General features: G+C 72.4%; 49 protein-coding genes. 24 read left to right on the top strand and 25 right to left on the bottom strand.

Translation table 11 applies throughout. From position 1 onward, the window contains the following. Positions 1 to 33: 33 nt before the first annotated feature. Both E1284_RS03275 and E1284_RS03270 read right to left on the bottom strand, forming a co-directional pair. Positions 34 to 1,620, bottom strand: a complete 1,587-nt coding sequence (locus E1284_RS03275; RefSeq protein ID WP_131936874.1) for an acyl-CoA carboxylase subunit beta — start codon at positions 1,618 to 1,620, stop codon at positions 34 to 36. A 15-nt stretch (positions 1,621 to 1,635) separates the two neighbouring features. Beyond that, positions 1,636 to 2,934: an acyltransferase domain-containing protein gene (locus tag E1284_RS03270; RefSeq protein WP_131936872.1), complete on the bottom strand. Its 1,299-nt coding sequence runs from the start codon at positions 2,932 to 2,934 to the stop codon at positions 1,636 to 1,638. Between the two features lie 170 nt (positions 2,935 to 3,104). Between E1284_RS03270 and E1284_RS03265 the strand changes: the two genes are divergently transcribed. Together E1284_RS03265 and E1284_RS03260 are read left to right on the top strand one after the other, a co-directional pair. Continuing rightward, positions 3,105 to 3,953 (top strand): helix-turn-helix transcriptional regulator, encoded by an 849-nt coding sequence (locus E1284_RS03265; protein WP_207923532.1) that lies wholly within the window; start codon positions 3,105 to 3,107, stop codon positions 3,951 to 3,953. A 34-nt stretch (positions 3,954 to 3,987) separates the two neighbouring features. Next, positions 3,988 to 5,376, top strand: coding sequence for an NDP-hexose 2,3-dehydratase family protein (locus E1284_RS03260; RefSeq protein ID WP_131936868.1), 1,389 nt, complete (start codon positions 3,988 to 3,990; stop codon positions 5,374 to 5,376). A 6-nt stretch (positions 5,377 to 5,382) separates the two neighbouring features. Here the strand turns inward: E1284_RS03260 and E1284_RS03255 are convergent, their stop codons facing one another. Genes E1284_RS03255 through E1284_RS03245 form a run of 3 tightly spaced genes read right to left on the bottom strand, consistent with a single transcriptional unit; the run spans position 5,383 to position 7,327 of the window. Continuing rightward, on the bottom strand, positions 5,383 to 6,045 hold the full coding sequence (locus E1284_RS03255) for a sulfotransferase family protein (protein WP_131936866.1): 663 nt from the start codon (positions 6,043 to 6,045) through the stop codon (positions 5,383 to 5,385). A gap of 39 nt (positions 6,046 to 6,084) precedes the next feature. Further along, positions 6,085 to 6,531, bottom strand: coding sequence for a carboxymuconolactone decarboxylase family protein (locus E1284_RS03250; RefSeq protein ID WP_131936864.1), 447 nt, complete (start codon positions 6,529 to 6,531; stop codon positions 6,085 to 6,087). Between the two features lie 46 nt (positions 6,532 to 6,577). Beyond that, positions 6,578 to 7,327 (bottom strand): gamma-glutamyl-gamma-aminobutyrate hydrolase family protein, encoded by a 750-nt coding sequence (locus tag E1284_RS03245; RefSeq protein WP_131936862.1) that lies wholly within the window; start codon positions 7,325 to 7,327, stop codon positions 6,578 to 6,580. 157 nt (positions 7,328 to 7,484) lie between these two features. Between E1284_RS03245 and E1284_RS03240 the strand changes: the two genes are divergently transcribed. Beyond that, on the top strand, positions 7,485 to 9,245 hold the full coding sequence (locus E1284_RS03240; protein WP_131936860.1) for an FAD-dependent monooxygenase: 1,761 nt from the start codon (positions 7,485 to 7,487) through the stop codon (positions 9,243 to 9,245). A 48-nt stretch (positions 9,246 to 9,293) separates the two neighbouring features. Here the strand turns inward: E1284_RS03240 and hemG are convergent, their stop codons facing one another. From hemG to E1284_RS03220, 4 genes are all read right to left on the bottom strand, one after another. Beyond that, positions 9,294 to 10,760, bottom strand: coding sequence for a protoporphyrinogen oxidase (gene hemG / locus E1284_RS03235; RefSeq protein WP_131936858.1), 1,467 nt, complete (start codon positions 10,758 to 10,760; stop codon positions 9,294 to 9,296). Then, complete coding sequence (locus E1284_RS03230) at positions 10,757 to 11,653, bottom strand: ParB/RepB/Spo0J family partition protein (RefSeq protein WP_207923531.1); 897 nt, start codon at positions 11,651 to 11,653, stop codon at positions 10,757 to 10,759. The genes hemG and E1284_RS03230 overlap by 4 nt, the downstream gene beginning before the upstream one ends. Positions 11,654 to 11,961: 308 nt before the next feature. Continuing rightward, on the bottom strand, positions 11,962 to 13,476 hold the full coding sequence (locus tag E1284_RS03225; protein ID WP_131936854.1) for an FAD-dependent monooxygenase: 1,515 nt from the start codon (positions 13,474 to 13,476) through the stop codon (positions 11,962 to 11,964). A 14-nt stretch (positions 13,477 to 13,490) separates the two neighbouring features. Continuing rightward, the gene (locus E1284_RS03220) at positions 13,491 to 15,005 is read right to left on the bottom strand and encodes an FAD-dependent monooxygenase (RefSeq protein ID WP_131936852.1); all 1,515 of its coding nucleotides are present in this window, start codon (positions 15,003 to 15,005) and stop codon (positions 13,491 to 13,493) included. A 190-nt stretch (positions 15,006 to 15,195) separates the two neighbouring features. Between E1284_RS03220 and E1284_RS03215 the strand changes: the two genes are divergently transcribed. Continuing rightward, a complete protein-coding gene (locus tag E1284_RS03215) occupies positions 15,196 to 15,924 on the top strand; it encodes an SDR family oxidoreductase (RefSeq protein WP_243714218.1) in 729 nt (242 codons plus the stop codon). 28 nt (positions 15,925 to 15,952) lie between these two features. Beyond that, positions 15,953 to 16,816 (top strand): NmrA/HSCARG family protein, encoded by an 864-nt coding sequence (locus E1284_RS03210; protein ID WP_131936848.1) that lies wholly within the window; start codon positions 15,953 to 15,955, stop codon positions 16,814 to 16,816. Between the two features lie 8 nt (positions 16,817 to 16,824). Here E1284_RS03210 and E1284_RS03205 read toward each other — a convergent pair whose 3' ends face one another. From E1284_RS03205 to E1284_RS03195, 3 genes are read right to left on the bottom strand one after another with little or no spacing between them, the layout of a single operon-like run. Further along, positions 16,825 to 17,460, bottom strand: coding sequence for a mycothiol-dependent nitroreductase Rv2466c family protein (locus tag E1284_RS03205; protein WP_131936846.1), 636 nt, complete (start codon positions 17,458 to 17,460; stop codon positions 16,825 to 16,827). A gap of 43 nt (positions 17,461 to 17,503) precedes the next feature. Further along, a complete protein-coding gene (locus E1284_RS03200) occupies positions 17,504 to 17,830 on the bottom strand; it encodes a TcmI family type II polyketide cyclase (protein ID WP_131936844.1) in 327 nt (108 codons plus the stop codon). A 20-nt stretch (positions 17,831 to 17,850) separates the two neighbouring features. Continuing rightward, entirely contained in the window at positions 17,851 to 18,636 is a 786-nt protein-coding gene (locus tag E1284_RS03195) for an SDR family NAD(P)-dependent oxidoreductase (protein WP_131936900.1), read from the bottom strand. 214 nt (positions 18,637 to 18,850) lie between these two features. Here E1284_RS03195 and E1284_RS03190 point away from each other — a divergent pair, with 214 nt between their 5' ends. From E1284_RS03190 to E1284_RS03165, 5 genes are read left to right on the top strand one after another with little or no spacing between them, the layout of a single operon-like run. Next, the gene (locus tag E1284_RS03190; RefSeq protein WP_131936842.1) at positions 18,851 to 19,885 is read left to right on the top strand and encodes a methyltransferase; all 1,035 of its coding nucleotides are present in this window, start codon (positions 18,851 to 18,853) and stop codon (positions 19,883 to 19,885) included. Further along, the gene (locus E1284_RS42865; RefSeq protein ID WP_243714217.1) at positions 19,875 to 22,334 is read left to right on the top strand and encodes an FAD-dependent monooxygenase; all 2,460 of its coding nucleotides are present in this window, start codon (positions 19,875 to 19,877) and stop codon (positions 22,332 to 22,334) included. The genes E1284_RS03190 and E1284_RS42865 overlap by 11 nt, the downstream gene beginning before the upstream one ends. Beyond that, the gene (locus E1284_RS03175) at positions 22,331 to 23,794 is read left to right on the top strand and encodes an FAD-dependent monooxygenase (RefSeq protein ID WP_131936840.1); all 1,464 of its coding nucleotides are present in this window, start codon (positions 22,331 to 22,333) and stop codon (positions 23,792 to 23,794) included. Before E1284_RS42865 ends, E1284_RS03175 begins: the two co-directional genes overlap by 4 nt. Beyond that, the gene (locus E1284_RS03170; RefSeq protein ID WP_131936837.1) at positions 23,781 to 25,295 is read left to right on the top strand and encodes an FAD-dependent monooxygenase; all 1,515 of its coding nucleotides are present in this window, start codon (positions 23,781 to 23,783) and stop codon (positions 25,293 to 25,295) included. The genes E1284_RS03175 and E1284_RS03170 overlap by 14 nt, the downstream gene beginning before the upstream one ends. A gap of 13 nt (positions 25,296 to 25,308) precedes the next feature. Next, the gene (locus E1284_RS03165) at positions 25,309 to 26,049 is read left to right on the top strand and encodes an antibiotic biosynthesis monooxygenase family protein (RefSeq protein ID WP_131936835.1); all 741 of its coding nucleotides are present in this window, start codon (positions 25,309 to 25,311) and stop codon (positions 26,047 to 26,049) included. A 55-nt stretch (positions 26,050 to 26,104) separates the two neighbouring features. On the opposite strand, the gene E1284_RS03160 is transcribed toward E1284_RS03165, so the two are convergent. The 4 genes from E1284_RS03160 to E1284_RS03145 are packed head-to-tail and all read right to left on the bottom strand — an operon-like array spanning position 26,105 to position 31,156. Beyond that, the gene (locus E1284_RS03160; protein ID WP_131936833.1) at positions 26,105 to 27,982 is read right to left on the bottom strand and encodes a hypothetical protein; all 1,878 of its coding nucleotides are present in this window, start codon (positions 27,980 to 27,982) and stop codon (positions 26,105 to 26,107) included. Then, entirely contained in the window at positions 27,979 to 28,314 is a 336-nt protein-coding gene (locus tag E1284_RS03155) for a 4Fe-4S dicluster-binding protein (RefSeq protein WP_131936831.1), read from the bottom strand. The genes E1284_RS03160 and E1284_RS03155 overlap by 4 nt, the downstream gene beginning before the upstream one ends. 29 nt (positions 28,315 to 28,343) lie before the next feature. After that, complete coding sequence (locus tag E1284_RS03150; protein WP_131936829.1) at positions 28,344 to 29,840, bottom strand: glutamine synthetase family protein; 1,497 nt, start codon at positions 29,838 to 29,840, stop codon at positions 28,344 to 28,346. Between the two features lie 2 nt (positions 29,841 to 29,842). Then, on the bottom strand, positions 29,843 to 31,156 hold the full coding sequence (locus E1284_RS03145) for an amidase (RefSeq protein WP_207923529.1): 1,314 nt from the start codon (positions 31,154 to 31,156) through the stop codon (positions 29,843 to 29,845). 335 nt (positions 31,157 to 31,491) lie between these two features. On the opposite strand from E1284_RS03145, the gene purB reads away from it, so the two are divergent. The 4 genes from purB (at position 31,492) to E1284_RS03125 (ending at position 36,119) form a co-directional block, all read left to right on the top strand. Further along, positions 31,492 to 32,778, top strand: coding sequence for an adenylosuccinate lyase (purB, locus tag E1284_RS03140; RefSeq protein ID WP_131936827.1), 1,287 nt, complete (start codon positions 31,492 to 31,494; stop codon positions 32,776 to 32,778). Then, the gene (locus tag E1284_RS03135) at positions 32,762 to 33,163 is read left to right on the top strand and encodes a GNAT family N-acetyltransferase (RefSeq protein WP_131936825.1); all 402 of its coding nucleotides are present in this window, start codon (positions 32,762 to 32,764) and stop codon (positions 33,161 to 33,163) included. Before purB ends, E1284_RS03135 begins: the two co-directional genes overlap by 17 nt. Positions 33,164 to 33,518: 355 nt before the next feature. Next, a complete protein-coding gene (gene rfbA / locus E1284_RS03130) occupies positions 33,519 to 34,388 on the top strand; it encodes a glucose-1-phosphate thymidylyltransferase RfbA (RefSeq protein WP_131936823.1) in 870 nt (289 codons plus the stop codon). Between the two features lie 156 nt (positions 34,389 to 34,544). Beyond that, a complete protein-coding gene (locus tag E1284_RS03125) occupies positions 34,545 to 36,119 on the top strand; it encodes an alpha/beta hydrolase (protein ID WP_207923527.1) in 1,575 nt (524 codons plus the stop codon). On the opposite strand, the gene E1284_RS03120 is transcribed toward E1284_RS03125, so the two are convergent. Both E1284_RS03120 and E1284_RS03115 read right to left on the bottom strand, forming a co-directional pair. Continuing rightward, complete coding sequence (locus E1284_RS03120) at positions 36,120 to 37,028, bottom strand: NAD-dependent epimerase/dehydratase family protein (protein ID WP_131936821.1); 909 nt, start codon at positions 37,026 to 37,028, stop codon at positions 36,120 to 36,122. After that, the gene (locus E1284_RS03115; protein WP_131936819.1) at positions 37,015 to 38,820 is read right to left on the bottom strand and encodes an ABC transporter ATP-binding protein; all 1,806 of its coding nucleotides are present in this window, start codon (positions 38,818 to 38,820) and stop codon (positions 37,015 to 37,017) included. Before E1284_RS03115 ends, E1284_RS03120 begins: the two co-directional genes overlap by 14 nt. A gap of 195 nt (positions 38,821 to 39,015) precedes the next feature. On the opposite strand from E1284_RS03115, the gene E1284_RS03110 reads away from it, so the two are divergent. From E1284_RS03110 to E1284_RS03070, 9 genes are read left to right on the top strand one after another with little or no spacing between them, the layout of a single operon-like run. Beyond that, positions 39,016 to 40,224 (top strand): nucleotide disphospho-sugar-binding domain-containing protein, encoded by a 1,209-nt coding sequence (locus E1284_RS03110; protein WP_131936817.1) that lies wholly within the window; start codon positions 39,016 to 39,018, stop codon positions 40,222 to 40,224. Between the two features lie 56 nt (positions 40,225 to 40,280). Then, a complete protein-coding gene (locus tag E1284_RS03105; RefSeq protein WP_131936815.1) occupies positions 40,281 to 41,552 on the top strand; it encodes a beta-ketoacyl-[acyl-carrier-protein] synthase family protein in 1,272 nt (423 codons plus the stop codon). Beyond that, positions 41,549 to 42,805, top strand: coding sequence for a ketosynthase chain-length factor (locus tag E1284_RS03100; RefSeq protein WP_131936813.1), 1,257 nt, complete (start codon positions 41,549 to 41,551; stop codon positions 42,803 to 42,805). Before E1284_RS03105 ends, E1284_RS03100 begins: the two co-directional genes overlap by 4 nt. Further along, complete coding sequence (locus E1284_RS03095; RefSeq protein ID WP_131936811.1) at positions 42,792 to 43,058, top strand: acyl carrier protein; 267 nt, start codon at positions 42,792 to 42,794, stop codon at positions 43,056 to 43,058. The genes E1284_RS03100 and E1284_RS03095 overlap by 14 nt, the downstream gene beginning before the upstream one ends. A 17-nt stretch (positions 43,059 to 43,075) precedes the next feature. Continuing rightward, positions 43,076 to 44,095 (top strand): SDR family oxidoreductase, encoded by a 1,020-nt coding sequence (locus E1284_RS03090; RefSeq protein ID WP_131936809.1) that lies wholly within the window; start codon positions 43,076 to 43,078, stop codon positions 44,093 to 44,095. Next, positions 44,082 to 44,807 (top strand): class I SAM-dependent methyltransferase, encoded by a 726-nt coding sequence (locus tag E1284_RS03085; protein WP_131936807.1) that lies wholly within the window; start codon positions 44,082 to 44,084, stop codon positions 44,805 to 44,807. Before E1284_RS03090 ends, E1284_RS03085 begins: the two co-directional genes overlap by 14 nt. Beyond that, a complete protein-coding gene (locus E1284_RS03080; RefSeq protein ID WP_131936805.1) occupies positions 44,804 to 45,913 on the top strand; it encodes a DegT/DnrJ/EryC1/StrS family aminotransferase in 1,110 nt (369 codons plus the stop codon). The genes E1284_RS03085 and E1284_RS03080 overlap by 4 nt, the downstream gene beginning before the upstream one ends. A gap of 25 nt (positions 45,914 to 45,938) precedes the next feature. After that, entirely contained in the window at positions 45,939 to 46,544 is a 606-nt protein-coding gene (locus E1284_RS03075) for a dTDP-4-dehydrorhamnose 3,5-epimerase family protein (protein WP_131936803.1), read from the top strand. A 13-nt stretch (positions 46,545 to 46,557) separates the two neighbouring features. Then, positions 46,558 to 47,538 (top strand): Gfo/Idh/MocA family protein, encoded by a 981-nt coding sequence (locus E1284_RS03070; protein ID WP_131936801.1) that lies wholly within the window; start codon positions 46,558 to 46,560, stop codon positions 47,536 to 47,538. A 59-nt stretch (positions 47,539 to 47,597) separates the two neighbouring features. Here E1284_RS03070 and E1284_RS03065 read toward each other — a convergent pair whose 3' ends face one another. Further along, entirely contained in the window at positions 47,598 to 48,632 is a 1,035-nt protein-coding gene (locus tag E1284_RS03065; RefSeq protein WP_207923526.1) for a nucleotide disphospho-sugar-binding domain-containing protein, read from the bottom strand. A 174-nt stretch (positions 48,633 to 48,806) separates the two neighbouring features. Between E1284_RS03065 and rfbB the strand changes: the two genes are divergently transcribed. Further along, on the top strand, positions 48,807 to 49,799 hold the full coding sequence (rfbB, locus tag E1284_RS03060) for a dTDP-glucose 4,6-dehydratase (protein WP_131936799.1): 993 nt from the start codon (positions 48,807 to 48,809) through the stop codon (positions 49,797 to 49,799). Positions 49,800 to 49,863: 64 nt separating this feature from the next. On the opposite strand, the gene rfbH is transcribed toward rfbB, so the two are convergent. The 6 genes from rfbH to E1284_RS03030 all read right to left on the bottom strand — a co-directional run bounded on the left by rfbH (position 49,864) and on the right by E1284_RS03030 (position 56,706). After that, complete coding sequence (gene rfbH, locus E1284_RS03055) at positions 49,864 to 51,168, bottom strand: lipopolysaccharide biosynthesis protein RfbH (protein ID WP_131936797.1); 1,305 nt, start codon at positions 51,166 to 51,168, stop codon at positions 49,864 to 49,866. A gap of 187 nt (positions 51,169 to 51,355) precedes the next feature. Next, a complete protein-coding gene (locus tag E1284_RS03050) occupies positions 51,356 to 51,841 on the bottom strand; it encodes a pyridoxamine 5'-phosphate oxidase family protein (RefSeq protein WP_131936795.1) in 486 nt (161 codons plus the stop codon). Positions 51,842 to 51,876: 35 nt separating this feature from the next. Next, positions 51,877 to 53,169, bottom strand: a complete 1,293-nt coding sequence (locus E1284_RS03045) for an MFS transporter (protein WP_131936793.1) — start codon at positions 53,167 to 53,169, stop codon at positions 51,877 to 51,879. After that, on the bottom strand, positions 53,169 to 54,524 hold the full coding sequence (locus tag E1284_RS03040) for a formylglycine-generating enzyme family protein (protein WP_131936791.1): 1,356 nt from the start codon (positions 54,522 to 54,524) through the stop codon (positions 53,169 to 53,171). Before E1284_RS03040 ends, E1284_RS03045 begins: the two co-directional genes overlap by 1 nt. Next, positions 54,521 to 55,300, bottom strand: a complete 780-nt coding sequence (locus E1284_RS03035; protein WP_131936789.1) for a phytanoyl-CoA dioxygenase family protein — start codon at positions 55,298 to 55,300, stop codon at positions 54,521 to 54,523. The genes E1284_RS03040 and E1284_RS03035 overlap by 4 nt, the downstream gene beginning before the upstream one ends. Further along, positions 55,297 to 56,706 (bottom strand): formylglycine-generating enzyme family protein, encoded by a 1,410-nt coding sequence (locus E1284_RS03030; protein ID WP_131936787.1) that lies wholly within the window; start codon positions 56,704 to 56,706, stop codon positions 55,297 to 55,299. Before E1284_RS03030 ends, E1284_RS03035 begins: the two co-directional genes overlap by 4 nt. Positions 56,707 to 57,246 lie beyond the last annotated feature (540 nt).

Raw genomic sequence — 57,246 nt, 5'->3', positions numbered from 1 at the left:
ACGGGGGGCGGTCCCCCGGAGATCGCGACGCCGCTAGAAGGGGGGATTGCCGTGCTTGCGAGGTCGTGTCTCCGGTCGCTTCTCGCTGAGCAGATCCAGCGCCCGGGTGATGGTGATGCGCGTGTCCGCCGGATCGATCACATCGTCGACCAGACCCCGTTCCGGCGCGTAGTACGGGTGGATGAGCTCTTCCGTGTACCCGGCGATGAGCTGCGACCTGAGCCGATCGGGATCGTCGGCGGCGGCCAGCTCCTTGCGGTGGATCACGCCGACGGCGGCTTCGGCTCCCATGACGGCGATCTCGTTGGTCGGCCACGCGTAGGACAGGTCCGCTCCGATGGATCGCGAGTCCATCACGATGTAGGCGCCGCCGTAGGCCTTGCGGAGGATCACCTGGATGCGGGGCACGGTGGCGTCGCAGTACGCGTACAGCAGCTTCGCCCCGTGCCTGATGATCCCGTGATGCTCCTGATCCACGCCGGGCAGGAAGCCGGGCACGTCGACGAGCGTGACCAGTGGGATGCTGAACGCGTCGCACATCTGCACGAACCTGGCCCCCTTCTGGGAGGCGTCGATGTCGAGGACGCCGGCGCGGACGAGCGGCTGGTTGGCGAGGAGGCCGACCGTACGTCCGCCGATGCGGGTCAGCGCGCACACGAGGTTGCCGGCCCAGTGCTCGTGGACCTCCATGAACTCGCCGTGGTCGGCGATCTCCGCGACCACGTCCCGCATGTCGTAGGGGATCTTCGGGTTCGCGGGCACGATGTCGGCGAGCCTGGGGCAGCGCCGGTCCGGCGGATCGCCGGTCTCGCAGGACGGCGGGAGATCATGGCTGTTGGCCGGCAGCAGCGAGATGAGGTAGCGGACGTCCTGCAGGCAGGCCGCCTCGTCGTCATGGACGAAGGTCGCGACGCCGGAGGTGGAGGCGTGCACCCGGGCGCCGCCCAGCTCTTCGTGCGAGACCGATTCCCCCGTCACGGTCCGGATGACGTCCGGCCCGGTGACGAACATGTGCGCGGTGTCGCGGACCATGAAGGTGAAGTCCGTCAGTGCCGGTGAGTACGCCGCGCCGCCGGCGCAGGGGCCCAGCACCACGCTGATCTGCGGGATCACGCCCGAGGCGCGCACGTTGCGGCGGAAGATCCCGCCGTAGCCGGCGAGCGCGGTGACGCCCTCCTGGATCCGCGCCCCGCCGCTGTCGTTGAGGGCGACCAGCGGCGCCCCGGCGGCGAGGGCGAGGTCCATGACCTTGTGGATCTTCGCGGCGTGCACCTCGCCGAGCGACCCGCCGAGGACGCGGAAGTCCTGCGCGTAGGCGAAGACCCGGCGGCCGTGCACGGTGCCCGCGCCGGCCACGACCCCGTCGGTGGCGGGCCCCGCGGGGCCGGCGCCGTTCGCGCGCCGCCGGAACAGGTCGAACTCGGTGAACGAACCGCCGTCGAGCAGCTGCTCCAGCCGCTGCCGCGCGGTCAGCTTGCCCTTGGCGTGCTGCCGTTCCGTGGCCAGTTCGTCGCCGTTGATCGCCCGCGTGCGGATCTCGTGCAGCCGCCGGACGCGGTCCCTGGTCGTCGGCCCGGGCCGTCCGGCGTCCGGCGCCGGAACGGAGAACTGTTCGCTCATGGTGATGCGTCTTCCTCAAACGGTGGAGCCGGCGACCAGGCGGTCGTGCCGGACCGGTGCCCCGAGGACGTAGGCGGCGGCCGCCGCGGACAGCACGCCGGACAGCGACGGCTCATCGGCGGCCAGCGGCACGACGGGGACGTCCGGGCAAACCCTGGCGGCATGGACCGACAGCAAGCGGCCGGGCCCGACTTCGATGATCAGGCTGACCTCGCCGGCCATCCGCTGGACCGCCTGGCTGAACATGACCGGCGTGCAGAGCTGCTCGACGAGGAGGTCGCGAAGATCGGTGTCCGGCGGCAGGACGTCGCCCGTCACCGTCGAGACGACCCGCCGCTCCAGCGGGCGGAACCGCCTGCCCGCCAGGTACGCGCGCAGCGGCCCCGCCGCGGGTGCCATCACCGGGGTGTGGAACGCGTCGGGTACCGGAAGGCGGGCCGCCTTGAGACCGGCCGCCACGGCGGCGCGCCGGACGCGGGGGAACGCCTCGGCCGGACCCGCGACGACCGTCTGCGCCGGACTGTTGTAACCGGCGACGGCGACCGGCTCGCCGCGCAGCAGGGGCTCGACCTCGTCCCGGCTCCCGGTGACCACCGCCATCATGCCGTCGCCCGTGCACACGTCCGCCAGGATGCGGCCGTGTGCCGCCGCGAGGGCCGGCAGGTCCGCCTCGCTCATCGCGCCTGCCCACTGCAGCGCCGTCAGCTCGCCGAGACTGTGGCCGGCCGCCACCGATGCCTCGATGCCGAGTTCGGACAGGACCCGCACCCCGGTGGCGGACGAGGCGACGATCCGCGGCTGGGCGGCGCCGAGTGAGCCGGGGTCGCCGGCCGCGGGCAGCGGGACGGTCCGGTAGAAGTCCCGTGCCGTGTCGAACCGGCCGGTGAGCGCGTCGCCGCCGATCCCGATGGTGGACCCCTGGCCCGGGAACAGGTATCCGATCCGCGGCTCGCCGTCCACCCGGTCGGCGTCGCCCGCGAACACCCCGTTGGCAACGTCGAAGGTCGCCGCCACGCCGTCGCGCAGGGCCGCGGCCAGCGCGCCGAGCCGCTCGCATGCCTGCTCCGCCGACGCGGCGACGACGCCCGCCCGTACCGGACGGCCGGCGAGCCCCCGCTGCGAGCGTTCGGCCACGTCACCGAGGCCGTCGGGCCCCGGCGCCCGGACCTGGTCGATCAGGTGCGCCACCCGGCCGCGCAGTTCCGTCACCGTCCGCGCGTCCAGGAGCAGGAGATGGTGTGCGGGGGCCGGTCGGGGCTCGGGTCGGACCGGTCCGCCGTGGGCGGTCGTGTTCGCGTCATGAATGTTGTGCACGCGTCCCAGCGTGTGCCAAGCGCCGGGCGCGTCCATCTCGGAGCTTGCCCAATCGGCGGTCCACGAGCGCCGCTCTAGGCGGCCGCGACGGCCGCGGCCCACCGTGGGAGGCCAGGAGCAGACGCAGCGAGGTGCCTATGGACGACGCCGTTGAAAGGGCAGTCGAATGCATGTGGGAGCGTTACGGCGAGCCGCTCTCGCTCACGGAGATCGCGGAGAGCGCCCGGCTCAGCCGCTTCTACTTCACGCGCCTGTTCAGGGAGACGACCGGCGTCACCCCCGGCCGCTTCCTCGCCGCGATCCGCGTCCAGCAGGCCAAACGCCTGCTGATGGACACCTCGATGCGGATCGCCGACATCTCCTGCGCGGTCGGGTACAGCAGCCTCGGCTCGTTCACCAACTATTTCACCGCCAGCGTCGGCGTCTCGCCCGGCCGGTTCCGGCGCCTGTCGCGGACCGGGGGGTTCGATCTGCCGGATCCGCGGCCGAGGCCGCGTCCCGGCCGCGGTGCCGTCGCGGGGACCATCAGTGTGCCGGAGGGGCACGGGAACGCGCGGGTGTACGTGGGCGCCTTCGAGACGCCCATCGTGCAGCACCCGCCCACCGCCGCCGTCGTCGTCGATGTGCCGAGGGGCCGTCCGTCCTGCTACCACCTGCCGGACGTCCCCGAAGGCGAGTGGTTCGTCCACGCGGTCGGCAGGACCGAGAGCCTGGGACCCGATCCGTGGGTCCACCGGACGGCGCTGGTCAGCAGGCACGACCCTGTGACGATCACCGCGGACGCCGCCACCAGCGTCGCGGTGCGCCTGCGCCATGGCCGGCCGGCGGACCCGCCCGTCCTGCTCGCGCTGCCCGACCTGGAGCCCCGGCCCACCCTCGCGGCTGCCTCGGGATGCCCTTTCATCACCGTCCGCCCCGCACCGGCCGGGCACGCCGGCGGCAGGCCCGTTCGACTGGCGACTTCGCGCAGTCGAACGCAGGGCCGCCACGGCACGCTCGAAGACGCCCGCACGCTCTAGGGCTCCTCACCCGACCTGGAAGGAATGACCGACCGTGACCACCCGTGCTGTGCTGCGTCCGCGCTCCGGCGCCGGGACCGCCGAACGGCTCGCCCGCTCCGCGGCGGCGGCCGAAGGCGCCGGCATCGCGACCCGCGACGCGGCGGACTGGCTGGCCGCCCGCAGGCGGGCGTGCGGGGCACGGGTGCGGCGGATCCCGTTCGCCGACCTCGACGGGTGGTCGTTCGCGGCGGACACCGGTGACCTGAGGCACCGCAGCGGGCGGTTCTTCTCCGTCACGGGCCTCGAGGTCGTACGGCCCACCGCGCAGTGGGAGCAGCCGATCATCGTGCAGCCCGAGATCGGCATCCTCGGAATCCTCGCCAGGGAGTTCGACGGCGTGCTCCACTTCCTCCTCCAGGCGAAGATGGAGCCCGGCAACCCCAATCTGGTGCAGCTGTCGCCGACCGTGCAGGCCACCCGCAGCAATTACACGAAGACGCACGGCGGGGCGGCGGTGAAGTACCTGGAGTACTTCCTGCGTCGCGACCGGCACCGGGTGCTCACCGACGTCCTGCAGTCCGAGCACGGCTCGTGGTTCTTCCGCAAGCGCAACCGCAACATGATCGTCGAAGTGGACGAGGACGTGCCCGTCGACGACGACTTCCGCTGGCTCACGCTGGGACAGCTCGGCGCGCTGCTGCACCGGGACAACCTGGTGAACATGGACGCGCGCACCGTGCTGGCCAGCGCTCCGATGCCGTACTCGGACCGGCGGGCGCTGTCCTCGGACGACGGCCTGCTGTCCTGGTTCACCGGCGAACGGGCCCGCCACGACGTGCTGGCCCGGCTGACGCCGCTGCGCGACGTGGCCGGCTGGCGCCGCGACGATCACTCCGTCCACCGTGCCGACCACAGGTTCTTCCGGGTGATGGCCGTCAGTGTGGAAGGGGCCGGGCGGGAGGTCGCGAGCTGGACGCAGCCCCTCTTCGAACCGGTCGGCCCCGGGATCGTCGGGTTCGCGTACCGCGTCTTCGACGGCGTGCCGCATCTTCTCGTGCACGCCCGTGTCGAAGGCGGCTTCCTCGACACCGCCGAACTCGGGCCGACCGTGCAGGCCGTCCCGGCGAACTACGCGCACCTGCCGGCCGCGCGCCGCCCGCCCTTCCTCGACCTGATGCTGAACGCGGACCCGGCCGACATCCGCTATTCGGCGGTCCATTCCGAGGAGGGCGGCCGGTTCCTCAACGCCGAGAGCCGCTACCTGATCGTCGAGACCGGCGAGTCGACGACTCCCGCCGAGGCCCCGCCCGGCTACCACTGGGTCACCCCGGGGCAGCTGAACTGGCTGGCGGGACACAGCCGGTACGTCAACGTGCAGGCGCGGACCCTTCTCGCCGTCCTCAACGCGGGCGCGGCCGGCATCGGCCGCGGCCCGGCGTGAGAGACCTCATTCCGGAAAGGCCGGGCCCGCGCCGCTCATCTTCCCGATGACCTGGCGCATGGACTCGGTGTCGTTGACACGGGGGAAGTCCTCCACCGGTACATCGAGTCCCAGGAAGGCGCACAGCGGTTCCCAGCCCTGCGTCACGTCGTAGACGAGAAGGTTGTCCGGATCGATGCCGTTGACGACCTCCTGGTTGTGGTCGCGGAAGACCTCGATCGCGTACTCCCTGTCGGCGAACCGGCCGTGGAAGAGCCCTTCCCAGACCATGGTGTTCACCACGCGGTACAGCCGCGCCTGCGTCGAGCCGGCCGGTGGAGGGGTCTCCCGGCTCTTGAGGGCGAACTGGTAGAGCGTGTCGTGGGTGCTCTGGTACCAGCCCTCGCCATCGCGGATCGTGAGGATGACCTTCGCCTCGGGAAACGCCTCCAACATCTGCGCGTAGTAGACGGCCGAGGGCCCGTCCGCGGCGGAGGCGTAGCCGTCGAAGACGGTCTCCCAGTCGGGCGGCTGCCCGTCGCAGACGATCCCCTCCCACTGCCTGAGGCGTTCTTCGCTGCCGATGATGTCGAACATGTGGTACGAGGGGCCGTAGCCGAGCCGTTCCAGCGCCGCCTTCAGCGACGTCGTGCCGGTCCTGCCCAGACCGGCGTTGATGAGCCTCACCATGGTGATGTCCCTTCCTCGGCCGCGGTCGGCCGGTCGCGATCAGCGCCAGTCCGCCGGCACCTGCGCGGTGACGACGTTGACGCAGTTCCAGAGGTTGACCAGGCCGATCTGCAGGACGAGGGCGCCGAGCCCGCGCTCGTCATAGAACCGGGCGGCCTCCGCCCAGACCTCGTCGGGCACCGCGTCCTCCCGCTCGCTGAGGCGGCTGGCGTCCTCGGCCAGTGCCAGGGCGGCGCGCTCGGCCGCGTCGAAGCAGGACGCGTCCCGCCAGCCGGACACCTCGAGCAGCCGCTCGTCGGCCTTCCCGTCCCGGCCCAGATCAGGGGGGAGCGCGTAGACACGGCCGTTGACCTGGCTCACCCGCAGCCGCACCAGGTCGAGCGTCCGCTGCGGGACGCCGGCCTTGCCGATGGCCTCGGACAGGTCGAGCAGCGGCTGCAGGGCGTCGGGAACGACGAGCGACGGGTTGGTCATTCGTGGCGGCATTTGCCTTCTCCTGGGCGGTCGGGGGGGGGTGGGTAATAGGCTGGATTCAGGATGCTCTCGTTTGCAAGTTTTGAGCATTCTCGAACCCTTGCGACGCTTCTTTTGCGGCGTTGGCGAGTGCCCGGTAAAGCCGCTCGTCCTCGACGTGGCCCGCCTCCCATTGCACGCCGACCGCGAATGGGTGCCCGGTCGCTTCCAGCACCTCGATCACTCCGTCCGGGGCCCGGCCGGTGGCGGTCAGGCCGGCGCCGACCCGATCGATCGCCTGATGGTGGTGGCAGGCGGTCTCGGGCACGTCGCCGCCGAAGATCTCGGCGATCCGGCTGCCGGGTTCCAGGTCCAGGGGATGCCCGCCGAGAGCGAACGCCCCTGCGTCCGGGCAGTGGCCGTCGTCGCCGGTGACCTCCGGCAGATGCTGGTGCAGTGTGCCTCCGCAGTGCACGTTGAGCAGCTGCATGCCGCGGCATATGGCCAGGATGGGCGTGCCGGTGCTGAGGGCCGTCCCGACCAGCGCCAGCTCGGCGGCGTCCATGGCCGGGCTGCCGACCCGGGTCTCCGGGTGCGCGCCGCGCCCGTACAGGGCCGGGTCCACGTCCGGCCCGCCCGGGATCAGCAGGCCGTCGAGCCGCCGGACGACGTGCTCGACGCCGGGCAGCAGCGGCAGCAGGACGGGAGTGCAGCCCGCGGCGGCGACCCGGGCCACATGCGGCTGGTACGCGAAGCTGACGGTCATGTCGGCGCCCTGGAACGCCACCGGTGCCGTCCGTGCGCATATGCCGATCAACGTGGAGTCCATGGCCGCCTCACTGCTCGCGTTCCGGAGAGGCCGACACGTTAACTGAATTCCGTGCGGAAAAACCAGCCGCGGGAATCCACCCGTCCTTGACTGGAACTAAAGAGGCCGCCGCCAGGGTGAATAGATAATGGCCTTTTGTCTTCTGGAAGGGACGGGCATGAGAGCAGTCGAGGTCCCGGTTCTGATCGTGGGCGGGGGCGGGTGCGGCCTGGCCGCCTCCGTCTTCCTGTCCGACCACGGCGTCGGCCACCTGCTGGTGGAACGGCACGCCGGCACGTCGAAGATCCCGAAGGCCCACTACCTCAACCAGCGCACGATGGAGATCTTCCGCCAGCACGGGCTGGACCGGGAGACCGCCGAGCAGGGGGCGGCGCTGGAGGAGTTCGGCAAGGTCCGCTGGCTGACCTCGCTCGGCGGCGGCGGAGCGCTCGACGCGCAGGTGATCCACGAGATGGACGCCTTCGGCGGCGGCGCGCTGCGCGAGACGTACGCGGCGGCCGGGCCCGTCCTCCCCGTCAAGCTGCCGCAGGTCAGGCTGGAGCCGATCCTGCGCCGCCACGCCGAGCGGCGCAATCCGGGCCGCGTCCTGTTCGGCCACGAGCTCACCGCGTTCACCGACGAGGGGGACCGCGTCGTCGCCGAGATCCGGGACGTCGGGACCGGGAAGGTCACCGCGGTCACCGCGCGGTACCTCGTCGCCGCCGACGGCGGCCGCACGGTCGGTGCCGCCGCGGGCGTGCGGATGCGCGGCCTGCCGGGGGTGGTCGACGTGACGACCGCGTACTTCTCCGCCGACCTGTCGGCCTGGTGGCGCGATGGCACGCTCATCACGCACTTCCTCAACCCGTCCGATCCGGATCTGTGCGGCAACCTCATCGAGATGGGGCCGAGCTGGGGGAAGGGCTGCGAGGAGTGGGTCCTGCACTTCCCGCCGGGCAGCTCCGTCCGCCCCGACGAGCACGAGGTCGTCCCCAAGATCCGCGCGGTCCTCGGCCTGCCGGAACTCGAGCTGACCGTGCACCATGTGACGCGGTGGACCGTGGAGTCGCTGCTCGCCGACCGGTACCGGGAGGGCCGGGTGCTGCTGGCCGGCGACGCCGTCCACCGCCAGCCGCCGACCGTCGGGCTCGGCCTGAACACCGGGATCCAGGACGCGCACAACCTCGCGTGGAAGCTGGCCGCGGTGCTCACCGGCCGCGCGCCCGACGGCCTGCTCGACACCTATGACGCCGAGCGGCGGCCCGTCGGCCGGCACAACGTCGACTGGGCGGTGTCGGCGGCCGCCCACCACCAGGCCGTCCTCGACGCCCTCGGCTTCGGACATCGCACCCCGCCGGAGCGCAGGCGGACGGCCTTCGCCACGTACTTCTCCACGTCCCCGATCGGCGCGGTCGCACGAGCGCGGGCGGCGGAGGTCCTCGCCACGCACCGCGGCGGCTGCCAGGCACACGACGTGGAGATGGGCTTCGCCTACGAGGAGGGCGCGATCGTCCCCGACGGCGGCCCGCCGCCGGCCCGCACGCCCATGCGCGACGCGTACCAGCCGACGACCCGCCCCGGGCACCTGCTGCCGCACGCGTGGATCGAGCGGGACGGCCGGCGCCTGTCGACCCTCGACCTGACCGGTGCCGGGACCGGCTTCGCACTGCTCACCGGCCCGGAGGGAACGCCGTGGTGCGAGGCGGCCGCGCGGGTGGCGGAGAAGTTCTCGATCCCGATCGCCGCGGCCCGCATCGGCACCGGCGCGGACTACGCCGACGTCGACGGCCGCTGGGAGGCCCTCCGGCAGGTGACCGGCGAGGGGGCTGTCCTGGTGCGCCCGGACAACCACGTGGCATGGCGGAGCGGCACCGCCGGCGCGGATCCCGAGGGCGATCTGGCGGCGGCGGTCTCGCGCGTCCTGGACCACAGCGGGTGAGGCGAACCGGCCTCGGGATCGGCGTCCGCCGGCCCCGAGGCCGGGCGGCTACTTCTTCCGCAGGAAGGCGAGCACCTGGTCGGCGGCCTTGCTCGCGGTGGCCATGCAGTTGCCCACGCCCACCCCGTCGTACGCCGCGCCGCACACCGCGAGCCCGGGCAGGGCCGCCACCGAGGCGCGGATCCGCCGCACCCGGTCCGGGTGACCGACCGTGTACTGCGGCAGAGCGCCGTCCCAGCGGGTCACCCGGGACGCGACCGGAGCGCCGGCCTCGCCCGTGGCCTCGGCGAACTCCGACGCCGCGAGCGCCGCGAGGTCGGCGTCGTCACGCCGCAGCAGTTCCTCCGCGCCGAACCCGCCGGCCTGGCAGCGCACGATCTCGACCTCGCCCCCCGGACCCGCCAGGTGCGGCCACTTGACCGACGAGAACGTGACCGCCCTGACCATGCGCCCGTCCACTGCCGGCACCCGGTACCCGCAGAGCCGCCGCCCGGCGGGCCCGCGCCCGCCCTGCCCGTTGCCGGAGGCCGTGCGGGGGTAGGCGAGCGTGATGATCGCCACGCCGGCGTACGGGATCTCGGCGAGCCCGGCCGCCGCCGCGGTGGCCCCGGCCCCGGCCAGCAGGTCCCCGGCGGGCCCGGCGGGCACGGCGAGGATGACGGCGTCGGCCGTGATGTGCTCCGGGTCGGCGGCCGGCCCTGCGGTCAGCCGCCAGCCGTGCTCGGTGCGGGCGAGCTCCCTGACCTCGGTTCCGGTCCGTACGGCGCTTCCCGGCGAGGCGGCGAGGACGGCGTCCGCCAGCACCGGGGGGAGCGTGCCGAGCCCGCCGGTGAGGGTGGCGAGTCCGGGCGGGGACGCCTCTCCCGCCCCGGGGGGCGGCAGCATCGACCGCGCGGCCCCGGTGAGCGACGCGTGCTTGCCGCTCGCGACGGCCAGCGGGGTCAGCATGGCCTCGAACGACAGATCCGCCGCGCGCCCGGCGCACGCGTCGTTGAGGAACGGGTCGACGAGGCGGTCCACGACCTCCTGGCCGAACCGCCCCGCGACGTAGGCGGCGACGGAGACGTCCCCGTCGCGTCCGGTCGCGGGCAGGTCGGCCTCGCGTCGCGCCCGCGCCACTCCTTGGCCGGACAGCACGCCGGACGCGGCCAGCTCCTCCATGTCGGCGGGGACGCCCATGAACTGCCGGTCCGGCAGCGGCCGAAGCCCGCCCCTGGTCCAGATCGCCGTCGCCGTGGTGCTCGCCGGCACGAGCCGGTCGCCGAGCCCGGCCGCGGCGATCAGCCTCTTGGTCTTCGGACGCCGGGCGTACAGCCCCTCCGCGCCCTCGTCGACGGCGACGCCCGCGACCTCCGACACGGCCAGACTCCCGCCGATTCGCGGAGCGCCCTCCAGAAGCGTCACCCTGACCGGCTCGTCCCGCAGGAAGAACGCCGCCGCCAGCCCCGCGATGCCACCTCCGACGATGACCACGTGCGGTGTTCCGGATGCCTGATCCCGTGCGTTGTCCATCATCGTTCCGTTTCCTGCTTGGTCTTGAGCCGCTCGGCGAACAGGCTCCATTCCTTGCTGACGCTGTCGGCTATCGGAGCCAGGACGCTGAGCCAGTGCGCCGGGATGGTGTTGACGAACTCCCGCCACCCGGCCGGATCGGTCGCGTGGAGCGCCATCCACCGCAGGAACTCCTTGCCGTCCTCGGTGTAGCGGACGGCCGGGTCGTTGGCCACCTTGGCCGCCACCCCGGCCCAGACGAGCGGCGCGTCGGTGTGGTTCCTGCGCCGCGGCCGCGTGCCGTCCACGGCGGGCACCGCCGTGAGGGTCCCGGTGAGCGCGCCGGCCGGATGCGGGTCCGGCGGTGCGGCCGGCGCCCGGCGCCCGCCGCGCTCCGCGCCGAAGCCGCGGCGGAGCCGCGCGCTCACGGCGTGGACGGTGCCGAGCGAGACGTCGGTCTCCCTGGCGACCTGCCTGAGCGGGGCGTTCGGATGGGCGTTGATGTACTCGGCGGCGCGGTTCCCGGCCTCGCCGGCGTTGACCGGGCGCCGCCGCCCGTCGCGGCCGAGCCGTTTGCCGTCGGCATGGACCGCTCCGTCCCCGGTCCGCCTGCGCAGCGACGCGATCGTCTTCGCGCTCAGTCCGGTGATGGCGGCGACGGCTCGATCGGACCAGTCGGGATGCGCGGCCAGGACGCGCTGGGCACCCGCGACGCGGTCGGCCTTCGACAGCGGCAGGCCGTGCGAGCTGTTCGCCTTCATGGCGAGCACGAGCGCCTCGGAGTCGGTGCAGTCGAGGAGGCGGCCCTTGATGGTGCGGTCACCGCGGACCTTGGCGGCCTCCAGCCGGTGTAGACCGTCGATCACGCGCCGGCCGTCCTCCTGCACCAGGATGGGCGGCAGCTCCGAATTCCCCACCGCGTCGATGAGCAGTTGGACGTGAGTGGCGCTCGTACCGCCCTGGCGCAGGTGCACTCCCGGCGACAGCGCAGCTACTGGAAAATCTCGTGCCGGCAGCCTCTCGAAATTCTTCAGATCGAATCCGTCAGCGGTCGCGGATTCGTCGTCGCCGGGCCCGGCATAATGGAAGTCCCCAACGATTAAGGCGGCATGCCGATGGTCATGGCCCATCTGGTGTCGTCTCCTTTCGCCCGCCGTGCCCGACGAGCGTGGCAGGGGCCTCTTTAGTCGCAGTCGAGCGCGGGTTGACGTGCCCTAAAGGCGAGTTATGAGAGGTGTTCTGCCTTTTGTGGTGCTGGCTCTCGCCGAGCCGGTGCCGAGCCGGTGCCGAACCAGTGGCCGAGCGCGTCGGTGAGACCGGCGTCGGTGCCGGGGGACGTCCAGGCGATGTAGCCGTCGGGGCGGACGAGCACCGCGTCCAAGCCCGCGAACGGTGCGGGGGCGCGGTCCCAGGTGCCGGAGACGAGGTCGACGCGGTCGGCCCACGGGGCGGCCGGCCGGCCGGTGCCGCCGTGGCCGGGGGTGGTGATGAGGACGCCGCGTGCGCGGTGGAGCAGGTCGGCGATCCGGGTGCGGCCGCCGTCCGGCAGGGCCAGCCGGATGCCGGGCGGCATGCGCCTTCCCAGCAGCGGGTGGTCGCCGGGGCCCATGTCGTACCGGATCCCGAGCCCGCTCAGCATCCCGGCCAGGTACTCGGCCGCGTCCCGGTGGCCTGCCAGCTCGCTCAGGACGCCGCGGACCGGGTCCATCTCCTCGCCGGTGAGCCGCAGCTCGATCGCGGCGCTGGCGTTGCGCGCCAGCTGCCGCCCGATCGGGTGGCGTTCGGCGGGGTAGGTGTCGAGCAGGTCCTCGGGCGCCCAGCCGTCGACCGCGGCCGCCAGCTTCCAGCCGAGGTTCACCGCGTCCTGCACGCCCACGCTCAGCCCCTGCGCCATGGCCGGGGGCTGCGCGTGCGCGGCGTCGCCCGCCAGGAGCACCCGGCCGCGCCGGTACTCGGCGGCGACCCTGGAGGCGTCGGTGAAGCAGCTGATCCAGCGGCACTCGCCGTGGTGGATCGACTCACCGGTGAGCCGCTGCCACGCGTCGGCGAGCTCGGCGTAGGTCAGGGAGTCCCGGTCCCGCGGCCGCATGCCCTTCTCGTGGACGACGACTCTGGTGACGCCGTCCTCCAGGTCCATCGCCATGACCATGCTGCCGTCGGGCAGGTTCTCGCCGATGCGCCGGCGGCGGGTGTCGATCCCCGTGACGTCGGCGGTGTAGAACCCGCGCGTGGGCTCCGAGCCGGGGAAATCGATGCCGGCCAGCCTGCGGACGGTGCTGCGGCTCCCGTCGCACCCGACCAGATACCGGGCGGTGTCCTCGCCGTCGCCGTCCGGCCCGGTGAACGCCACCACGACGCCGTCCGGTGTCTCGCGGAACCCGGTCACCTCGTATCCGCGCAGCACCGGCACGCCGAGTTCGGCCGCCCGGTCTCCGAGCATCCGCTCGGTGCGGAACTGGGAGATCCCCCTGGCGGCGGCGTGGTCTTCCTCGAACATGCCGAGGTCGATCGGCACACCGCCGAAGTGGCCGTCGGCGGGCTCGGTCTCGCCGAGCCTGCCGAGGAGCCCCCGCTGATCGAAGCACTCGGCCGTCCGTCTGGTGAAGCTGGCACCGCGCGATTCGCGCGGCGGGGTGCGGAGCCTCTCGTAGACGGCGACGTCGACGCCGCCGAGGCGCAGTTCGCCGGCCAGCATCAGCCCGACCGGGCCCGCGCCCACGACGATCACGTCCCATGCCATGCTCGCGCTCCTGTTCAGTCGGTGCCGCCGGCCGCCGGCCGGGCGGTCGCGGTGAGGCGCGCGGCGGTACCGCGCGGGGCGCCGAACCAGCGGCCGAGCGTGTCGGCGAGGTCGGCGTCGGTGCCGGGGGAGGTCCAGGCGATGTAGCCGTCGGGGCGGACGAGCGCCGCGTCGAACGCGGGGTCGCCGGCCCACGTGCCGGTGACGATGTCGATGCGGTCCGCCCAGGGCTCGGCCAGTTGGACGGCGTCGCCGCGCCGGGAAGTGGCGAAGAGGGCGCCGCGTCCGGTGCGCAGCTGGTCGGTGACCCGGACATGGCCGCCGTCCGGCAGCGTCAGCCGGACGTCGGGCGGCATGCGCTTTCCCAGCAGCGGATGGTCGCCGGAGCCCATGTCGTAGCGGATCCCGAGCCCGCTCACGATGCCCGCCAGATGCTCGGCCGCGTCCTTGTAGGCGACCAGTTCGCCCAGCACGCTGCGGATCGGGTCCATGTCGGCGTCGCCCAGGTACAGCATCGACGCCGCCTGCGCGTCGCGGAGCAGCCGCCGCCCGACCGGGTGGCGTTCGGCGTGGTAGGTGTCGAGCAGGCCCTCCGGTGCCCAGCCGTTGACCGTGGCCGCCAGCTTCCAGCCGAGGTTCACCGCGTCCTGAAGACCGGCGCTGAGTCCCCACGCGGCCAGCGGCGGCATCTCGTGCGCGGCGTCACCGGCCAGGAGCACCCGGCCGCGCCGGTACCGGTCGGCCAGTCTCGCCCCGTTTCCGCAGGCCCACAGCCACAGTGCCCGCGCGTGGTGGACGGACTCCCCGGTGAGCCGCTGCCACGCGTCGGCGACCTGCGGGAACGTCAGCGAGCCGGGGTCCTGGTCGGGGGGCAGGCTCCGGTCGTGGACCACGATGCGGAAGCGGCCGTCCCCCAGGGGAGTGCACACCACCATGTTGCCGCCGGGAAGCCGTTCCCCGATGGGACGCGGGCGCAGCGCGACCCCGGCGACCTCGGCGGTGTACATGCCGCGCGTGGCCTCCCGGCCGGGAGCGGGGATGCCGGCCAGGGTCCTGACGGTGCTCTGCGCGCCGTCGCAGCCGACCAGGTACCCGGCGGTGTGCTCGATGCGGCCTTCCGCTCCATCGAGGGCGGCCACGACGCCGTCCGCGGTCTCGCGGAAGCCCGTCAGCCGGTATCCGCGCCGCACCGGGACCGCCAGCTCGGCCGCCCAGGCTCCCAGCATCTCCTCGGTCCTGGCCTGGGACAGGCCGAGCACACCGCTGTGGTCTTCGTCCAGCATGCCGAGGTCGATGCGCACGCCGCCGAAGTGCCCCATCGGCCCCCAGCGGAAATCGCCCAGCCGGTGCAGCAGCCCGCGCTGGCCGAGCGACTCGGCGGCCCGCCTGTTGAAGCCGAGGGCCCGCGATTCCCCGGTCGGGGCGGGCAGCCTGTCGTAGACGGTGACATTCACCCCGCCCAGCCGGAGTTCGCCGGCGAGCATCAAACCCACCGGCCCGGCGCCGACAATGATGACGTCAGTATCCATTTCCGACCCTCCATGCCTTATGGGCGAGGCAATCGCCGGCGTCAAGCTATACATCTCGCCGGTCGGGGTTCAATTGAACGCCCTGGGTTCGTCCTGCATTCGCGCTACAGCAATTTCCGAGATGCGGGCGGGCGGTCGCGACCCTCATTGTGAAAGCGCGAACTTTGCGTCACGCGAAGGGACTTCGGACGTGCCGGTTCAGAAGGTCGCGCTCATTTCGGGCGCGAACAAGGGCATCGGATTCGAGATAGCACGGCAGTTGGGCGAACAGGGGAGCACCGTCCTCATCGGCGCCAGGGACGAGGTGCGCGGCGAACAGGCCGCCGACGCGCTGGCCGCCCGCGGCATCGCGGCGGTGCCGCTGCGGATCGACGTGACGGACGCGGTGTCCGTGACCGCCGCCGCGCAGCAGATCGAGCGGCGCCACGGCCGGCTGGACATCCTGGTGAACAACGCCGGTGTCGCGGGCCGCTTCCAGGGGCCCCCCAGTGCGGCGTCCGCCGATGACATGCGGGCGGTGTACGAGACCAACGTCTTCGGCGTGGTGTCGGTGACGAACGCGATGCTCCCGCTGCTGCGCCGCTCGCCGGCCGGACGCATCGTGAACCTGTCCAGCCACGTGGGGTCGCTGACCCTGTGCTCGGACCCGGGCTCCCCGTTCGCGGGCCTCAACCTGATCGCCTACCAGTCCTCGAAGACCGCGCTGAACGCCATCACGGTCGCGTACGCGAAGGAGCTGCGCGGGACGGCGATCAAGGTCAACGCGGCCGACCCCGGACAGGTGGCCACGGACATCAACGGCCACCGGGGCGACCGGACTCCGGCGGCCGGGGCCGCGATCGCGGTCCGGCTGGCGCTGCTGGACGACGCTGGACCGTCAGGCGCGTGCCTGTCGGATGAGGGGACCGTGCCGTGGTAGCGGACGGGCCCGGAGACGGAGGAACACCGTGGCGGTAGACGAGGCGATCCTGGTGCTGGGCGCCACCGGGCGGCAGGGCGGGGCGACCGCCCGCGAGCTGCTCCGCAGAGGGCGGACCGTGCACGCCCTGGTCCGTGACCCGCACGCGCCCGCGGCACGGGCGCTCGCCGACGCGGGCGCCGTGCTCGTACGCGGGGACCTGGACGACGAAGCGTCGCTGCGGGCGGCCATGAAGGGGCTCCACGGCGTCTTCAGCGTCCAGACGTTCCGGGGGCCGGGAGGCGTGGCCGCCGAGGAGCGGCAGGGCAAGGCGGTGGCCGACGCCGCGGCCGAGGCCGGGGTGGCGCACCTGGTCTACAGCTCGGTCGGCGGCGCCGACCGCTCGAGCGGCATCCCGCACTTCGAGAGCAAGGCGAACATCGAACGGCACATCCGCGAGCTCGGCCTGCCGGCGACCGTCCTGCGGCCGGCCATGTTCCACGAGATGTTCCAGGACCTGGGCCCCCGCCTGGTGGACGGCCGGCTCGTCCTGCGCATGTGGCTGCGGCCCGAGGTCCCGGTCCAGCTGATCGCGACCGGCGACATCGGGGTGTTCGCCGCCGACGCCTTCCAGGACCCGGCCGCCTGGCTCGGCCGCCGGGTCGAGATCGCCGGCGACGAGCTGACCGGACCGCAGATGGCCGAGGCGTTCGAGCGCGCCTGCGGCGTCCCGGCCCGGTACGAACCGCTGCCGATCGAGCCGCTCCGGGCGGCGCGGCCGGACCTGGCCGCCATGTTCGACTGGTTCGAGCGCGACGGCTACCACGCCGACCTGCCCGGGCTCCGCCGCATCCGGCCGGACCTCGTCGGCCTCGAGGCATGGCTGCGCGGCAACTGGACCGCGCCCAGGTGAGGATCGGCCTAGGTGAAGATCGGCTTGCGGGTACGGGTCCGCTTGATCTCGAAGAAGCCGTCGGTCTCGGCCACGGCGAGGACCCCGTCCCAGAGCTTGACCGCGGCCTCGCCGCGCGGGGCGGGCGACACCACCGGGCCGAAGAACGCCGCACCCCCGACGGCGATGACGGGGGTGCCCACGTCGGTGCCGACCCGGTCCATGCCGTCCTTGTGCGAGGCGCGCAGCGCCTCGTCGAACTCGTCGGTCCGGGCGGCCCCCGCCAGCGCGGGGTCGAGGCCCGCGGCGGCCAGCGCCGACTCGTAGGTGGACCGCTCCTTGGGCGCCTGCCGCGGATGGAACCGGGTGCCGAGTTCGGTGTACAACCGCCCCAGCACCTCGGACCCGTACTTCTGCTCGGCGGCGACGCAGACGCGCACCGCCTCCAGTGCCGTCGCCAGGCCCCGCCGGTAGCGCTCGGGCAGATCGTCGCGCCCCTCGTTGAGCACCGTCAGGCTCATCACGTGCCATCGCGGCTCCAGGGGCCGGTGCTCGGCCACCTCCAGGACCCATCGGGAGGCCATCCAGGCCCAGGGGCAGGACGGGTCGAACCAGAAGTCCACCGGGATACGGGCGTGGTGCGGCAATGCGGGCCTCCTCGGCATGTGCGGGCTCGGCATGTGCGGGCTCGGCATGTACGGCGGGCGGTCAGCCGTTCGCTTCCCAGTGGTAGAAGCGGGTGGCCATGGCGTCCGCGGGGGAGCGCCAGGTCACCGGGTCGTAGGCTTCGATGTAGGGCTTCAGGTCGTCGCTGATCTTGATGAAGCGGGGGTCGGTCCGCGCCTGCAGGATGCTCTCCCCGCCGTCCGCCTCGAAGTCCTGCAGATGGAAGTACAGGCCCTGGTAGCTGAAGAGCTCCCGCCGCCTGGTGCCCATCCGGTCCGGCATGTCGGTCCGGTCGAACGCGGTGAAGAGCCGGGCGACCTCCGCCGACGAGTGCGGCTGCATCCGGGCGACGATCAGCGTGCTGTACATCGGTATTCCGTCACCTTCACTCAGTAGTTTCCGAGCCCTCCGCAGACGTTCATCGCCTGTGCCGTCACGGGCGCGGCCTCGTCACCGACCAGATAACCGACGAGGCCGGCCACTTCCTCGGCGGTGGAGTAGCGGCCCAGGGGAATCTTCGCCTCGAAACGCTCGAGGATCGCTTCCTCGGTGGTGTTGTGGTGCGCGGCGTAGCCCTGCCTTACCCGCTGCGCCATCGGAGTTTCGACATAACCGGGGCAGACGGCGTTGACCGTGACACCCGTCTTCGCGAGTTCGATGCCCAGCGCCTTGCTGAATCCGACGACGCCGTGTTTGGAGGCCGAATAGGGGGCGCCGAGCACGACGCCCTGCTTCCCGCCGGTCGACGCGATGTTGATGATCCGTCCCCAGCCCCGGTCGAGCAGCCCTCCCGACCTGAGCACCTCGCGGGTCATCAGGAAGACGCTGTTGAGGTTGGTGTCGATGACGTCGTACCAGAGGTCGTCGTCGATCTCCGCGGTCACGCCGCCGCCATTGCGTCCGGCGTTGTTCACCAGGACGTCGACGCGTCCGTAGCGCTCCACGGCGGCGCCGACCAGCCGTTCGACATCTTCGCGGCGCCGGACGTCGGCCGCCGTGCCGTCGGCCTGGCAGCCGTTCGAGCGGAGCTTGCCGGCCGTCTCCCGGACGGCTTCGGGGTTGCGCGAGCAGATGAAGACCTTGAGCCCGCGGCCGGCGAGGGTTTCGGCGACCGCGAGGCCGATTCCGCTCGTCCCGCCGGTGACCAGCGCGACCCGCTGTCCATTGTCCGCCATTCCGCCTGCTCCTTCGTGGATACGGTGGAGCAGCAGCGTGGCAGGGATTGCAGGAATCTCGGTCGAGCGCGGGTAGAAGAAGTACACGTTCAATCGCGTCCATTCTTCAGTTGAACGCACCGTGCGGTTGACCGGCGCAAAACGAAAGTTGTTGAACGAGGATGCGGCGACTTACGGTCGGCCTTCACGAGCTCCAATTCTCGGGAGGCAAACCATGTCCACGTCGCCCCCGGCGCGGGACCGGTCCGCCGCGTACTCGCTGCTGGATCTGATTCAAGGCGCGGTGCTGACCCAGGCGATCTCTGTCGCGGCGAAGCTCGGCGTGGCGGACGTCCTCGGCGACGGACCGCTGCACGCGGACGAGATCGCCAAGCGGACCGGCTGCGATCCCGAGGCGATGTACCGGCTGCTGCGCACGCTGTCCGGCCATGCGGTGTTCGCGGTGCGGGCGGACGGGCGGTTCGCGCTCACGCCGATGGCCGACGCGCTGCGCGAGGACGCCCCCGACTCGATGCGCGGCATCGCGATGCTGATGGGCCACCCGCTGCTCTGGGAGGAGTGGGGCGGCCTGCTCGCCTCGGTGCGCAGCGGCGAGGCCAACCTGCCGAAACTCCGCGGCATGGGGGCCTACGAGTTCCTCACGGCGAACCCCGACTACGCGGCCGAGTTCTTCTACGGGATGAGCAGCATGTCCGGGGCGGAGACCGACCCGGTGCTCAAGGCGTACGACTTCTCCCAGTTCGGCACGGTCGTGGACGTGGTCGGCGGGCGTGGCACCCTGCTGGCGGGGATCCTCGCGCAGGCGCCCGGCACGCACGGCGTGCTGTACGACTCCGAGGCCGCGACCGCGGACGCGCCACCGGTGTTCGAGGCGGCCGGTGCCGCGGGGCGGGTCAGGATCGAGAACGGCGGCCATTTCGACAAGCTGCCGGCGGGCGCGGACGCCTACGTGCTCAAGCACATCCTGCACGACTTCACCGAACCCGACTGTCTCACGCTGCTGAAGAACGTCCGGGACGCGATCGCCCCCGGCGGAAAGACGCTCGTGATCGAGTACGTGCTCGGCGGGAACAACGAACGGCACATCGGCAACATCATCGACCTGTGGCTCCTCCTCCTGCTGGGGGCCAAGGAGCGCACGCTGCCGGAGTACACCGAGCTGTTCGCCAAGGCGGGCCTGAAGGTCACCGGGGTGGTCCCCACAACCTCACCGGTCTCGATCATCGAGGCGATCCCCCATGGAAACTGACGTCATCGTGGTCGGCGCGGGCCCGACCGGACTCATGCTCGCGGGCGAGCTCCGGCTCGGCGGCGCGACCGTCACCGTGGTCGAACGGCGGGACGAGCGCAGCTGGGAATCACGCGGCATCGGATTCACCGCGCGTGCGGCCGAGGTGCTCCACCAGCGCGGCCTGCTGGACCGACTGGACGACGGCAAGATCACCAGGCGGGGGCACTTCGGCGGCATCCCGCTCGACTTCGGAGTGCTCGAAGGCGCGTACTTCGGCGTGCACGGCGCGCCCCAGTACAAGATCGAGGAGATGCTCGAGGGCTGGGCGCGGGACCTCGGCGCGCGGATATGCCGCGGGTACGAGCTCACCGGCCTGGACGGCACGGGAGAGGGCGTCACCGCGACCGTGCGCGGGCCGGCGGGCGAAGAGGAGTACCGGGCCCGCTACCTGGTGGGCTGCGACGGCGGCCGGAGCACCGTCCGCAAGCTCGCCGGCTTCGACTTCCCGGGCTCCGACGCCACGCGCGAGATGTACCTCGCCGACGTCACCGGCTGCGACATCCGGCCGCGGATGATCGGCGAGCTCCTGCCGACCGGCATGGTCATGGCGGCACCGCTGGAGGAGGGCTACTTCCGCATCATCGTGTGCGAGAACGGGGTCACGCCGGACAAGGGCCGCCAGGCGGCCTTCGCCGATGTCGCGGACGCGTGGCAGCGGCTGACGGGCGAGTCGATCCACGGCGGCCGGGCGCGCTGGGTGAGCAGCTTCACCGACGCCACACGCCAGGTCACCGAGTACCGGCGCGGCCGCGTGCTGCTGGCCGGGGACGCCGCGCACATCCACCTGCCGGCCGGCGGCCAGGGGATGAGCGTCGGGTTGCAGGACGCGGCCAACCTCGGCTGGAAGCTGGCCGCGACGGTCGCGGGACGGGCTCCGGAGACCCTGCTGGACACCTACCACGGCGAGCGGCACCCGGTGGGGGAGCGGGTTCTGCGCAACACCCGCGCTCAGGGGACGCTCAACCTGAGCGGCAGTTCGGTCGGGCCGCTGCGCACCGTCATGGGGGAGCTCATGGCGCTCCCGGTCGTGGCGCGGCATCTGGCCGGCATGGTGAGCGGGTTCGACATCCGGTACGACGTCGGCGAGCAGCGACGCCATCCCCTGCTGGGCGGGCGGATGGCGGACCGCGAGCTGGGGCTGCCCGATGGCGGCTCCACCCGGATCGCGCGGCTGCTGCATCCGGCCAGGGGCGTCCTGATCACCGCCGACGGCTCGGGCGGCACCGCCCGGTGCGCCGCCGGATGGTCCGACCGCGTCGACCTGGTCCGGACCGATGCCTTCCCGGCCGGCCCGGAAGACGGCGGAGCCGCGACGGAGTCGGTGCTGATCCGTCCTGACGGATACGTCGCCTGGACCGGCCCGGGGGAGGACGGTCTCGCCGCGGCGTTGCGGCGCTGGTTCGGCGAGGCGAGCGAGGCGAGCGAGGCGAAGGAGACGAGCGGAGTGCGCGAGGTGGGCGAAGTGCGGGAGACCGAGCACGCGGTCGGCGTCGCCGCTCCCGCCGCGCGGGTGTACGAGCTGATCGCGGATGTCGGCAGGTGGCCGGAGGTCTTCCCGCCGACCGTCCACGCCGAATGCCTGGACCGGGACGGCGACAGCGAGCTGATCCGGATCTGGGCGACGGCGAACGGCAAGGCCAAGACCTGGACGTCCAGGCGCCGGCACGACCCGCGGCGGATGAGCGTCTCGTTCCGCCAGGAGCGGTCCCAGCACCCGGTCGGGGGCATGGGCGGCGAATGGGTGATCGAGCCCGTTTCGGAATCCGAGTGCCGGGTGCGCCTGCTGCACGACTTCTTCGCCGCGGGCGACGACCCCGCCGATCTCGACTGGATCGGCCGGGCGGTCGACCGCAACAGCACGGCGGAGCTGAACGCCCTCAAGACGAGCGTGGAGCTGAGCGGCCCCGACCGGCTCCTCACGTTCGAAGACACGGTGCTGGTCGACGGCAGTGCCAAGGACGTCTACGACTTCCTCAACGAGGCCCAGCTGTGGCAGCAGCGGCTCCCGCACGTCGCGCGGGTGTCGCTGGAGGAGGAGACCCCCGGGCTGCAGATCCTCGAGATGGACACCACCACGAAGGACGGATCGACGCACACGACCCGGTCCGTGCGCGTCTGCCGGCCGTACACCGACATCGTCTACAAGCAGATCGTCACGCCCGCCCTGATGACGCTGCACACCGGGCGCTGGCTCATCGAGGAGCGCGACGGGGCCGGCGTGTCGGTGACATCGCGGCACACGGTGCGGATCAACACGGCGCGCATCGCCGAGGTCCTCGGCTCGGGGGCGGACGTGGCGACCGCGAAGGAGACCGTCCGCAAGGCGCTGAGCGGCAACAGCCTGGTCACCTTGCACGCCGCGAAGGCCTACGCCGAGGGCTCGGCGGGCGGGCGCGCGGCGTCGTGACGGCGGCTCGGGCGGCCGCGCGGGTCGTCATCGTCGGCGCCGGGCCGGTGGGGCTGCTGCTGGCCGGTGAGCTCCGCCGGGCCCGGGTGCCGGTCGTCGTCCTGGAGCGGCTGGCCGCCCCGATGACCGAGTCGCGGGCCGGCCAGCTCACCGCGCTGACCGCCGAGCTGCTGCACGAGCGGGGCCTCGGCGGGCTGCTCGCCGAGGCCGCGCGGGAGCCGCGCGCGCACTTCGCCGGCCTCGGGTTCGACCTGTCCGGCCTGGACAGTCCGTACGCAGGAAACTGGAAGGTGCCCCAGTACCGGACCGAGGCCGTCCTGGGCGAGCATGCCGAGCGCCTGGGCGCAACGCTGCTGCGGGCGCACGAGCTGACCGGGATCACCGAGCTGCCCGACCACGTCGTCTGCACGGTCCAGGGCCCCGAGGGCGGCGAGCTGCGGATCAGCGCGCGGTACGTGGTCGGCTGCGACGGCGCCGGCAGCACCGTGCGCGAGCTGCGCGGGTTCCCGGTGTCGACCGCGCCGGCGACCAAGGAGCTGCTCCGGGCCGACGTCGCGGGCCTGGAGATCCGCGACCGCAGGTTCGAGCGGCTCGAAGCCGGGTTCGCCGTGGCGGCGACGCGCGCCGGTGTCACGAGGGTGATGGTGCACGCGTTCGGCCACGGCGCGGCCGGACGCACCGGGCCGCCGGAGTTCGGGGAGGTCGCACGGCTCTGGGAGAAGGTGACCGGCGAGGACATCTCGGGCGGGACCGCCCTCTGGACCGACTCCTTCGACAACGCCCGGGGACAGGCCGACACCTACCGGCAGGGCCGCGTCCTGCTGGCCGGCGACGCCGCGCACTGGCACATGCCGGTCGGCGGTCAGTCGTTGAACGTCGGGCTCCAGGACGCGGTCAATCTGGGCTGGAAGCTCGCCGGAACGGTGCACGGCCGGGCGGCGGCGGGGCTGCTGGACAGCTACCACGACGAGCGGCATCCGGTCGCGGCGCGGGTCCTCGCCCATGTCGCGGCTCAGGATCTCCTCATGCTCGGCGGCCCCGAGGTCGAGCCGCTGCGCGCGGTGCTCTCCGAGCTGATCGACCTGGAGCAGGTCCGCATGCACCTGGCGGCCTTCGCCGCCAATCTCGGCGACCGGTACGGCGGGGGCGGCTCCGCGCTGACCGGGCGGCGCATCGCCGGCCTCGGCCTGCGAACGGAGTCGGGTCCGCTGGAGACGGCGGCAACGGAGCCCGTTCTCGTGCGGCTCACACCGTCGGTCGAGCCGCTGAAGGGCCTCGGCCGATTCACCGTCCCAACGATTCACGCGATCGACGAAGAGGGTTCCCTGCCGGGGATCACCACCGTCCTCCTGCGGCCCGACGGCTACGTCGCCTGGGCCGATGACGGCGAGGAAGACCTGGACCTGGCGGTCGGGAAGCTGCTGCGAGCGGAAGGAAGCACGGCCAATGCAGAGTTTTGACGCCGATGTCATCGTGGTCGGGGCGGGCCCCACCGGACTGATGCTCGCGGGCGAGCTGCGCCTGGCGGGAGCCGAGACCATCGTGCTGGAGCGGCTCGCCGAGCCGATGAGGCAGTCGCGCGCGCTCGGCTTCTCCGCCCGCGCCATCGAGGAGTTCGACCAGCGCGGGCTGCTGCCGCGCTTCGGTGACCTGGAGACCATCCCGTTCGGTCACTTCGGCGGGCTGCCCATCGATTTCCGGGTACTGGAGGGCGGCTCCTACGGCGCCCGGGGGAAGCCCCAGTCGCTCACCGAGGGGCTGCTGGCGGAGTGGGCCCGCGGGCTGGGAGCGGTGGTCCACCGGGAGCACGAGGTCACCGGGCTCCATGCCGGTGACGACGGCGTCGAGCTGGACGTCGTCACACCGGAGGGGCCGAAACGCCTGCGCGCACGCTACGTGGCCGGCTGCGACGGCGCCCGGAGCGACGTCCGCAAGATGGCCGGCGTCGACTTCCCGGGCACGGATCCGACGATCGAGATGTGGTTCGCCGACGTGAAGGGCTGCGGTCTGCGGCCGCGCTTCTCCGGCGAGCGCGTGCCGGGCGGGATGGTGATGGTCCTGCCGCTGGGCCCGGAGATCCAGCGCGTGATCGTGTACGAGCGGGGCATGGCGCGCCAGGGCGAGGGCGCGCCGGCCTTCGGCGAGGTCGCCGCCGCGCTGAACCGGCTGACCGGCGAGGACATCAGCGGCGGGACCCCGCTGTGGACGAGCTGGACCACCGACGCCGCCCGGCAGGCCGCGCGGTACCGCCGGGGACGGGTGTTCCTGCTGGGCGACGCCGCCCACATCCATCTGCCGGTCGGTGCCCAGGGGATGAGCGCGGGCATCGGCGACGCCGTGAACCTGGGCTGGAAGCTCGGCGCCGCGATCGGCGGGCACGCGCCGGCCGGCCTGCTGGACACCTACCACGACGAGCGGCATCCCGTGGGCGCCCGCATCCTGGCCAACACCCTCGCCCAGCGCATCCTGTACCTCGGCGGCGACGAGATGGACCCGATGCGCGAGGTCATGGCCGAGCTGCTGGCCTACGAGGAGGTCCAGAAGCTGCTGGTCGGCATGGTCACCGGCCTGGACATCCGGTACGACGTCGGGCCGGGCGACCATCCGCTGCTCGGCCGCCGGCTGCCCGACGTCGAGTTGGCCGCCGGCCGGGAGAGCGCCTTCCAGCACCTGTCCGCCGGACGCGGCGTCCTCTTCGACCTTGGCGGCGACGACGGGCTGCGCGCCGCCGCCGGGCCGTGGACCGACCGGATCGATGTCGTCACCGCCGGCGACCGTCCGGCCGGGGCTCTCGCGGACGTCGACGCCGTGCTGGTACGGCCGGACGGCTACATCGCCTGGATCGGCTCCGCCGGTTCCGGGGACGCGGGCCTGCCCGACGCCCTGACCCGGTGGTTCGGGCAGCCGCACGACGGTCATCAGGCCGCGGCGTCCGCCGCGGCCGTCGCCACAGCCACCTGAGGATGCGAGAAGCATGCCCTTCATCAATCCCGAAGACGGGTACCTGACGGTCATCAACCTGTTCAAGACGGACACGCCCCGACGAGTCGACCGGCTGGTCCGGGAGATGCGGGCCATCGTCGACACCGCGGCGTTCCCCGGCTGGATCTCCAGCACCGTCCACCGGGGCCTGGCGGACCCGGGGACCGCGAACTTCATCCAGTGGCGGGGCGCGCAGGACCTGGAGTCCAGGTACGCGGGTGCGGAGTTCAAGCACCGCACGGTGCCGGTGTTCCACGAGATCACGACGTTCATGCGGCTGATGCAGACCGAGGTGGAGGTGAGCCGGCGCCACCCCGCGCAGGGCGATGCCACCGAGATCTCGCCCGAGCGCGACGACTACACGGTGATCGAGATCCTCGGGGTGGAGCCCTCCGACCAGACCGAGCTGATCGCCGTGCTGGGCGCCGCCCACGACTGGCTGGTGGACGTGCCGGGCTACCGCTCGCGGAACGTGCTGCGGGGCATCCGGTCCCGCGGTCCGGCCAGCGACGGCGACCTTGAGGCCATCGGTTCGGACAACGACTTCGTGGTGGTCTACTCGCAGTGGGACGGCAAGGAGTCCTACGACGCGTTCCGGGCGCAGGACGAGGACGAGCAGCCGGCCGCCCGCCGCAAGTCCCAGGACAGGCGGAACTCCCTGACGACCGCCGTCGACTGGAACGCCTACCAGGTCGTGCACTCCCGCTCGGCGCCGCAGCCCACGGTGGCCTGACCCTGGAAGAGCCCGCGGCCCCCGGCCTCTCCGGCCGGGGGCCGCGGGCTCTGCCCTACCGGGCGATCTTCTCCCAGTGCCACCGGGTGTCGAACGCCGTGACCTCGATGTCCGCGCCCTCGGCGGCGAGCGCCGCGGCGAGGCCCGTGGCCTTCGCGATGAAGGCCGAGGCGCGGTCGGCGGCCAGCAGGTCCTGCTCGTCGAACGGCCGCCCTTCGCAGCGCAGCAGCCGCAGGTCGACGAACCCGTTGAAGGTCCGGCCGAGCACGTCCACCGCCTGCGGGCTGCGGACGCTGTACCGCACCTTGGCGGCGACGTGGCCGTGGTGGTGCTGGTCGGAGTGGTGGGCGATGTCGGAGATGGTGGGCGGCACGAAGTAGTCGCGGGCCTTGACCTCGGGAACCTTCGGGAGGTTGCCGGCCAGGAAGTGCCACGAGTTGTACTGCATGCGCGCGGAGATCGACCACGCGGTGTCGGCCAGGTGCGCGGGCGAGTCCCCGAAGTGGCGCCGGGCCTGCGGCGCGGGCACCACGCAGCAGAAGAAGTGCGGCATGTCCCAGCCGGCGATCTCGGCCCACTTGCGCCCGCGCAGCGCCTCGACCAGTGCCGTGAGCGACCGCATGCCGCGGCTCATCGCGCAGTCGGCGCCGAACGCCGCCGTCGCCGCGCGCACGGTCTCGTAGACCAGGGACTCCAGGCCCGTGCCGAACTCGCCGCGCGGCTCGGCCAGCCAGCGGGGCGACGCCTCGATCGCGGCGCCCAGCTCCCCGAGCGTGCCGCCCGCCACCGGGAGCCGGTCGCGTACGCGCGCGCAGAGGTCGGCCTCCAGCCGCCGCGCGCCGCCGGCGGGCGCCCCCGCGATGCGTTCGATCTTGTGCATCAGCGGGCCGTGGATCTCGCGGTAGAGCCTGACCCTGGTGGTGATCTCCCGGCGGCGTGCGGCGACCGCCTCCGCCAGGTCGCTCAGCGCCGCGACCCGGGCCGAGGCCGCCGGCGGCACCCGCCGCCCGCCGGGAACGCCGTTGTACGCCACCCGCGTCCGTTCGAGCAGGTGGGCCACATGCTCGGTGGTGAGCTGCGTCCCGTTGGCCTCCTCGATCCGGGCGAACCCCACCGACCGCACCAGCAGCGTCAGGCAGACCACCATCAGCACGTCGCTGTCGGACCACAGTTCGAGCGGTACGCCCGCCAGGCTGCTGAGCGCGCAGTCCGGGTGCCCCGGCCGAAGCGTCTTACCGGTCAGCGTGTTGCGGTCCCGGAAGTTGGTGTACTGGCGGTCCCCGGAGTACAGCACGAACGGCGCCGTCCGCAGGGCCGCCTCCTTGAGGTCGTCCAGCATGTCCTGGCGGCCGCCCGGTCCAGCCGCCGCGAGCCACGCGCGGCAGTCGGCGACCGACGCGCGCAGCCGTTCGGCGGCACGGGCCAGTTCGGCCCGGTAGTCCGACAGCTGCCGCGCGGACCATGGCACGCGCAGCACGCCGCCCACGAGGCCGTCGGGGGACAGCGGGCCTTCCGACGGGACGCGCACGAGGACGCGGCCGCTGGTGCTCAGCCCGATCTCGCCGAGGAACGCCGCCTCCGCGGTGCCGGCCGGATCGGCGGTCCGGCCGTCTTCCCGCCACGACCTGCCGAACAGGACCTTCAGCGCGCACTCGGCCGGGACGGGCAGCGCGCGCAGCTGGATGTCGGCGGGGACGTGGCCGGCGAGCGTCAGCAGCGCGTCCACGGCCGCGGGCAGGTCGTCCGCGGCGGCAGCCCGCCGCCAGGTGCGCTTGAGCAGCCCGGGGAACCCGGCGTCCTCGGCCACCGGGTAGTCCGGTTTGCCGGCGGTCCCGGCCCGCTGCCCGAGCCGGCTGGGCCGCCGGCTCTGCCGCGCCTTCGCCAGCGCGGCCTTGCGGGACGGCGCGGCGCCCCGCTCGGTGGGCGCGCTCATGGCGATCCTCCGGCCATCAGGCCGAGGTGGTCCCACAGCCGGTCGGGCGTCGGTGTCCACTGCTCGTCCACGTAGATGCAGTCGACGGGGCAGACCATCACGCACACCGGGCAGCCGGAGCACAGTTCGGGGACGATCACGACGTCGAGTCCGCGATCGAGGATCGCCCCGAATTCGGGCGGGCAGTTGCGCAGGCACCGGTCGCAGGTGATGCATTCCGACGTCTCGATGCGGCGCGGCGGCTTCCGCCAGTTCTCGGCGCGGGACCGCCGCGCGATCCGTTCGGCGCGTTCGGCCCCGGCCGCCGAAGGAGCGTCTTTCGCCCACGGCATGTCGTCCTCCTCAGCTTCCTCATCGTCGGTCAGAAGGCACCGAAGTACTCGCGGTGCTCCCAGTCGGTGACTTCGCCGCCGGCGGGACGCTCCGCCGCGCACCAGGTCTCGAACCGCGACGCCTCGCTCTCCTTCAGCTTCGCCAGGCACGTCCGGAGCGGCGTGCCGAGCAGTTCCTCGGCACGCCGGCTCGCGCCGAAGGCGCTCAGCGCCTCGCGCAGCGACCGCGGCAGCGCCGGATGGGCGTTCGGTTCGGCGGGGAGGCCGGAGAGCAGGCCCTCCAGGCCGGCGGAGAGCTGGGAGGCGATGACCAGGTAGGGGTTCGCGCACGGCTCCCCGATCCGGTTCTCGACGTGGGTCGCGGCGTCGCCGCTCAGCACCCGGACCATGGCGCTGCGGTCCTCCAAGCGCCAGTCGACGCCGGTGGGGGCCAGCGGGAACTCCGGAGCCAGCCGCCGGTAGCCGTTCACCGTCGGGACCGACAGCAGGCAGAACTCCCGCGCCCGCGCCAGCAGGCCCTCGACATAGGACTCCCCCTCGGGGGAGATCGCGTCCGCCGTGCCGCCGCCCGCCGCGAACACGTTGAGGTTCGTCTTCGTGCTGGTGACGGACTGGTGCAGATGCCAGCCGCTGGAGTCGAAGCCGTCCAGGCGCGGCAGCGTCATGAAGGACGCGTGGAAGCCGCGCCGCCTGCAGAACTGCTTCACCTGGGTGCGGAACAGCAGCATCGCGTCGGCGGCGTCCAGGGCCGGCATGGGCGCGAAGGTCGTCTCGAGCTGCCCGGGGCCGGACTCGTGCTCCATCGTGCGCAGCGGCAGGCCGAGTGCCATGAGCATCGCGGCCAGCGGGTCCGCGACCTCGGCCACCGAGTCGTAGTGGCCGTCGAGATTGAACTGGTAGCCGGAGTTCACCGCCTCCACCGCCGGCGCGGCTCCCTGCAGGCCGAATCCGTTGCCCGCGTTCCCCGGCGGCCCGCCCGAAAGGCGCGTGAGGTACCACTCGACCTCCAGCCCGATGACCGGGGCCAGGTCGTGCTGGGCGTACTCGGCGCACACACGGTGCAGCACGCCGCGGGACGCGAGCGGGTGCGGCGTGCCGTCCCGCAGGTACTCGTCGCCGAGCACCCAGGCGGTCCTGGACTCGGTCCGGGGCAGGACCTGGAACGTGCGCGGATCCGGGACGAGCACGAAATCGCCCGCGCCGCGAAGCTCACCGACCCCGACGCCGGAGTCGGCGAGGAAATCGACGGCCACGGCATGGCCGGTGTCGAACAGGAACGGCCCGGGGCTGAAGTCCATGCCGTTGCGCAGCACTGTCCGGAACACGTCCGCGGGCACCGTCTTGGACCGGGCCAACCCGTGCGGATCGCAGAACACGACCCGGACGAGGTCGATCTCGTCCAGCTCCACCTCGATCCGCTCCGCCGCGGCGGCCTGCCGGTCGTCCCAGAGCCCGAACTCGGCGACGAACGAAGGGCGGCCGACGCCGCTCTCGCCGCCGGGCCGGGGCCATGGCCTGGAGAACATGATCACTCTCTTTCCGCTGTCGGGCCGGCCGGGACGAAGGCGCGGCCGAGTTCGGCCTCGACGCGTCCGGCCACGGCCAGCACCAGGTCGTCGTCGCCGAGCCGGCCGACGAGTTGCAGCCCCACCGGGAGTCCGCCGGGCGTGACGCCGACGGGAAGGGACAGGGCCGGCTGGCCGGTGATGTTGAACGGGTAGGTCGCGGGCGACCACGCGAGCCACAGCAGGTCGTCCGGGTCGGCCGCCCACGGCGGGGCGATCGCGTCCGCGGCGAACGGCTCGACGGGGACGGTCGCCATGGCCAGCAGGTGGTACCGGTCCATTACCGCGCCCAGCGTCGCCCGCAGCGCGAGCCGCACCTCCTCGGCGCGCAGCACCGCCGTGCCGCTCAGGGAGCGGCCATGGCGCACGACCGCGAGCCGGCCTTCGTCGCACCACTGCTCGTCGGCCGGCGACGTGCCGCTCGCCTCGGCGGTGGCGAGGATGTCCACCAGGGCGGCGTACGGGTCGGGGAACGGGACGTCGATGCGCTCGACGCGGTGTCCCAGCCCGGTCAGCACCGGCAGGACGTCCTCGGTGGCCCTGCGGACCTCACCGGACGTCCGGGGGAACTCGATCCAGCCGATGCGCAGGGAGACGGGCCCCGTCCTGAGCGCGGGCGGGCCGGTCACCGAGTCCGGGTCGCGGTGGTCGGGGCCGGCCAGCAGCGACGTGAGCGCCGCGGCGTCGGCCACGCTGCGCGCGAGCGGCCCGACGTGCGCCAGCCCCTCGGCGCACGGGGGGACGTAGGGAACCCGGCCGGCGGACGGCTTGAACCCGACCACGCCGCAGAACGCCGCGGGGATGCGGATCGAGCCCGCGCCGTCGGTGCCGAGCGCCGCGGTGCACAGGCCCGCCGACACGGCGGCGGCGGATCCGCCGCTCGACCCCCCGGCGGTCCTTCCGAGGGCCCACGGGTTGCGGGTGGGGCCGGCCACCCGGCTCACCGTGCTGGCGCTCCACCCGTGCTCCGAGGTCGCCGTCTTGCCCACCACGATCGCGCCCGCGGCGCGGAGGCGGGCCACCGCGGGGGCGTCCACCGCGGGGCGCCGGTTCGGCAGCAGCGACCCCCGCCGCGTGGGGAGGTCCTGCGTCTGGATGAGGTCCTTGACCGCCACCGGCACGCCGAGCAGCGGCCGGTCGCGGAAGGCGGCCTCGCCGAGCCCGGCGATGAGCCGGTCCGCCTCCGCCGCCTCCCGGAGCGCGCGGTCGCCGGCGACCGTGACGAACGCGCCGAGCTCGGCGTCCGAGGCACCGATGGCCGCGAGCACGGACCGCACGTGCTCGGTGACGGTCGAACGGCCGCGGAGAAAGGACTGCGTTGTCTCTCGAATACCTTGGTGGATCGGCTGTCTATTGCTTGCGACATCGGTGACTGGCACGGGACTACTAGATGACACGGCAAAGCGCCGTGCAAGTGCTGGACCGGCAAGGACGGGGCTCGGGGGCAAGGTCGGAGAAAGAGTGCCCGCCGCCCGCCCCGTCCGGCTGGTTCAACCGAGCCGAATCGGCAGTTGAACGGACCGCACGGACGAAGAAGTCGGCGACGGCCGCTATGCCCCGGGCGCCGCTCGTGCTTATCCTTCGGTAGAACTGATCCAGCGAAGGGACGGAAATGATATCCCGCTATTCGCTGCCGGAGATGGCAGATCTGTGGACGGATCAGGCGCGCTACGCCACCTGGACCAAGGTGGAGGTCCTGGCGTCTCAGGCGCAGGCGACGCTCGGCCGGATACCCGAAAGCGCCTTGGCCGACATCCGGCGCGCCAAGGTGCCGTCGGCGGAGCGCGTGGCGGAATTCGAGCGCGAGCGCGACCACGAGATCCTTTCCTTTCTCGCGGCCTTCTGCGAGGACGTCCCCGACGACTCCGCCCGGTGGGTGCACCTGGGCATGACGAGCTACGACCTCGTGGACACGGCCCTTGGGTACACCCTCGCCCGCGCCTGCGACGTCCTGCTCCGGGCGGCGCGGCGGCTTCGCGGCGTGCTGGCCGACAAGGCGGCCGGCCATTGGGACACCGTGTGCATCGGGCGGACCCACGGGATGCACGCCGAGCCCACGACGTTCGGCCACAAGCTCGCCGGGTTCGCCTTCGCGATCGACCGCTCCGTGCGGCGGCTGGAGGCGGCGCGCACCGAGGTGGCGGTGGGCACGATCTCCGGGTCGGTCGGCACCTACGCGCTGATCGACCCCTTCGTCGAGGAGTACGTGTGCGCGGAGCTCGGCCTGGGCGTGGAGCCCGCGCCCAGCCAGGTCGTGGCCCGCGACCGGCACGCCCAGCTGCTGCAGGCGGTGGCCGCGCTCGGCGCGTGCGTCGAGCAGATCGCCACCGAGGTGCGGCTGCTGTCGCGCAGCGAGGTCCGCGAGGTGGAGGAGAGCCGGACGGCCGGCTACCAGGGGTCGAGCGCGATGCCGCACAAGCGCAATCCGACGACCAGCGAGCGCCTGGTCGGGCTGGCCCGGCTGCTGCGCGGCCACGCGGGGACGATGCTGGAGAACGTGGCGCTGTGGCACGAGCGCGACCTGTCGCACTCGTCGGTCGAGCGGGTCGTCGTCCCGGACGCGATGATCGTCGCGCACTACCAGACGACCGCGGCGGCGGACCTGGTGGCGGCGCTCGAGGTGTTCCCGGACCGGATGCGCGCCGCGATCGACCGGACCGGCGGCCTGGCGTTCAGTTCGGCGGTGCTGGCCGATCTGCTGGAGAGCGGCACCGAGCGCGAACGCGCCTACCGGGCGGTCCAGGCCGCCGCGAACGGAGCCCTGTCCGGCGCTGCGGATCTCGAGACGCTGCTCAGGGCCGAGGGAATCGAGACCGGCCCGCTAGGGCCGGAACGCTTCCTTGTCCATCATGATGTGATCCTCAAGCGATTGGACGCTCTTCGTGACATGGGAGATTGAGCGGGAGAACGGGGCCGCCCTGGAGTTGGACGACGTCCTGGAGGTCTACCGGTCCTCGGGGCTCGGCGAACGGCGCCCGGTGGCGGACGTCGAACGAATGGCGGCGATGGTGCGCAACGCCAACCTGGTCGTCACCTGCCGCGTCGGCGGCGCGCTGGTCGGCATCGCTCGCAGTGTCTCGGATTTCTCCTACGTCACGTACCTGTCCGATATCGCGGTCAGCCGGCCGTACCAGCGGACCGGTATCGGCAGGGCCCTCATCGACGCGACGCGGAAAGAGGCGCCGCAGGCCAAGATCGTGCTGCTGTCGGCGCCGGCGGCCACCGACTACTACCCGCACATCGGCTTCACCCGGCACCATTCCGCCTGGGTGCTGAATCCGTAGCGGCGCCTTCCCTCGGCGCCTCCCGCTCCGGCTCGTCCGCAGGCGCATCGGTCCACATCGGCCCGGCCCAGAAGGTCCCCGTCCACATCAGACCTTCGCCGACGTGTGCCAGTACGGACCGCAGGGCCGACTTGAACCGCGACTTTCGCATCCTCGTCACTTGCCATTCGTGAGGGGGAACCGGTCATGGCCACTTTGTGTGGCTGCTCTCGCAAAAGGATCGATGCCCACTTGAGTACGGCCGGGCAAATGGCGAAAAAGCACCTTAGAAGATGCCTGCCGCTCGGCCGGCCCGCCACTATGTGACGTGGAAGGCGATCAAGGGGCGGGCATTCTCTCGGGCAGGAGGCATGCGGTGAAAGGAATCATCCTCGCCGGAGGCCATGGGACGCGGCTGCACCCGATCACGCTCGGCATTTCGAAGCAGCTGCTTCCGGTCTACGACAAACCGATGATCTACTACCCGCTGTCGGTGCTGATGCTCGCGGGCATCACCGAGATCCAGATCATCTCCTCACCGGACGACCTGGACGCGTTCCGCAGACTCCTCGGGGACGGCTCGTCGCTCGGCATCTCGCTGAGCTATGCGGAGCAGGACAAGCCCAGAGGGCTCGCGGACGCGTTCCTGGTCTCCGCGGACCACATCGGAGACGACTCCGTCGCCCTGGTCCTGGGCGACAACATCTTCCACGGCGCGGGCTTCGGCACGCTGCTCCACCGGGCCGCGCGCAACGTCGAGGGCTGCGTGCTCTTCGGCCACCCGGTGCGGGACCCGGAGCGGTACGGGATCGGCGAGGTGGACGAGCAGGGGAGGCTCGTGTCGATCCAGGAGAAGCCGGCCAGGCCGCGGACCAACTTGGCGATCACGGGGCTCTACCTCTACGACAACCGGGTGGTGGACATCGCCGGGCGGTTGCGGCCCTCCGAGCGCGGGGAGCTGGAGATCACCGACGTCAACCGGATCTACCTGGAGCGGGACGAGGCCACGCTGATCCAGCTTGGCCGGGGCTACGTCTGGCTGGACACCGGGACCCACGACGCCCTCATGGAGGCGGGGCAGTACGTGCAGGTGCTCGAGCACCGGCAGGGGGTGCGGATCGCCTGCGTCGAGGAAATCGCCTGGCGCCTGGGATACATCGACCGGGACGCCTTTTACCGGCTCGGCAGCAGGCAGGCGAAGTCGGACTATGGCCGGTACATCATGGAAGTGGCCGAATCCGGCTGACCGAAATCGGCGATATCGGGTCTATTTTTGGGCGAAAAGTCACGATTCGACAACCTCATCGCGTGAGGTACTGCACCCTCCGGCGAGGCCGTGATTGTTTCGCAGCGCGCGATATCGGGGGTGCGCGGCGGGGCCGCGCACGACGAGGGGAATCGTATGAAGCGCACAGTGATCGCGGCAGCGGCCGGGCTCGGCCTGGCCGGTGCGGTCGTCTCGGTACCGGGGGCCGCGGCGGCGGCATCGCCGGCACCTGCGGCATCACCGGCACCGCGGGAAGCGGCCGGGGGCATCGCCTGGACGCCCTGCCCGGACGACGACCCGATCATGGGCGGCTACCTCAAGGGGCTGGAATGCGGCTCGCTCCAGGTGCCGCTCGACCACGACCGCCCCGGCGGCAGGAAGATCGCCCTGGCGCTGACCCGGGCCCGGCACACCGCGCCGGACGCGCAGTACCAGGGCATCGCGCTGCTGAACCGCGGCCAGTGGCCGGTCGCCATCGGACGGGACCTGTCCGCCCGGTTCGCCGGCGGCTCGACCGGGCTGCCGGCGGCGGTCGGCGCCACCTACGACTGGATCGGCTTCGACCCGCGCGGCGTCGGGGCGAGCGAACCGAAGGTCGCCTGCGATCCCGACTTCCTCTACCCGGGCCACGCCCGGCCGGACTACGTGCCGCGCACCGCCGCCGACGAGCGGGCGTGGCTGGCCAAGGCCCGCTCGTTCGCCGAGAGCTGCGGCGAGAAGTACGGCGACGTGCTCAAGCACCTCAGCACCAAGGCCACCGCCCGTGACCTGGACCTGATCCGGGCCGCTCTCGGGCAGGACGAGCTCAGCTACGTCGGCTACGGCTACGGCACGTACCTGGGCTCGGTCTACGCCTCGATGTTCCCGAACCGGGTGCGCCGGATGGTGCTCGACAGCGTGGTCGGCCCCAGCCGTGTCGGGTACCGGGCCGTCCTGGACCAGAACACGGCACTGGAGAAGCGCGCCGACATCTTCTTCTCCTGGGTCGCCGAGCACGATTCGGTCTACCATCTGGGCGCCACCGCCGCCGAGGTCGAGGCGAACTACTACAAGGGCATGGACCTGCTCCGCGAGGCGCCGGTCGACGGGACGATCGGGCCGGCGGAGTACGGCGACATCTTCCAGATCAACGCCTACCGGACCTACACCTGGACGTTCCACGCGCAGGTGCTGGCGGACTGGGTGCTGCGCAAGGACCCGACGGGACTGCGCAACAGCTGGGGCCCGGTCGACTACCCCGGGCAGAACACCTACGCGATGACCACCGCGATCCAGTGCCGCGACGCCGCGTGGCCGCGCGGCTGGAAGCGCTGGCTCAAGGACCACCGCCGCCAGTACGACCGGGGCACGCGGTTCGTCACCTGGCGCAACGCCTGGTACAACGCACCCTGCGCCTTCTGGCCGGTCCCCGCGGCCAAGCCGCAGAAGGTCGGCCACCGCGGCGTGAACATCCTGGTGGCGCAGGGCGAGAACGACGCCGTGACCCCGGCGGCCGGCGCCTACGAGGTGCACAGGCTCTTCCCGAACTCCCGGCTGGTGCTGGAACGCGGCGGCAACTTCCACGGCACGGCCCTGTCGCCCAACGGCAACCCGTGCATGAACGGCTACGTCATCGCCTACCTGAAGGACGGAACCCGTCCGGCATCCCGGAAGGGCGTCGACGCCTCCTGCGAGGCCAACCCGGCACCGGAGCCGGCGGCCGGGTCCTGATCACCAGGCGCCCGCGCTCCAGGCGGTGTAGACGGTCGGGAACACGGGCCGGAAGCCGAGGTCCGCGCGGATCCGGGTGGTGTCCACGATGCCCGCCCACGGGTCGTCGAGCGGCCGGTCCGCCGCCGCCGGGTCGAGCGGCCGCCCGTGCAGCCGGAGCACCTCGGCGGCCGTGACCGGCGCGTCGTCGCCGACGTTGAAGGCGCGTCCGTCCACGCCGTCGGCGTCCAGGGCCCGCAGCACGGCCTGCCCGGCATCGGCGTGATGCACGAGGTGGAGGCGCCGGTGCGCCGGCCACGTCCGGATCCGTGCCGCGGATTCGGCCAGGTGCGGGTCCCCGTAGCCGTACACCAGGGCGAACCGCAGCACGCGCAGTCCCAGCCCGTCGCGCTGGTACAGGTCCTGCAGCGCTTCCTCGGCCGCCGCCTTGCTGCTCGGGTAGACGCCCTGCGGCTTCAGGGCGTCGTCCTCGTCCGCGGGACGTCCGCGCCCAGGGCCGTAGACGAAGTACGTGCTGGCGAAGACGAAACGGGCCGCTCCCGCGCGCAACGCGGCCCGGGCGAGCGCGGCGGCACCGTCCCGGTTCACCGACGCCATCCGCTCCGGGGTGGCGTCGCGTCCGGTCGCGGCGCCGAGATGCACCACGGCGTCCATCCCGTCGACCGCTCGGCGCAGCGCGGCGGGATCGCACAGGTCGCCGCCCACCACCTCCGCCCCGAGGGCCGCGAGCGGACCGCCCCGTGCGGTGTCGCGGACGAGGACGCGCACCTGGTCGCCGCGATGCAGCAGCAGCGGGGCGATCCGGCCGCCGACCCGTCCGGTGGCGCCGGTCAGCAGCACCCGCTTGGGCGCCGGCCCGGCGGTGAGCGGGTGCCGGGCGCGGTCGTCGCTTCGGTCATGGAGAGGCATGCGCACCGTCCGTCAGGGCTTCGGCCGTGTCGGCGTCGCGGTTGACGAGCGCCGCGTAGCGGCCGCCGAGGGCGAGCAGTTCGTCGTGGGCGCCGCGTTCGGCGATCCGGCCGGAGTCCAGGACGACGATCTCGTCGGCGTCCCGGATCGTGGACAGCCGGTGCGCGATCGTGATCGTGGTGCGGCCGGCGCTCGCCGCGTCGACGGCCTCCTGGACGGCCAGCTCGGTCTGCGTGTCGAGGGCGCTGGTGGCCTCGTCGAGGACGAGGACGGGCGGGTCGCGCAGGACCGCGCGCGCGATCGCCAGGCGCTGCTTCTCCCCGCCGGAGAACCGGTACCCGCGCTCGCCGACCACGGTGTCGTACCCGTCGGGCAGCGACATCAGGTGGTCGTGGATGTGCGCGATCCCGGCCGCCGCGACGAGCTCCTCGTCGGTCGCGTCGGGCTTGGCGAACCGCAGGTTCTCGGCGACGGAGGCGTGGAACAGGTAGGTCTCCTGGGAGACCACGCCGACCGCGGCGGCGAGCGTGTCGAAGGACATGTCCCGCACCTCGACGCCGTCGATCGTCACCCGGCCGGAGGTCACGTCGTACAGCCGGGGGATGAGGTAGCTGAGGGTGGTCTTGCCGGAGCCGGTCTCACCGACGATCGCGAGGCTGCGCCCGGCGGGCACGGTCACGTCGATGCCGTCGAGGATGGGACGTTCGGCGCCGGGGTAGCGGAAGGAGACGTCCTGGAGGCGCAGCTCCCCGCGCAGCCGCGCGGGGGCGACGGGGTGCGCCGGCTCGGCCAGGTCGACGGGCATGTCGAGGTAGTCGAAGATCCGGCCGAACAGCTCCAGCGAGCTCTGCAGGTCCACCCCGACGTCCAGGAGCTGCACCGCCGGCCGGTACAGGTTCACCTGCAGGGTGGTGAACGCGATCAGCGAGCCGAGGGAGACCGCCATGTGGTCGCCCGGGCCGGCCAGCCCGGCGACCCAGTAGGTCACCGCGGGCATCGAGGCCATGATGATCTGGATCGCGGACTGCCGCCAGCGGCCCGCCAGGGTCGCGCGGACCTCGATCTCCAGGAGCCTGCCGGACTCGTCGGCGAAGGTGTCGGTCAGCGACCGCTTGCGGCCCATGGTGTGGCCGAGCAGGATGCCGCTCACCGACAGCGACTCCTGCACGATCGAGGAGAGCACGGCGAGCTGCTGCTGCCGGTCGCGGGTGATGCCGCGGCGCTCGCTCCCGACGTTGCGGCTCACCCAGACGAAGCCGGGCATCATGACCAGCGTCGCGATCGTGAGCCGCCAGTCGAGGACGACCATGGCGATGACGGTGGCGACGACGATCGTCGCGTTCGAGACGAGCGTGGTCGCGGTGGTCGTGACCGTCGCCTGCATCCCGCCGATGTCGTTGGCGATGCGGGACTGCACCTCGCCGGTGCGGGTCCGGGTGAAGAAGGCCAGCGACATGCGCTGCAGGTGCGCGTAGACGGCGGTGCGCAGGTCGTGCATGACGCGCTGGCCGACCTTGGCGGAGGCGTAGATCTGCCAGACCGTCAACGCGGTGTTGGCGATCGACACGGCGACCATGCCGAGGACGAGGACGGTCAGCAGGCCGGTCCGCCCCTGGGGCAGTGCCACGTCCATGATCTCGCGGAGCAGGAACGGGTAACCGAGCGAGACCAGCGCCGAGGCGGCGACGAGGACCCCGACGAACAGCAGGCTCCACCGGTACGGCCGGAACAGCCGGGCGATGCGCCGCAAGGGAACGTGCGGGTTCGCGGTCGTCGATTCGGCGGTGCTCAAGAATTCCTCCCATCGTTCCGCATCGTCGCTCGCTATCGGGAGTATTCAGCATGTCCGTTCGACTGTGGATATGACGCAGTCGAACGGAGCCGCCCGGTTGAACGGCGCAATTTGAACGCTTTGAGAAGGCCGGCGGCTCAGGGTAGAACGGTCCGAGAGCAAGTCGGCAGCGTTATTCCTACAGTTTGGTCTGCCATGAAAATCCTGTACATCGTCACGGGCTCCTCGCCGACCTACTATTCGGTGGCCCCACTGGTGACGGCGGCGCGGAACGCCGGGCACGAGGTCATGCTGGCCGTGCACGAGCCGTGGGTGAAGACCGCGGAATCCATCGGACTCCCCACGTTCTGCTTCACCGAAGAACCGCTCCGGACGTTCATGGGCGTGCCCCTCTCCGGAAAGCCCCGGCAGTACGTGCCGATGCCGGCGGACGAGCAGATGCTCGCGCAGGGCCACGGCTTCGCGAAGATGGCCCTGGCCGGCGGGGAGGCGCTGCGGCGGCTGGCCGAGGACTGGGCCCCGGACCTGATCGTGGGCAGCGCGCTGGCCTTCTCGGCGATGCTGCTCGGAGCCCGCCTCAAGATCCCGTACGTGCGCCATATCGAGAACGAGATCCCGGTGGCGCGCATCGACGCGGGCGCCGAGGAGGAGCTGCGGCCCGAGCTGGAGCGGCTCGGGCTGGACGCGCTGCCGCGGCCCGACCTGCTGCTCGACGCCACGCCGCCGTCGCTGCGGCCGGCGGACGCACCCCCCGCGCAGCCGCTGCGCTGGATCCCGAGCAACCCGCAGCGCCGCCTCGAGCGCTGGATGTACACCCGCCCGGAGGGGCGCCGCCGCATCCTGATCACCTCGGGCAGCCGCGGCCTGATGTTCCACGACGGGGGATGGTCCATGCCGCGGCTGGTGACCGAGCTGACCGGGATGGGGGCCGATGTGCTGGTCGCCGCCTCCCCGGGCAACCGGGACCTGACCGAGCACCGGATCCCCGACCGCATCCCGGCCGCCGAGGGGTTCAGCCGGGAGGCGGGCGATGTCCGCGTCGGCTGGATCCCGCTGGACGCGGTCGCCCCCACCTGCGACCTGGTCGTCAACCACGGCGGTACGACCACCATCTTGACGCTGCTGGCCGCCGGCGTGCCGCAGCTGATCATCCCCGAGGGCAAGCCGGACTACCACCGCGACACCTGCGCGCGGTCCCTCGGCGGATTCGGCGCGGCCAAGGCGCTGTGGCCGCGGGAGCAGGAGCCGGGCAGGGACCCGGGCGAGGTGATCGCCGCGGCCTGCCGGGAGATCCTCGACGAGCCGCGCTACGCCGAACGGGCGAGGTCGCTCGCCGCGGAGATGGCGGCCCAGCCGACGCCGGCCGAGGTCGTCCCGATGCTGGAAGCGCTGGCCTCCCGCTAGCGGCGTCCGCGGCTGGAGATCGTCATGGCGACAAGGTGCGACGACGGGGGGCCGGTGTGAGCGGTCGGCGGGTGGCCATCACCGGGATCGGGGTGCTGGCGCCGGGAGGAATCGGGGTCAAGAGGTTCTGGGACCTGCTCAGCGCGGGCCGCACGTCGACCCGCGGCATCACGTTCTTCGACCCGGCCGGGTTCCGGTCCCGGGTCGCGGCCGAGGCGGACTTCGACGCCTGGGAGCACGGCCTGGGACCGCAGGAGACGCGCCGCATGGACCGGGCGGCGCAGTTCGCGGTCGTCACCGCGCGGGAGGCGGTGGACGACAGCGGGCTGGACCTCGGCGGCGTCCCGCCCCATCGCACCGGGGTGTCGGTGGGCAGCGCCGTCGGCGCCACGATGGGCCTGGACCAGGAGTACCGGGTGGTCAGCGACGGCGGCCGGCTGGACCTCGTCGACCACGAGTACGCCGTGCCCCACCTGTACGGCTACTTCGTGCCGAGTTCGTTCGCGGCCGAGGTCGCCTGGTCGGCCGGCGCCGAGGGGCCCGCCACCGTGGTGTCCACCGGCTGCACCTCGGGGCTGGACTCGGTCGGCTACGCGGCCGGGCTGATCCGCGACGGTGCGGCGGACGTGATGATCGCCGGTGCCACCGACGCGCCGATCTCGCCGATCACGGTGGCCTGCTTCGACGCGATCAGGGCGACCACGCCGCGCAACGACGATCCCGAGCACGCCTCCCGGCCGTTCGACCGGACCCGCAACGGCTTCGTGCTCGGCGAGGGCGCGGCGATGTTCGTCCTGGAGGAGTTGGGCGCGGCGCGCCGCCGCGGCGCCCGCGTGTACGCCGAGATCGCCGGATACGCCACCCGGAGCAACGCCTTCCACATGACCGGGCTGCGCCCCGACGGCCGCGAGATGGCCGAGGCCATCCGCGCGGCGCTGGCCGGGGCGCGGATGGACCCGCGGGACGTCGACTACATCAACGCGCACGGCTCGGGGACCAAGCAGAACGACCGGCATGAGACCGCCGCGTTCAAGCGCAGCCTCGGCGAGCACGCCCGCCGTACCCCGATCAGCTCCATCAAGTCGATGGTCGGCCACTCCCTCGGTGCGATCGGCTCGATAGAGATCGCCGCCTCGGTCCTGGCCATGGAGAACAACGTGGTGCCCCCGACAGCGAACCTGCACGAGCCCGATCCCGAATGCGACCTCGACTACGTGCCGGTCACGGCGCGCGACTGGCGGACCGACACCGTGCTCACGGTCGGCAGCGGTTTCGGCGGTTTCCAGAGCGCGATGGTCCTGACCCGTCCCGGCAGGGCGCCGGCATGACCCCCAGAGCCGTGGTGACCGGAATCGGCGTCGTAGCCCCGAACGGATTCGGCGCGACCGATTACTGGACCGCCACCTGCAGCGGTAAGAGCGGCATCGGCCGCGTCACGCGATTCGATCCGCGGCGGTATCCGGCGAAGCTCGCCGGAGAGGTGTCCGGGTTCGACGCCGCGGAGCACCTCCCGAGCAGGCTCATCCCGCAGACCGACCGGATGACCCAGCTCGCCCTGGTGTGCTCGGACCAGGCGCTCTCCGACGCCGGTGTGCGTACGCGGGACATGCCGGAGTTCGGGATGGGCGTGGTGACCGCCAGTTCGTGCGGCGGCTTCGAGTTCGGCCAGGGCGAACTCCAGAACCTGTGGAGCAAAGGCGGCCAGTACGTCAGCGCCTACCAGTCCTTCGCCTGGTTCTACGCGGTCAACACCGGCCAGATCTCGATCAGGCACGGCCTGCGCGGCCCCAGCGGCGTGCTGGTCAGCGACCAGGCGGGCGGGCTGGACGCCATAGCGCAGGCGCGCCGCCTGGTCCGCGACGGCACCGACCTCGTCGTGTCCGGCGGCATCGACGCGTCGATCTGCTCGTGGGGATGGGTGGCCCAGCTCGCCGGCGGCAGGCTGAGCACCAGCGAGCGGCCGGAGCGGGCCTACCTCCCGTTCGACGCCGACGCGGCCGGGCACGTGCCGGGCGAGGGCGGCGCACTGGTGATCATCGAGGACCTCGCGGCCGCCCGCCGGCGCGGCGCGGCCCGCGGCTACGGCGAGATCTGCGGGTACGGGGCCACGTTCGACCCCAGGCCGGGCAGCGGGCGGGAGCCGGGGCTGCGGAGGGCGATCGAGATCGCGCTGGACGACGCGGGCCTGGCGCCGGACGAGATCGACGTCGTCTTCGCCGACGGTGCCGGCCTCCCGGAACTCGACCGGATCGAGGCGGCGGCGATCACCGGGGTCTTCGGGCCCCGCCGGGTGCCGGTCACCGCGCCCAAGACCATGACGGGCCGGCTCGGATCCGGCGGCGCCCCGCTGGACGTCGCCGCCGCCCTCCTCGCCATGCGGTCGGGACTGATCCCGCCGACGGCGAACGTCGTCCTCGCGCCCGAGTACGACATCGACCTGGTGACCGCGCGGCCGCGGCGCGCGCCCGTGGCCGCGGCCGTCGTCCTGGCGCGCGGGCAGGGCGGCTTCAACTCCGCGGTCGTCCTGCGATCCATCGACTGGAACGGACCGAGGGAAAGGGGCCGCAATGGCATTCGGTGAATTCACCATCACGGATCTCCGTCGCATCCTGCACGAGGCTTCGGGCGCGACCGACGGCGACGGCGTCCGAGCCGACACCGTGGACACCGATCTCGCGCAGCTCGGCTACGACTCGCTGGCCGTCCTGGAGACCGGCGGCCGGATCGAGCGGGAGTTCGGCGTCGAGCTGGACGACGAGACGCTGCTCGATTCGACCACGCCGCGGGCCCTGATCGAGGCCGTCAACGCGCGGCTCGCCCGCGAAGCCTCCTGAGCGGCGGGAACGGTCCGGTGACCAGGAGCGGAGGCAGGCCGGTGGTGTGCGTGCTCGGGGCGTCCGGATACCTGGGGTCCGTCCTCACGGCGCTTCTCGCGGACCTGCCGGTCCGGCTGCGCGCGGTGGCCCGCCGGCGCAGCCCGGTCCCGGAGCGGGCCGGCGCCGACGTCGAGGTGCGGACCGCGGATCTCACCGACACCGCGTGTCTCGGCGACGCGGTGTCGGACGCGGACGCGGTCCTCCACCTGGCCAAGCACAGCGGCGGTTGGCGCGACGCCGAGCGGCACCCGGACAGCGAGCGGGTCAACGTCGGGGTGATGCGCGACCTCGTGGAGGCCCTCCGGCGGCGGCCTGCGGCGGGGGCGCCTCCGCTGGTCGTGTTCGCCGCCACGACCTCCCAGGTCGGCCTCCCGCCGGAGCACCCGCTGGACGGCGGCGAGCCCGACCGCCCCGAGACCGCCTACGACCGGCAGAAGCTCACCGCGGAGCGGGTCCTGAAGGCCGCCACGGTGGAGGGCGTGCTGCGCGGGGTGAGCCTGCGGCTGCCGACCGTCTTCGGGCAGAGCCGGCTGTCGCCCGTCCCCGATCAGGGCGTGGTGTCCCTGATGGTCCGCCGGGCGCTGGCCGCCGAGCCGCTGACCATGTGGCACGACGGCACGGTCGAACGCGACCTGGTGTACGTCGAGGACGCGGCCGAGGCGTTCGTGGCCGCGCTGCGGCGTCCGGACGCCCTCGCCGGACGCCACTGGCTGGTGGGCACCGGCCGCCGCGACGCGCTGGGGGCGGTCTTCCGGACCGTGGCGGAGTCGGTAGCCGCGCACACCGGGAGGCCGGCGGTGCCGGTGCTGTCGGTACCGCCGCGCGCCGACGCGCCGATCATCGACTTCCTGAGCGTGGCGATCGACCCCGGACCCTTCCGGCGCGCTTCGGGATGGAGTGCGCGTACGCGGCTGCGAGACGCCGTGGACCGCACCGTGGCCGCCTTGCTCGACCAGGGCGGAGCTCCAGGGAGGGAGCCCAGTGTACGGACGTGACGTTGCCGAAATCCACGACGACCTCAACAGCGCCCGGGGCAAGGACTACCGGGCGGAGACCGAGTTCCTCACCGAAGTGATCCGCGGCCGGCGGCCGGGAGCGGGCTCCCTGCTCGACGTCGGATGCGGGGCCGGCGGGCACCTCGTGCACTTCGCCGAGTTCGTCGATCGGGTCGAGGGGGTCGAACTGTCCGAGGACATGCTCGCCGCGGCACGGGCCAAGCTGCCGGACGTGCCGCTGCACCAGGGCGACATGCGGTCCTTCGACCTCGGCCGCCGGTTCGACGCCGTCGTCTGCCTCTTCGGGGCGATCGGCCATACCCGGAGCGTCGGCGAACTGCGCGGAACGCTGGAATGCTTCGCGCGCCATCTCGCCGACGGGGGAGTGGTCGTGGTCGAGCCCTGGTGGTTCCTGGAGAAGTTCATCGACGGATACGTCTCCGATGACGTCGTCAAGTCCGGGACGCGGTCCATCGCGAGGATGTCGCACACGGTGCGCTCCGGGGACGCCTCGACCATGGACGTGCATTTCCTGGTCGCCGACGCGCGGACCGGGGTGCGGCATTTCTCGGAGACGTACGAGCACAGGCTGTTCACTCGCGCTCAGTACGAATCCGCCTTCGCTGAGGCCGGTCTTGAGGCCGAGTACGTCGAGGGCGTCCAGGGCGGCCGCGGGATCTTCGTCGGTGTGGCGGCCAAGGAGCGATCGTGACCATTCGAGTATGGGATTACCTGGCCGAATACGAGAAGGAGCACCACGACATCCTCGACGCGGTGCGGACGGTGTTCGGCTCCGGACGGCTCGTGCTGGGCCCGAGCGTGCGCGGCTTCGAGGAGGAGTTCGCCGCCTACCACGGCATCGCGCACTGCGTCGGGGTGGACAACGGCACGAACGCGATCAAGCTCGGCCTGCAGGCGCTGGGCATCGGCCCCGGGGACGAGGTGATCACCGTGTCGAACACGGCCGCGCCGACGGTCGTCGCGATCGACGCGGTCGGCGCCCGGCCGGTCTTCGTCGACGTGCGCGCGGAGGACCACCTGATGGACACCGCGCAGGTGGAGGCGGCCATCACCGACCGGACGCGCTGCCTGCTGCCGGTCCACCTGTACGGGCAGTGCGTCGACATGCGGCCCTTGCGGGCCCTCGCGGACGAGCACGACCTGGTGATCCTCGAGGACTGCGCCCAGGCGCACGGGGCGCGCCACCACGGCATGCCGGCCGGCACGATGGGCGACGCCGCGGCGTTCTCCTTCTACCCGACCAAGGTCCTGGGGGCCTACGGTGACGGCGGCGCGGTGATCACCGCGAGCGGCGAGGTGGCGCGGAAGCTGCGGAGGCTGCGGTACTACGGCATGGAGGACCGCTACTACGTCGTCGAGACGCCGGGGCACAACAGCCGCCTCGACGAGTTGTACGCGGAGATCCTGCGCCGCAAGCTCGGCCGCCTCGACGCGTACATCGCCGGCCGGCGCGACGTGGCGCGGCGGTACGCGGAGGGTCTGCGGGACACCGGCCTGAAGCTCCCGCAGGTGGTCGAGGGCAATGAGCACGTGTACTACGTCTACGTCGTCCGGCATCCGCGCCGCGACGACATCCTCGAACGGCTGCGCGGCTACGACATCGAGCTCAACATCAGCTACCCCTGGCCCGTGCACACCATGACGGGCTTCTCGCATCTGGGCTACCGGAACGGCTCGCTTCCGGTCACTGAGGAACTGGCGGGCCAGATCTTCTCGCTGCCCATGTATCCCGCGCTCTCGATCGAGCTTCAGGAGAAGACGATCAACGCGCTCTGCGAAGTCCTCAGCACGCTGTGAGCGTCCCGAATGCAAGGAGATCCAGGTGAAGGTGGCGGAGCTTGCGGTCGAGGGCGCACTCGTCTTCACTCCCGATGTGTTCCCCGACCATCGCGGGCTGTTCGTATCCCCGTACCAGAGACACGCGTTCGCCCAGGCCCGCGGCGGCCCGTTCCCCCCTGTCGCGCAGACCAATCACAGCAGGTCCCGGCGGGGTGTGGTCAGGGGAGTCCACTACACGGTCACTCCTCCCGGCACGGCGAAGTACGTCTACTGCGCGGCCGGCGAGGCGATCGACATCGTCGTCGACATCAGGGTGGGCTCACCGACCTTCGGCAAGTGGGACTCGGTCCTGGTGAACCCGCGGGAGTTCCGCGCGGTCTATTTCCCGGTCGGCGTCGGCCATGCCTTCGTCTCCCTCGCCGACGACACCGTGATGTCGTACATGCTCACCGAGCCCTACGCGGCCGAATACGAGAAGGCCGTGTCCGCCTTCGACGCGGAGTTGGGGCTGCCGATCCCCGACGAGCCGATCACGTCCGAACGGGACCAGGCCGCCCCGCGGCTGGCCGAGGCGGCCGCGGCGGGCCTGCTGCCGGACTACCACCGGTGCCGGGACATCGAGCGGCGCCTGGTCGAGCAGCTCGGCTGAAAGGACGCACCGCATGCCATCCGCGATCCGCATGGGAGTCCTGGGCTGCGCGAGCATCGCGCTCCGCCGGGTCCTGCCGGCGATGAAAGAGGCCGAGGGCATCGAGCTGACGGCGGTCGCGAGCCGCGACCCGGCCAAGGCGCGCGAGGTCGCCGGGCGCTTCGGCTGCGGCGCGGCCGGCGGGTACGGGGAACTGCTGGACCGGCCGGACGTCGACGCGGTGTACATCCCGCTGCCGACCGGCCTGCACGCGGACTGGGCGAGCCGCGCCCTGTCGGCCGGCAAGCACGTCCTCGCGGAGAAGCCGCTCACCGGTGACCACGCCACCGCCCTCGGCCTCGTGGACCAGGCCAGGAAGGCCGGGCTGCTGCTGATGGAGAACTACATGTTCCTCCATCACAGCCAGCACGAGACGGTGCGCAAGCTCATCGCGGACGGCCGGATCGGCGAGCTCCGCGTGTTCAGCGCGAGCTTCGGCATCCCGCCGCTGGACGCGGCCGACTGGCGCTACCGGCCCGAGCTGGGCGGCGGCGCCCTGCTGGACGTGGGCGTCTACCCGATCCGCGCGGCCTCCCATTTCCTCGGCGCCGAGCTGGACGTCGTCGGCTCGGTGCTGCGGACCGACCCGGCCCGGGGCGTCGACCTGGCCGGCCACGCCCTGCTGTGCACCCCGTCGGGCGTCACCGTCGAGCTGTCCTTCGGCTTCGAGCACTCCTACCGGTCCTGCTACTCGCTGTGGGGCGATCGCGCCCGGCTCACGCTGGAGCGGGCCTTCACCCCGCCGCCGAGCCGGCGGCCCGTGGTCCGCATCGAGTCCCAGGACCGGACGGAGGAGCTGACCCTCCCGGCAGACCACCAGTTCAAGAACATCGCCGAGTCCTTCGCCCGCTCGATCCTGCGGGGCGCGGACTACGCGGCCCAGGCGGAGGCGATCGTCCACCAGACCCGGCTGGTCGACATGGTGCGTTCGAGCGCGAGGGGAGCCACCGCCTGAATCCCGGCCGCCGGCGCGGTTCGGGAGCAGGCGGTGCGCCCGTCGGCGGGCTCCGCGGCCTAGGCCCTCGCGAGGGCCTCCAGCGTGCGGACGACCTCGTCGGGGGTCGGCAGCGCGGCGATCTCCTCGGCGAGGACCCGGGCCCGCTCGGCGTACCGGGGGGTGGTGAGGATCTCCCGGCAGCCCGCGGCGATCACCTCGGCCGGGTCCCGGCCGGGCTCCTCCCGCGGCAGGACGACCAGGGCGCCGCCGAAGCCGGCGATGTCCCGACCGACGACCTTCGCGTAGCCGACCTCGGGCGTGATCAGCTGCGGGACGCCGGCGTTCATGAAGGTCATCGCGGTGGCCGCGCCGCCGTGATGCACGACCAGATCGCAGGTGGGGGCCACCACGTCCAGCGGCATCCAGCCGATGCGGACGTCGCCCGGCCCGGCGCCGAACTCCGCGGCGCCCCCGTCGGGTGCCGCGATGATCACCTCGGCCCCCTCCCGGGTCAGCCGGTCCACCAGCTGCCGCAGGGAGCCGCCCGCGGTACGGAGCAGCGGGATGCGCGAGCCCGAGGTGATCAGGACGCGGCGGCGGCCCTCGGGGCGGGTGTACATCCAGGGTTCGAGGCGGACCTGGCGATTGCGCGGGATCCAGCGCATCGGCTGCGCCCCGGCGGCGGGCGACGGCCGCAGGCACGGCGGGCAGACGTCGATGAACATGTCGTGCTCCGGCGGCCCGGCCAGGCCCATGCGTGCCAGCAGGGCCGGCAGCCCCTCCTCGGCCCGCAACGGGGAGATGCCCCAGTAGGACCGCACGTAGGGGACCTTGAGATGGGCGGCGACCAGCCCCGGGACATAGGACAGGCCGCCGACGACCACATCGGCCGGCCAGTCCTCCGCCAGGTCCAGCAGCGCGTCCAGCCGGGCGGCGGTCATCCCCGGAGGGGGCGTGGCGACCGCGGGGATCCCGATGGCCGCCGCGGTGTCCACCAGCGGCTCTTCGGCGGTCATCAGGACGTCGTGTCCCGCGTTCCGCGCCGCCGTCGCGAGAGGGGCCATGCCGAAGACGACCGCTGCGCTGCCACCGGCGGTGAACAAGAATCTCATGGCGATTCGCCTGCTTCCGTTGGACGGCGGAGGTGATGACCGGGCCGAGTGCTCGACCTGAAGTGTTCCGAACCCGCCTCGTACCGCGGTTGAGGGCGGCTGGTGCACAGGTCTCCCAGCCCCTTCCAGCAGGGCTCCACCGGGGATCCGCCGTTCTCGACAACGCTGTGGTCCATGAGAATTCTCGTCACCGGCGGAGCCGGATTCGTCGGCTCGCATTACGTGCGCAGCGTCCTCGGCGGCCTCTATCCGGGCTATGAGGACGCCACGATCACCGTCCTCGACAAGCTCACCTACGCGGGCAGTGCGGCCAACCTTCCGCTCGACGACCGGCGGCTCACCTTCGTCAAGGAGGACATCTGCGACAGCGACCTGCTGTTCGATCTGCTGCCCGGCCACGACGCGGTCGTCCACTTCGCGGCCGAGAGCCATGTGGACCGGTCGCTGCTCAACGCCTCGCCGTTCACCATCACCAACGTCCTCGGCACCCACCGCCTCCTGGAGTGCTGCCTGCAGCGGGGCATCGAACGGATCGTGCAGATCTCGACCGACGAGGTCTACGGCACCGTCGCCGAGGGGTCGTGGACCGAGGACGACCCGCTGCTCCCGAACTCCCCCTACGCGGCCTCGAAGGCGTCGGCCGACCTGCTCGCCCGCGCCTACCACCGCTCCCACCGGCTGCCGGTCGTGATCACTCGCTGCTCGAACAACTACGGGCCGTACCAGCACATCGAGAAGGTGATCCCGCGCTTCGTCACCAGCCTGCTCAGTGGACGGCAGGTCCCGCTCTACGGCGACGGCCGCAACGTGCGCGAATGGCTGCACGTCGCCGACCACTGCCGGGGGGTCCAGCTGGCCTTGGAGAAGGGGCGCGAGGGCGAGATCTACCATCTCGGCGGCGGCGTCGAGCTCACCAACCGGGAGCTCACCGCCCTGCTCCTGGAGCAGTGCGGCGCCGACTGGGATGCGGTGCGCTTCGTCACCGACCGGAAGGGGCATGACCGCCGCTACTCCCTCGACGACGGCAGGGCCCGCCGCGAGCTGGGCTACACCCCGCGGGTGCCCTTCGAGCAGGGCCTCGCCGAGGTCGTGTCCTGGTACGACCGCAATCGCGACTGGTGGGCCGAGGACTTCGCGCGGTACGACACCGCGGCGCTGCCGGCGTAGCGGCGGACGCCCCGCGCGGGGGGCCGCGCGGGCGCGTCCGGCCGCGGGTCCAGCCGCACGCCGGTCAGCGCGCCCGCTGCACGAACTCCCTGATCGACGCGATGACGTAGTCGATCATCTCGTCGGTGATCGCCGGGTAGACGCCGACCCAGAACGTCTGCTCCGTGACGAGCTCGCTGTTGGCCAGGTCCCCGGCCACCCGGTGCCGGGTTCCGATGTAGGCCGGATGGCGGGTGAGGTTCCCGGCGAAGAGGCGCCGCGTCCCGATCTTGCGGTCCTCCAGGAAGGCGACCAGTTCGGCCCGGCTGAACGGGGCCTCCGGGCTCACCGTGAGCACGAACCCGAACCAGCTCGGGTCGCTGCGCGGCGTCGGCTCGGGCAGGACCAGGTGCGGCAGGCCCTCCAGCCCCTCGCGCAACCGCCGCCAGTTCCGCCGCCGGCGGGCGCCGAACTCCGCCAGCTTGGCGAGCTGGCTGAGGCCGAGGGCGGCCTGGAGGTCGGTCGTCTTCAGGTTGTAGCCGACGTGCGAGAAGATGTACTTGTGGTCGTATCCGGCCGGGAGCGTGCCCATCTGGTAGTCGAACCGCTTCAGGCACTTGTTGCTCTCGCCCGGCGCGCACCAGCAGTCGCGTCCCCAGTCCCGCAGCGACTCCACGATCCTGGCGAGCGAGAGCCTGGAGGTCAGCACGCAGCCGGCCTCGCCCATGGTCAGGTGGTGCGCGGGATAGAAGCTGACCGTGGCGAGGTCGCCGAAGGTGCCGGTGAGCCTGCCGTCGTACATCGTGCCCACGGCGTCGCAGTTGTCCTCGATGAGGAACAGCTCGTGCTCGGCGGCCAGCTGCGCGATCTCGGTCGCCTGGAACGGATTGCCCAGCGCGTGCGCGATCATGACCGCCCGGGTGCGCGGCCCGATGGCCGCGGCCACCCGCTCGACGGTCGTGTTGTACGTCGGCAGCTCGATGTCGACGAAGACCGGCACCAGGCCGTTCTGCAAGATCGGGTTCACCGTGGTGGGGAATCCCGCGGCCACCGTGATCACCTCGTCGCCGGGCCGCAGCCGGCGGTCCTGGAGCAGCGGTGAGGTCAGCGCCGACATCGCCAGCAGGTTGGCCGACGACCCCGAGTTGCACAGCAGCGCCTTGCGCCGCCGCATGGCGCGCGCGAAGGCCGACTCGAACTTCTGCGCGCTGCGCGCCGTCGCGATCCGCATGTCGAGCGCGGCCTCGACCAGGGCGGCCCGGTCGTCCTCGTCCAGGACGGCGCCGGACGGCCAGATCTCGGTCTCCCCGGGAACGAAGGCCTGGTCGGCCCCGGTCTGCCGGTGGTACTTGCGCGCCTCTTCCAGTGCCAGTGCCTTGTGGTCGGTCATGGTCACGTCCCGGCCCGGCTGCCGATCGGCACGGCCGCCGTCTCATGGGGAGTGGGCACCTGGCACCTCCGGTCTCGTCGTAGGACCGAACTTAGGAGCCCCCGGTGGAGCCCGGCTCGCAGTGCCCTCGTGCCGCCGGCGAGGCCGCCCCCGGCCGCCCGGCCGCGTCCTCGGGCATCCGCCCCGGTCACCGGGGCCGCCGCCGGCCGCGCCACGGCCGCCGTCCGCGGGCCGCCGCGGGTCGGTCGGTGTACGCCCAGCCGGTCCAGTCCTCGATGTCGACGGCCAGCACCGGGCCGCCGTCCTCCAGGTACGCGGCACCGGCGAACTGCCGGTACTTGCGGTCCAGCAGGCCGGCCGCACGCGTGCGCTCGGGGCCTCCACCGACCACCCGGCCGGTGCCGCGCAGCCGCACCCACCACGCCTTCAGCCAGTCGTCGTCGTAGAAGTCGGCCAGGACCGTGACCCGCGGGTCGTGCTCCAGATGGCTCAGCCGCTTGGCCGGGCGCGGCCGCACCTCCGACGGCCGGTCCGTCGGCGAGTAGAAGACGTCGCCGTCGACCGCGAAGATGACCGGCACCACGTGGGCGCGCCCGAGTTCGTCGATCGTGGCCAGCCGGACCACGTGCTCATGCTCGATCCGGCTTCGCATCTCGTCCTGTCCTAGGATCATCACCGCTCCTCGTCATGGGGTCGGGACAGCTGGTGTCAGGGCTGGTCGACGTACCGCCTGCCGGGCACCGCCGGGCCCTGGAGGCCGTCGGCGCGGCGGCTCAGCCGGACGAGCAGGACGAACGCCGCGCCGAGGACCGCGAGCCCCACCGTCGCCAGGCCGGAGAGCCGGATCGCGTCCACCGGGCCGAGCCCGGTGACCAGCAGCCCGCCCAGCCCCGCGCCCAGCGGACTCGCCGTCACCAGGACCGCGCTGCGGAACGCGCTGAGGCTCACGAGTTCGTCGACCGGCGCCTTCCGCTGCAGCAAGGTGATCGACACCGGGCCGTACGGGGCGTAGACCAGCCCGCCGAAGCCGAAGCCCGCGATCGCGGCGGTCAGCGTCCCGAACCCGGCGAGCGCGTACATCGCCAGCCCCCAGCCGGCGACGATGGCCAGCGCGGTCGGCCAGAGCGGCAGCTGCCGCAGCGTCCCGGTGACCAGCGCGCCGATGACCGCTCCGACGCCGAAGGCGCCCCAGATCCAGCCCAGCAGGGCGGGCTGTCCGCCGAGCCGTTCGGCCACGAACACCGGGACGGCCACCTCGATCGGCCCGTAGAGCAGGTTGAACACGAAGCTCAGCACCAGCAGGCCGAGGAGACCGGGATGGCGGACGAGGGTCCGCCCGGTCCGCCGCAGCGGGATCGGCGGCCGGCGGCCGGCCGTCCCCTCGCCGCGCAGCCGCGCCGCCATGAGGGCGAGGTACAGGTAGCTGGCCGCGTCGAAGGCCAGGACCGTCGCCGGCCCGGACGCGGAGGCCACCAGCCCGGCCAGCGGCGGTCCGGCGATGAAGGACAGCTGCTCCTGGCCGCCCACCAGCGAGTGCCCGGCCAGCCGGTCCGACCGCGGCAGGGTCTCGGCGACGAAGGTCTGCCGGCCGGCGATTCCCCAGGCGTGCAGCAGCGACGACACCGCGAGCAGCGCGATGAAGACCGCGACGTCCAGCAGCCGCAGCCAGTGCAGCACGGGGATGACCGTGAACACGCCCGCGCGCAGCAGCGAGTCCAGAAGGATCAGGGCCCTGCTGCTCCGCGAGCTCAGCCAGCGTCCCAGCGAGAACGACCCCACCGCCGCGGGGAGGCTGTAGGCCGCGACGGCCATCCCGACCACGGCCGCCCGGTCGCCCGGCCCGGCCAGCTGAAGGGCCAGCCAGGCCACGCCGACCATGCTCATTCCGTCGCCGAGGAAGGAGATCAGGAAGCCGGGCTGCATCCGGCGGAACTCGCGGTCGGCGAGGCAGCGCGCGTACGCGGCGGGAAGCCACCCGCGGCGCGACCGCCCGCCGGCCATCAGCCGGTGACCTCGGCCTCGCTCACCGCGCAGCGGAAACCGATCTCCGGGCTCCTGGCGACCAGCGGCCTGCCGGCCCTGCCGACGGCGGTGAGCAGCGCGGGCGGCGAGCTCCACGCCCCGCCGCGGACGCAGACCTCGGCCGACCACTCGCCCCACAGGTCGCCGGGCTCCATGGTCCCGAAGCGCGGCTCGAGCGGCAGGCCGTCGAGGAACCGGGTGGAGGTCCATTCCCAGACGTTGCCGCACATGTCGCGCACGCCGAACGGGGATTCGTCGCCCGGACGGCGACCCACCGGTGCGGTCAGCGCGGGCAGCGTGTCGGCCCGCAGATCCTGGAGCCGCCGCAGCCACTCCGCGCGGTCCATGTCGCCGCCGTCGCCCGCGGCCACCGCGTGCAGGCCGTGCACCCGGTCGGCGTGGAACTCCTCGCCCCACGGGTAGCGGCGGTGGTCGTCGCCGCGCGCTGCCCGTTCCCATTCGTCCTCGGTGGGCAGCCGCTTGCCGCACCAGGCGGCGTAGGCCACCGCGTCGTACCAGCCGACCCCGGTGGCGGGGTGGTCTCCCGCGCAGCGCGGGTCGTCCGCGGTGGACCGGGTGTGGTCGGCGTCCCTCGGCTCGTCGGGGTGGCACCACAGATGGCCGTGCTCGCCGACGTCGGCGGCAAAGGCGTCGTAGTCGTCGTTGGTGACCGGGTGGACGTCCAGGTAGAACCCCGCCACGGCGGTCTCCGCCACCGCGGGAGCGGCGGGGGTCCCCCAGGTCGGCCGCTGGTCGGGGTGGAGGCCCCGGATCAGCCGTCCGGCCGGTACATGCCGCATCCCGCTCACGGAGAGCCTGCTGGGCATCCGGTCGGCGGACAGCGGGACGGGCAGGTCGGCCAGCACCGCGCCGGCCAGTCCGGTGTCGGCGAGGAGCCTGCGCGCCGCGGCCAGGGCGTGCGCGTCGGCCACCGTCACGCAGCCGTCCAGGCCCGAGGCGACGAGCTCCGGCGACCTGCCGAACGAGTCCAGCAGGGCCCGCAGGGCCGGCGCGCCGGCCGCGGCGGCCAGGGCGGCCGCCCGCACGGTCTCGTCGGGGTCGCCCAGCGTCCAGCCGGTCGCCTCGGCCGACAGTTCCGGGCTGAGCCGGGCCGCCGCCGCCTGCGCCCGCCGGCGCACCTCGGGGACGGCGTGCAGCAGGCCGACCGCCAGGCATTCATCGCGCAGCCCCGGGTCGGTCAGCAGTTCCAGCCGGCCCAGGTAGTCATCGAGCAGGGTGTCCCGCACCGCGGCCGGTCCCTCGGCCCAGTAGGCCATGCGCAGGACCTCGACCGGGATCTCGTGCCCCGGATGCGCGTTCGTCGTGCCGGTCATGGCGTGCCCGCCTCCGTCTCGATGAACAGATCCGCGAAGTCCTCGCCGGCCCGGTGGGTGTAGGTCGTCCCGGCCGCCGGCCTCCGGCCCGCCGCGTAGTACAGGTACAGCGTCGCCCGGCTGGTCCCGTCCAGCACCGGGCCGGAGTGATGGAAGATGTTGTTGGTGTGGCAGACGACGTCTCCCGCATCGACCACGACCGGCAGGCCGAGGGGCTCCAGGCGGCGCGCCGGGAATCGGTGCGAGCCGGGGGCGACGACGAGGCAGCCGTTCTGCTTGGTGGCCGCGTCCAGGTAGATCCCCACGTTCACCAACGGGGCGACCGGGTGGTCGTGCGGGAAGTCGAGGTGCCAGTCCAGCGCGTTGTAGGAGGAGCGTTTCCGCCGTTTCATCTGCCACACGGCGCCGTCGATCGAGTCCTCGAACCGCCATGCCGGCCTGCCCAGCAGCCCGGGACCGAGCGCGTCCAGGCCCCGCCGTTCCACCAGTTCCCGGGTCCGCGGGGAGTAGAGGGTGAAGTAGGGCAGCCGGTGCAGGCTCGCCTTCCCGTTCTCGTCGTAGGACGGGTCCAGGACTCTGTCGCGGTGCTGGGCGGGGATGTCGCCGGCGAGCGTCCGGGCCTCCAGGCGTTCGGCGTCGGCCTTGACGACCCGCACGTCGTCCGGGTCCAGCACGCCGCCGTAGACCAGGAACCCGTGGCGTTCGTAGAAGGCGCGCTGCTCGTCCGTGACCGCCCCGGTGAACGTGAACCTCGGCAGGCGCTGCGGGACGTTCATCGGATCACCCCTCGGAACCCGATCTCGTTGTGCCGGTCGGTGAACAGGTCCTTGCCCCGGAAGAACGTCGTCAGCTCCTCCGCCATCGAGGTCCACGCCCCGCCCCGGATGACGACGGCGGACTCCTCTGCCGTGGCCCATTCCGGACGGGGCCTGCCCGAGATCATCGGCACCATTCGCTCACGGGTGAAGTAGTTGGTGTCCGTCCATTCCCAGCAGTTTCCGACCATGTCGGCGACCCCGTAGCAGCTGACGTTCCCGGGATGGGAACCGACCGGGACCGTGGTGACCTCGGGAGTGGTGTCGTCGAAGGTGCAGAGCGTATCCCGCCACTCCTCCAGGCTGCCCGGAGTACCGAAGACCGCACCGAACCACCGCACCGCGTCGGGGTCGAACTCGTCACCCCACGGGTAATGCCCGCCGTTCTCGCCGCGGGCGGCTTTCTCCCATTCCAGTTCCGTCGGCAGGCGCTTGCCGTGGTGGGCCAGGAAGGCGTACGCGTCGTACCAGTCGACGCCGACGGCGGGGTGGTCGGGACCGAACCGGGGGTCCGCGGCCAGCCCGCGCCGATGGTCCTTGTCCGGGATCTCATCGGGGTGGCACAGCAGGTGTTCGGCCGCCGCCGGGCTTTCGGCCCACTCGTCGTACTCGCGGTTGGTCACCGGGTACCGGTCGATCAGGAAATCGGGGAGATGGCGGGTCCGCCTCGGCACGGCGTCATCGACGTCATAGAGGGGATGAACGATGTCGTCCATGCCGATGCCGACGATGAAGTCGGACCCCGGGATGAGCACCATGCCCTCAGGGACCGGACGCGGCAGGTTCTCCGGGTCGTAGTCCCAGAACTCGCCGAGCCGGGCCTCCCGGGGCAGCCGTCCGGTACGGGCGTAGTCCCGCTCGGGTTCCAGCCTGGCCGCGCGGTCAGGGGCCCCCAGGATCTCCGCCATGGCCCTGCCGACGACGGCCGCGCCGATGCCGACCGGCTTGATGCTCCGGAACAGCGCGCTGTCGGCCGGGCCGGTGATGTGCTCCAGTTCTTCGAAGGCTTCCCCGATCCGGTTGCGCCCGGCCGCCCGCGCGGCGGCGAAGCAGACGAAGTCCTCGTCGTCGCCGAGCAGCCAGACGACGAGTTCGCGGGCCGCGGGATGGGTGGCCAGAAACGGCTCGACCGCCTCCAGGATCGTCCGCCTGACCCCCGCGTTGGGATGGGTCGCCGCCAGCGCGCAGATCTCCTCGATCGCGCGGGGGTGCCGGAGTTCTCCGATCGACCGGTGTATCTCGGCGTGCTCGGCGTCCGTCAGCGGGTCACGCGGCTTCTCCCATAATTCGGCGGCGAAGAATCGATCCGCCAGGTTCCCCAGGGCCTCTGCATCACAATGGAAACGCTCGACACTCCAGCGGTGCATTCAGTTCACCTCGCCTCGGCGTGGACCTGTGAAGGGCGCAATGCCCTCCACAGGCCCACGCGTCGATCACTATCAGGCAGTCCACTTGAAGTGCCTGCCAGCCGGACGGACGGCACCTGCGCGCGCGGCGCGCAGCGCGTTCCACTTACGGACGGCCTTCATAGATCACACCCCCTCCCCTAAGCGTCGGGACGGATATCCCATCCTCATCCGCCCGACCCAGGGGCGCGCCTTCTGGATTGCGGAACTTCACGGGAGACACCCACGCTTTACGACGAACACGGGCCCCGGTAAAGATGAACGGAAAGCGCTCACCACCGCGCGGTTGGTCTGCCGACGGGCAAGACGATCACAGGAAGGCCCAGAGCACTCAGAACCGGCCCCACCAGGACACGCGGCACCCCGCGAGGACGCTACTCGGAAGAGAAGGGCGTGAGCACCCCAGGGACGCCACGACGTCCAACCGACCGACTGTCAACGACGAACGCCGGAAACCCGCATCGGGGGAGGGAGGAGCCCAGACGCCACATGGGGGGCCTG

This window comes from Actinomadura bangladeshensis, assembly GCF_004348335.1.
GTDB lineage: Bacteria > Actinomycetota > Actinomycetes > Streptosporangiales > Streptosporangiaceae > Spirillospora > Spirillospora bangladeshensis.
This window is presented reverse-complemented; position numbering and strand designations above follow the sequence as displayed.

Bases quoted from the DNA above. Each gene is read 5' to 3' on its own strand.
- E1284_RS03275 (WP_131936874.1), bottom strand. From the start codon at position 1,620: ATGAGCGAACAGTTCTCCGTTCCGGCGCCGGACGCCGGACGGCCCGGG.
- E1284_RS03100 (WP_131936813.1), top strand. From the start codon at position 41,549: ATGACCCCCAGAGCCGTGGTGACCGGAATCGGCGTCGTAGCCCCGAAC.
- E1284_RS03220 (WP_131936852.1), bottom strand. From the start codon at position 15,005: ATGGATACTGACGTCATCATTGTCGGCGCCGGGCCGGTGGGTTTGATG.
- rfbH (WP_131936797.1), bottom strand. From the start codon at position 51,168: ATGACCGACCACAAGGCACTGGCACTGGAAGAGGCGCGCAAGTACCAC.
- E1284_RS03265 (WP_207923532.1), top strand. From the start codon at position 3,105: ATGTGGGAGCGTTACGGCGAGCCGCTCTCGCTCACGGAGATCGCGGAG.
- E1284_RS03110 (WP_131936817.1), top strand. From the start codon at position 39,016: ATGAAAATCCTGTACATCGTCACGGGCTCCTCGCCGACCTACTATTCG.
- E1284_RS03150 (WP_131936829.1), bottom strand. From the start codon at position 29,840: ATGTTCTCCAGGCCATGGCCCCGGCCCGGCGGCGAGAGCGGCGTCGGC.
- E1284_RS03205 (WP_131936846.1), bottom strand. From the start codon at position 17,460: ATGCCGAGGAGGCCCGCATTGCCGCACCACGCCCGTATCCCGGTGGAC.
- E1284_RS42865 (WP_243714217.1), top strand. From the start codon at position 19,875: ATGGAAACTGACGTCATCGTGGTCGGCGCGGGCCCGACCGGACTCATG.
- E1284_RS03050 (WP_131936795.1), bottom strand. From the start codon at position 51,841: ATGATCCTAGGACAGGACGAGATGCGAAGCCGGATCGAGCATGAGCAC.
- E1284_RS03170 (WP_131936837.1), top strand. From the start codon at position 23,781: ATGCAGAGTTTTGACGCCGATGTCATCGTGGTCGGGGCGGGCCCCACC.
- E1284_RS03065 (WP_207923526.1), bottom strand. From the start codon at position 48,632: ATGAGATTCTTGTTCACCGCCGGTGGCAGCGCAGCGGTCGTCTTCGGC.
- E1284_RS03165 (WP_131936835.1), top strand. From the start codon at position 25,309: ATGCCCTTCATCAATCCCGAAGACGGGTACCTGACGGTCATCAACCTG.
- E1284_RS03245 (WP_131936862.1), bottom strand. From the start codon at position 7,327: ATGGACTCCACGTTGATCGGCATATGCGCACGGACGGCACCGGTGGCG.
- E1284_RS03255 (WP_131936866.1), bottom strand. From the start codon at position 6,045: ATGGTGAGGCTCATCAACGCCGGTCTGGGCAGGACCGGCACGACGTCG.
- rfbB (WP_131936799.1), top strand. From the start codon at position 48,807: ATGAGAATTCTCGTCACCGGCGGAGCCGGATTCGTCGGCTCGCATTAC.
- E1284_RS03045 (WP_131936793.1), bottom strand. From the start codon at position 53,169: ATGGCCGGCGGGCGGTCGCGCCGCGGGTGGCTTCCCGCCGCGTACGCG.
- E1284_RS03160 (WP_131936833.1), bottom strand. From the start codon at position 27,982: ATGAGCGCGCCCACCGAGCGGGGCGCCGCGCCGTCCCGCAAGGCCGCG.
- E1284_RS03195 (WP_131936900.1), bottom strand. From the start codon at position 18,636: ATGGCGGACAATGGACAGCGGGTCGCGCTGGTCACCGGCGGGACGAGC.
- E1284_RS03030 (WP_131936787.1), bottom strand. From the start codon at position 56,706: ATGCACCGCTGGAGTGTCGAGCGTTTCCATTGTGATGCAGAGGCCCTG.
- purB (WP_131936827.1), top strand. From the start codon at position 31,492: ATGATATCCCGCTATTCGCTGCCGGAGATGGCAGATCTGTGGACGGAT.
- E1284_RS03190 (WP_131936842.1), top strand. From the start codon at position 18,851: ATGTCCACGTCGCCCCCGGCGCGGGACCGGTCCGCCGCGTACTCGCTG.
- E1284_RS03155 (WP_131936831.1), bottom strand. From the start codon at position 28,314: ATGCCGTGGGCGAAAGACGCTCCTTCGGCGGCCGGGGCCGAACGCGCC.
- E1284_RS03125 (WP_207923527.1), top strand. From the start codon at position 34,545: ATGAAGCGCACAGTGATCGCGGCAGCGGCCGGGCTCGGCCTGGCCGGT.
- E1284_RS03040 (WP_131936791.1), bottom strand. From the start codon at position 54,524: ATGACCGGCACGACGAACGCGCATCCGGGGCACGAGATCCCGGTCGAG.
- E1284_RS03250 (WP_131936864.1), bottom strand. From the start codon at position 6,531: ATGCCGCCACGAATGACCAACCCGTCGCTCGTCGTTCCCGACGCCCTG.
- hemG (WP_131936858.1), bottom strand. From the start codon at position 10,760: ATGATGGACAACGCACGGGATCAGGCATCCGGAACACCGCACGTGGTC.
- E1284_RS03095 (WP_131936811.1), top strand. From the start codon at position 42,792: ATGGCATTCGGTGAATTCACCATCACGGATCTCCGTCGCATCCTGCAC.
- E1284_RS03070 (WP_131936801.1), top strand. From the start codon at position 46,558: ATGCCATCCGCGATCCGCATGGGAGTCCTGGGCTGCGCGAGCATCGCG.
- E1284_RS03035 (WP_131936789.1), bottom strand. From the start codon at position 55,300: ATGAACGTCCCGCAGCGCCTGCCGAGGTTCACGTTCACCGGGGCGGTC.
- E1284_RS03240 (WP_131936860.1), top strand. From the start codon at position 7,485: ATGAGAGCAGTCGAGGTCCCGGTTCTGATCGTGGGCGGGGGCGGGTGC.
- E1284_RS03225 (WP_131936854.1), bottom strand. From the start codon at position 13,476: ATGGCATGGGACGTGATCGTCGTGGGCGCGGGCCCGGTCGGGCTGATG.
- E1284_RS03200 (WP_131936844.1), bottom strand. From the start codon at position 17,830: ATGTACAGCACGCTGATCGTCGCCCGGATGCAGCCGCACTCGTCGGCG.
- E1284_RS03120 (WP_131936821.1), bottom strand. From the start codon at position 37,028: ATGCCTCTCCATGACCGAAGCGACGACCGCGCCCGGCACCCGCTCACC.